The organism is Bradyrhizobium sp. USDA 3650, assembly GCF_054057395.1.
This window is the reverse complement of record NZ_JBSRZG010000001.1, coordinates 4,655,474-4,712,424: the sequence shown is the minus strand read 5'-3', so window position 1 is coordinate 4,712,424 and position 56,951 is coordinate 4,655,474. Positions and strand designations below refer to the sequence as shown.

At 64.6% G+C, this 56,951-nt stretch carries 49 protein-coding genes and 1 pseudogene (2 of these 50 running past the window's edge); 20 read left to right on the top strand and 30 right to left on the bottom strand.

Features of this window, described 5'->3' with window-relative positions; genetic code table 11:
- Positions 1–649 carry the 5' portion of a S1 family peptidase gene (locus ACVIN2_RS21960; RefSeq protein WP_456767131.1) on the bottom strand. It extends 110 nt beyond the left edge of the window, so only the first 649 of its 759 coding nucleotides appear in the window; it begins with the start codon at positions 647–649; its stop codon lies off the left edge, out of view.
- Positions 650–754: 105 nt separating this feature from the next.
- On the opposite strand from ACVIN2_RS21960, the gene ACVIN2_RS21955 reads away from it, so the two are divergent.
- The gene (locus ACVIN2_RS21955) at positions 755–1,390 is read left to right on the top strand and encodes an HAD-IA family hydrolase (RefSeq protein WP_456767130.1); all 636 of its coding nucleotides are present in this window, start codon (positions 755–757) and stop codon (positions 1,388–1,390) included.
- A 120-nt stretch (positions 1,391–1,510) separates the two neighbouring features.
- Here the strand turns inward: ACVIN2_RS21955 and mtnA are convergent, their stop codons facing one another.
- From mtnA to ACVIN2_RS21940, 3 genes are all read right to left on the bottom strand, one after another.
- Complete coding sequence (mtnA, locus tag ACVIN2_RS21950) at positions 1,511–2,620, bottom strand: S-methyl-5-thioribose-1-phosphate isomerase (protein ID WP_456767129.1); 1,110 nt, start codon at positions 2,618–2,620, stop codon at positions 1,511–1,513.
- An 18-nt stretch (positions 2,621–2,638) separates the two neighbouring features.
- Positions 2,639–3,514, bottom strand: coding sequence for an S-methyl-5'-thioadenosine phosphorylase (locus ACVIN2_RS21945; protein ID WP_456767128.1), 876 nt, complete (start codon positions 3,512–3,514; stop codon positions 2,639–2,641).
- Positions 3,515–3,799: 285 nt separating this feature from the next.
- Entirely contained in the window at positions 3,800–4,069 is a 270-nt protein-coding gene (locus ACVIN2_RS21940) for a phosphopantetheine-binding protein (protein WP_456767127.1), read from the bottom strand.
- Positions 4,070–4,426: 357 nt separating this feature from the next.
- Between ACVIN2_RS21940 and ACVIN2_RS21935 the strand changes: the two genes are divergently transcribed.
- The 4 genes from ACVIN2_RS21935 to ACVIN2_RS21920 all read left to right on the top strand — a co-directional run bounded on the left by ACVIN2_RS21935 (position 4,427) and on the right by ACVIN2_RS21920 (position 10,678).
- On the top strand, positions 4,427–5,644 hold the full coding sequence (locus ACVIN2_RS21935; RefSeq protein WP_456767126.1) for an acyl-CoA dehydrogenase family protein: 1,218 nt from the start codon (positions 4,427–4,429) through the stop codon (positions 5,642–5,644).
- 56 nt (positions 5,645–5,700) lie between these two features.
- Positions 5,701–6,681, top strand: a complete 981-nt coding sequence (locus tag ACVIN2_RS21930; RefSeq protein WP_027566009.1) for an amino acid--[acyl-carrier-protein] ligase — start codon at positions 5,701–5,703, stop codon at positions 6,679–6,681.
- A gap of 37 nt (positions 6,682–6,718) precedes the next feature.
- Complete coding sequence (locus tag ACVIN2_RS21925; RefSeq protein WP_456767125.1) at positions 6,719–7,594, top strand: acyl-CoA acyltransferase; 876 nt, start codon at positions 6,719–6,721, stop codon at positions 7,592–7,594.
- Positions 7,595–7,810: 216 nt separating this feature from the next.
- Positions 7,811–10,678 (top strand): PAS-domain containing protein, encoded by a 2,868-nt coding sequence (locus tag ACVIN2_RS21920; RefSeq protein ID WP_456767124.1) that lies wholly within the window; start codon positions 7,811–7,813, stop codon positions 10,676–10,678.
- Between the two features lie 21 nt (positions 10,679–10,699).
- Here the strand turns inward: ACVIN2_RS21920 and ACVIN2_RS21915 are convergent, their stop codons facing one another.
- Positions 10,700–12,394, bottom strand: coding sequence for an EAL domain-containing protein (locus ACVIN2_RS21915; protein WP_456767123.1), 1,695 nt, complete (start codon positions 12,392–12,394; stop codon positions 10,700–10,702).
- 221 nt (positions 12,395–12,615) lie between these two features.
- On the opposite strand from ACVIN2_RS21915, the gene ACVIN2_RS21910 reads away from it, so the two are divergent.
- Positions 12,616–12,876, top strand: coding sequence for a hypothetical protein (locus ACVIN2_RS21910; protein ID WP_456767122.1), 261 nt, complete (start codon positions 12,616–12,618; stop codon positions 12,874–12,876).
- A 6-nt stretch (positions 12,877–12,882) separates the two neighbouring features.
- Here the strand turns inward: ACVIN2_RS21910 and ACVIN2_RS21905 are convergent, their stop codons facing one another.
- The 3 genes from ACVIN2_RS21905 to mtgA form a co-directional block, all read right to left on the bottom strand.
- On the bottom strand, positions 12,883–13,524 hold the full coding sequence (locus ACVIN2_RS21905; protein WP_456767121.1) for a hypothetical protein: 642 nt from the start codon (positions 13,522–13,524) through the stop codon (positions 12,883–12,885).
- Positions 13,525–13,667: 143 nt separating this feature from the next.
- The gene (gene rpmF / locus ACVIN2_RS21900; RefSeq protein ID WP_007598106.1) at positions 13,668–13,850 is read right to left on the bottom strand and encodes a 50S ribosomal protein L32; all 183 of its coding nucleotides are present in this window, start codon (positions 13,848–13,850) and stop codon (positions 13,668–13,670) included.
- Positions 13,851–14,019: 169 nt separating this feature from the next.
- A complete protein-coding gene (gene mtgA / locus ACVIN2_RS21895; protein WP_456767120.1) occupies positions 14,020–14,694 on the bottom strand; it encodes a monofunctional biosynthetic peptidoglycan transglycosylase in 675 nt (224 codons plus the stop codon).
- A gap of 160 nt (positions 14,695–14,854) precedes the next feature.
- On the opposite strand from mtgA, the gene ACVIN2_RS21890 reads away from it, so the two are divergent.
- Together ACVIN2_RS21890 and ACVIN2_RS21885 are read left to right on the top strand one after the other, a co-directional pair.
- Positions 14,855–15,778, top strand: a complete 924-nt coding sequence (locus ACVIN2_RS21890) for a polyprenyl synthetase family protein (RefSeq protein ID WP_456767119.1) — start codon at positions 14,855–14,857, stop codon at positions 15,776–15,778.
- A gap of 7 nt (positions 15,779–15,785) precedes the next feature.
- Complete coding sequence (locus ACVIN2_RS21885) at positions 15,786–16,478, top strand: DUF1345 domain-containing protein (RefSeq protein ID WP_456767118.1); 693 nt, start codon at positions 15,786–15,788, stop codon at positions 16,476–16,478.
- Between the two features lie 36 nt (positions 16,479–16,514).
- Here the strand turns inward: ACVIN2_RS21885 and ACVIN2_RS21880 are convergent, their stop codons facing one another.
- Together ACVIN2_RS21880 and ACVIN2_RS21875 are read right to left on the bottom strand one after the other, a co-directional pair.
- A complete protein-coding gene (locus ACVIN2_RS21880; RefSeq protein ID WP_456767117.1) occupies positions 16,515–18,341 on the bottom strand; it encodes a caspase family protein in 1,827 nt (608 codons plus the stop codon).
- Between the two features lie 180 nt (positions 18,342–18,521).
- Positions 18,522–18,950: a GFA family protein gene (locus ACVIN2_RS21875; protein ID WP_456767116.1), complete on the bottom strand. Its 429-nt coding sequence runs from the start codon at positions 18,948–18,950 to the stop codon at positions 18,522–18,524.
- A 92-nt stretch (positions 18,951–19,042) separates the two neighbouring features.
- Here ACVIN2_RS21875 and ACVIN2_RS21870 point away from each other — a divergent pair, with 92 nt between their 5' ends.
- The 3 genes from ACVIN2_RS21870 (at position 19,043) to ACVIN2_RS21860 (ending at position 22,135) form a co-directional block, all read left to right on the top strand.
- Positions 19,043–19,417, top strand: coding sequence for a nuclear transport factor 2 family protein (locus ACVIN2_RS21870; protein WP_007598116.1), 375 nt, complete (start codon positions 19,043–19,045; stop codon positions 19,415–19,417).
- A gap of 192 nt (positions 19,418–19,609) precedes the next feature.
- Positions 19,610–20,479, top strand: coding sequence for a class A beta-lactamase (gene bla, locus ACVIN2_RS21865; RefSeq protein WP_456767115.1), 870 nt, complete (start codon positions 19,610–19,612; stop codon positions 20,477–20,479).
- Between the two features lie 48 nt (positions 20,480–20,527).
- A complete protein-coding gene (locus ACVIN2_RS21860; protein WP_456767114.1) occupies positions 20,528–22,135 on the top strand; it encodes a Na+/H+ antiporter in 1,608 nt (535 codons plus the stop codon).
- Positions 22,136–22,161: 26 nt separating this feature from the next.
- On the opposite strand, the gene ACVIN2_RS21855 is transcribed toward ACVIN2_RS21860, so the two are convergent.
- The 6 genes from ACVIN2_RS21855 to ACVIN2_RS21830 form a co-directional block, all read right to left on the bottom strand.
- Entirely contained in the window at positions 22,162–22,983 is an 822-nt protein-coding gene (locus tag ACVIN2_RS21855; protein ID WP_456767113.1) for an N-acetylmuramoyl-L-alanine amidase, read from the bottom strand.
- 3 nt (positions 22,984–22,986) lie between these two features.
- Positions 22,987–24,324, bottom strand: coding sequence for a Rieske 2Fe-2S domain-containing protein (locus ACVIN2_RS21850; protein ID WP_456767112.1), 1,338 nt, complete (start codon positions 24,322–24,324; stop codon positions 22,987–22,989).
- 86 nt (positions 24,325–24,410) lie between these two features.
- Entirely contained in the window at positions 24,411–25,307 is an 897-nt protein-coding gene (locus ACVIN2_RS21845) for a TauD/TfdA dioxygenase family protein (protein ID WP_456767111.1), read from the bottom strand.
- Positions 25,308–25,449: 142 nt separating this feature from the next.
- Entirely contained in the window at positions 25,450–26,733 is a 1,284-nt protein-coding gene (gene ispG / locus ACVIN2_RS21840) for a flavodoxin-dependent (E)-4-hydroxy-3-methylbut-2-enyl-diphosphate synthase (RefSeq protein ID WP_027514566.1), read from the bottom strand.
- Between the two features lie 12 nt (positions 26,734–26,745).
- Positions 26,746–27,699 (bottom strand): DMT family transporter, encoded by a 954-nt coding sequence (locus ACVIN2_RS21835; RefSeq protein ID WP_007615962.1) that lies wholly within the window; start codon positions 27,697–27,699, stop codon positions 26,746–26,748.
- A 36-nt stretch (positions 27,700–27,735) separates the two neighbouring features.
- The gene (locus ACVIN2_RS21830) at positions 27,736–28,230 is read right to left on the bottom strand and encodes a Fur family transcriptional regulator (RefSeq protein ID WP_007615963.1); all 495 of its coding nucleotides are present in this window, start codon (positions 28,228–28,230) and stop codon (positions 27,736–27,738) included.
- A gap of 157 nt (positions 28,231–28,387) precedes the next feature.
- Here ACVIN2_RS21830 and ACVIN2_RS21825 point away from each other — a divergent pair, with 157 nt between their 5' ends.
- The 3 genes from ACVIN2_RS21825 to ACVIN2_RS21815 are packed head-to-tail and all read left to right on the top strand — an operon-like array spanning position 28,388 to position 31,611.
- Entirely contained in the window at positions 28,388–28,870 is a 483-nt protein-coding gene (locus ACVIN2_RS21825) for a MarR family winged helix-turn-helix transcriptional regulator (protein ID WP_007598134.1), read from the top strand.
- Entirely contained in the window at positions 28,863–30,038 is a 1,176-nt protein-coding gene (locus ACVIN2_RS21820; RefSeq protein ID WP_456767110.1) for an HlyD family secretion protein, read from the top strand. Before ACVIN2_RS21825 ends, ACVIN2_RS21820 begins: the two co-directional genes overlap by 8 nt.
- A gap of 16 nt (positions 30,039–30,054) precedes the next feature.
- Entirely contained in the window at positions 30,055–31,611 is a 1,557-nt protein-coding gene (locus ACVIN2_RS21815) for an MDR family MFS transporter (RefSeq protein ID WP_456767109.1), read from the top strand.
- 51 nt (positions 31,612–31,662) lie between these two features.
- Here ACVIN2_RS21815 and ACVIN2_RS21810 read toward each other — a convergent pair whose 3' ends face one another.
- From ACVIN2_RS21810 to pcaF, 6 genes are all read right to left on the bottom strand, one after another.
- Complete coding sequence (locus ACVIN2_RS21810; protein ID WP_456767108.1) at positions 31,663–32,751, bottom strand: phosphotransferase; 1,089 nt, start codon at positions 32,749–32,751, stop codon at positions 31,663–31,665.
- A 48-nt stretch (positions 32,752–32,799) separates the two neighbouring features.
- Positions 32,800–34,491, bottom strand: coding sequence for a methyl-accepting chemotaxis protein (locus ACVIN2_RS21805; protein WP_456767107.1), 1,692 nt, complete (start codon positions 34,489–34,491; stop codon positions 32,800–32,802).
- Positions 34,492–34,698: 207 nt separating this feature from the next.
- Positions 34,699–35,289: a protocatechuate 3,4-dioxygenase subunit alpha gene (gene pcaG / locus ACVIN2_RS21800; RefSeq protein WP_027566037.1), complete on the bottom strand. Its 591-nt coding sequence runs from the start codon at positions 35,287–35,289 to the stop codon at positions 34,699–34,701.
- Positions 35,290–35,991: a protocatechuate 3,4-dioxygenase subunit beta gene (gene pcaH, locus ACVIN2_RS21795; RefSeq protein WP_027514573.1), complete on the bottom strand. Its 702-nt coding sequence runs from the start codon at positions 35,989–35,991 to the stop codon at positions 35,290–35,292.
- A 92-nt stretch (positions 35,992–36,083) separates the two neighbouring features.
- The gene (locus tag ACVIN2_RS21790) at positions 36,084–36,977 is read right to left on the bottom strand and encodes a dioxygenase family protein (RefSeq protein WP_456767106.1); all 894 of its coding nucleotides are present in this window, start codon (positions 36,975–36,977) and stop codon (positions 36,084–36,086) included.
- A gap of 113 nt (positions 36,978–37,090) precedes the next feature.
- Positions 37,091–38,299, bottom strand: coding sequence for a 3-oxoadipyl-CoA thiolase (pcaF, locus tag ACVIN2_RS21785; RefSeq protein WP_456767105.1), 1,209 nt, complete (start codon positions 38,297–38,299; stop codon positions 37,091–37,093).
- A 216-nt stretch (positions 38,300–38,515) separates the two neighbouring features.
- Here pcaF and mutS point away from each other — a divergent pair, with 216 nt between their 5' ends.
- Positions 38,516–41,254, top strand: coding sequence for a DNA mismatch repair protein MutS (gene mutS, locus ACVIN2_RS21780; RefSeq protein WP_456767104.1), 2,739 nt, complete (start codon positions 38,516–38,518; stop codon positions 41,252–41,254).
- Positions 41,255–41,361: 107 nt separating this feature from the next.
- Here mutS and ACVIN2_RS21775 read toward each other — a convergent pair.
- From ACVIN2_RS21775 to ACVIN2_RS21750, 6 genes and pseudogenes are all read right to left on the bottom strand, one after another.
- Positions 41,362–43,040 (bottom strand): annotated as a pseudogene (locus tag ACVIN2_RS21775) (PAS domain-containing protein).
- Between the two features lie 360 nt (positions 43,041–43,400).
- A complete protein-coding gene (locus tag ACVIN2_RS21770) occupies positions 43,401–44,204 on the bottom strand; it encodes a hypothetical protein (RefSeq protein WP_456767103.1) in 804 nt (267 codons plus the stop codon).
- A 178-nt stretch (positions 44,205–44,382) separates the two neighbouring features.
- Positions 44,383–44,892: an OsmC family protein gene (locus ACVIN2_RS21765; RefSeq protein ID WP_027566043.1), complete on the bottom strand. Its 510-nt coding sequence runs from the start codon at positions 44,890–44,892 to the stop codon at positions 44,383–44,385.
- Positions 44,893–44,945: 53 nt separating this feature from the next.
- A complete protein-coding gene (locus ACVIN2_RS21760) occupies positions 44,946–45,731 on the bottom strand; it encodes an ABC transporter ATP-binding protein (RefSeq protein WP_456767102.1) in 786 nt (261 codons plus the stop codon).
- A gap of 4 nt (positions 45,732–45,735) precedes the next feature.
- A complete protein-coding gene (locus tag ACVIN2_RS21755) occupies positions 45,736–46,578 on the bottom strand; it encodes an ABC transporter permease (protein ID WP_456767101.1) in 843 nt (280 codons plus the stop codon).
- A gap of 161 nt (positions 46,579–46,739) precedes the next feature.
- Complete coding sequence (locus tag ACVIN2_RS21750) at positions 46,740–47,711, bottom strand: aliphatic sulfonate ABC transporter substrate-binding protein (RefSeq protein WP_456767100.1); 972 nt, start codon at positions 47,709–47,711, stop codon at positions 46,740–46,742.
- Between the two features lie 187 nt (positions 47,712–47,898).
- Here ACVIN2_RS21750 and ACVIN2_RS21745 point away from each other — a divergent pair, with 187 nt between their 5' ends.
- On the top strand, positions 47,899–50,688 hold the full coding sequence (locus ACVIN2_RS21745; protein WP_456767099.1) for a [protein-PII] uridylyltransferase: 2,790 nt from the start codon (positions 47,899–47,901) through the stop codon (positions 50,686–50,688).
- Between the two features lie 10 nt (positions 50,689–50,698).
- Here ACVIN2_RS21745 and ACVIN2_RS21740 read toward each other — a convergent pair whose 3' ends face one another.
- On the bottom strand, positions 50,699–51,229 hold the full coding sequence (locus ACVIN2_RS21740) for a methylated-DNA--[protein]-cysteine S-methyltransferase (RefSeq protein WP_456767098.1): 531 nt from the start codon (positions 51,227–51,229) through the stop codon (positions 50,699–50,701).
- 9 nt (positions 51,230–51,238) lie between these two features.
- Here ACVIN2_RS21740 and ACVIN2_RS21735 point away from each other — a divergent pair, with 9 nt between their 5' ends.
- The 3 genes from ACVIN2_RS21735 (at position 51,239) to ACVIN2_RS21725 (ending at position 54,516) form a co-directional block, all read left to right on the top strand.
- Positions 51,239–51,682, top strand: coding sequence for a DUF1304 domain-containing protein (locus ACVIN2_RS21735; protein ID WP_456767097.1), 444 nt, complete (start codon positions 51,239–51,241; stop codon positions 51,680–51,682).
- 135 nt (positions 51,683–51,817) lie between these two features.
- Positions 51,818–53,044 (top strand): ABC transporter substrate-binding protein, encoded by a 1,227-nt coding sequence (locus ACVIN2_RS21730; protein WP_456767096.1) that lies wholly within the window; start codon positions 51,818–51,820, stop codon positions 53,042–53,044.
- A gap of 245 nt (positions 53,045–53,289) precedes the next feature.
- Positions 53,290–54,516: an ABC transporter substrate-binding protein gene (locus ACVIN2_RS21725; RefSeq protein ID WP_007615994.1), complete on the top strand. Its 1,227-nt coding sequence runs from the start codon at positions 53,290–53,292 to the stop codon at positions 54,514–54,516.
- Positions 54,517–54,587: 71 nt separating this feature from the next.
- Here the strand turns inward: ACVIN2_RS21725 and ACVIN2_RS21720 are convergent, their stop codons facing one another.
- Complete coding sequence (locus ACVIN2_RS21720) at positions 54,588–55,013, bottom strand: DUF1330 domain-containing protein (protein ID WP_456767095.1); 426 nt, start codon at positions 55,011–55,013, stop codon at positions 54,588–54,590.
- 167 nt (positions 55,014–55,180) lie between these two features.
- On the opposite strand from ACVIN2_RS21720, the gene ACVIN2_RS21715 reads away from it, so the two are divergent.
- Positions 55,181–56,951 carry the 5' portion of a transglycosylase domain-containing protein gene (locus ACVIN2_RS21715; RefSeq protein ID WP_456767094.1) on the top strand. Its footprint extends 449 nt past the window's final position, so 1,771 of the gene's 2,220 nt are visible here — the first part of the coding sequence; its start codon is at positions 55,181–55,183; the stop codon falls past the right edge of the window.

The following is a 56,951-nucleotide window of genomic DNA, read 5'->3' as shown; positions in this document are numbered from 1 at the left end:
TGGACCAGCTGATCACGCCGACGAGCACGGATCTGGTCGGCTTGTCCTCGAACACGGGACCGCCGGAATCACCGGTGCAGGCCCCAATTCCGTCGCGAACACCGTTGGTTACGGGGTCGACCAGCCGGATCTGGAGCGTGCCGGGCTGCCCCGTCGCAACAAGGCCGGCAACGCGCGTCGCGCCGCCACTCTTGCCGTCGCCACGCACGGTGACGCCGATACCAGCGATGACGAAGCGGCTGCCGACCTGGATCGGAATATTGGGCGCACCGACCGGCACCGTCGATTTTCCCTTCAATGGAATTTCCAGTTGCAGCAGTGCCAGGTCGGCGGTAGCGCGATGCCCTTGCATCGCCTGCATGTTGAAACTCGGATGGATCGCGACGGTGCGGACATTCAGCAGTTGCGGCTGCCCGTCAGTGCCGCGATCGACGATCTTGTAGTCCGCGCCGGGCGGCACGCAGTGGGCGACGGTAAGCACCAGCCTTGGCGCAACCAGGGTGCCGGTACAGAAATTGCCGCGCGAGCCGACGATCGTGACGACGGCGCGCGCGACGCCATCGGTCTGCGGCGTGCCGCCGCCAACGATGGCATAAGCGGGCGTGGCCAGCAGCAGCGCGGCTGTAATGATGGTTGCAAGCTTTTTCATGGGAACACGCTTCGGCATCGGTGACGGCGGTGAGGTGGCTTCGGACTGGCCCTTGCCGATAGCGCATGCTAGCGCTCTTGGAAAGGAATTGACGAGGGCGGGACCTTGACGATCGAGGCTGTGATTTTTGATTTTGGCGGCGTGCTGACGAGTTCGCCATTTGAGGCGTTCACGCGGTTCGAGACAGAACGTGGCCTGCCCATCGACATCATCCGGCGCACCAATGCCGCCAATCATCTGGAAAATGCCTGGGCCAAGTTCGAGCGCGCCGAGGTCGACATCGACACGTTCGATAAGCTGTTCGCGACGGAGTCGCTGGCGCTCGGCGCGGAGGTGCGCGGCCGCGATGTGCTGCCGCTGCTTCAGGGCGATCTGCGCCCCGAGATGGTCGAAGCGCTGAAGCGCATCAAGGCGCAATTCAAGACCGGCTGCATTACCAACAATCTGCCGGCCAATGCGATCGGCAGCATGACCGGGCGCTCACTTTATGTCGCCGAGGTGATGGTGCTGTTCGACCATGTGATCGAGTCCGCCAAGATCGGCCTGCGCAAGCCCGACCCGCGCATCTACCAGCTGATGGCCGAGACGCTGAACGTCGATCCGAAGAATTGCATCTATCTCGACGATCTCGGCGTCAATCTGAAGCCCGCGCGCGAGATGGGCATGACCACGATCAAGGTGACCAGCGGCGCCCAGGCGATCGCCGAGCTCGAGGCCGCGACGGAATTGAAGCTGAGCTAGAACATCATTCTCCGTCATTGCGAGCGCAGCGAAGCAATCCAGACTGCCGCCGCGGAAAGATTCTGGATTGCTTCGCCGCGCTCGCAATGACGACTGTGGCGAGCTATCGCCGAACCAGACCTACTCGGCCGCGGCGGCGATCCGTTCCGGAAACGCCGCGGCAAGTGACGCGCGATCGGCTTTCAACACGCCGCGCTCGGTGATGAGGCCGGTGACGAGCCTCGCCGGGGTGACGTCGAAGGCATAGTTTGCAACGGGCGAGCCCTCCGGCACGATGCGTACCGTCTCAAGCCTTCCGTCCGCAGTGCGGCCGGTCATGTCGGTGACCTCCGTGCCGCTGCGCTGCTCGATCGGGATGTCGCGGACGCCGTCATCAACGGCGAAATCGATCGTCGGCGACGGCAGCGCGACATAGAACGGCACGTTATTGTCGTGAGCGGCGAGCGCCTTCAAATATGTGCCGATTTTGTTGCAGACGTCGCCATTGGCGGCAACGCGATCCGTGCCGACGATGGCGAGATCGACCATGCCGTGCTGCATCAGATGCCCGCCGGTGTTGTCCGGAATCACCGTATGCGCCACGCCGTGATGGCCGAGCTCCCAGGCCGTAAGCGAGGCGCCCTGGTTGCGCGGACGCGTCTCGTCGACCCAGACATGGACCTTGATGCCGCGTTCGTGCGCGAGATAGATCGGCGCCGTCGCCGTGCCCCAGTCGACGGTCGCAAGCCAGCCTGCATTGCAATGGGTCAGCACATTGACCGTCTCGCCCGGCTTCTTCCTTGCGACGATCGCCTCGATGAGTTTCAGGCCGTTGCCGGCGATGCCGCGGTTGATCTCGACGTCCTGCTCGACGATCTCGTCGGCGCGCGCATAGGCGGCTTCGGCGCGCTCCAGCGGATCGATCGGCGCGAGGCTCGCGCGCATCTCGTCCAGCGCCCATTTCAGATTGATCGCGGTCGGCCGCGCCACCACGAGCGTGTCGTAGGCACGCTTCAGGCCGGCGTCGGAGGCATCCTCGCGCATCGCCAGCGCCATGCCGTAAGCTGCGGTCGCGCCGATCAGCGGCGCACCGCGCACCAGCATGTCGCGGATGGCGAGGGCCGCGTCCTCGCATGAGGTCAGCTTCGCAATGATGAACTCATGCGGCAGCCGGCGCTGGTCAATCGCGCCGACCGACCAGCCGTCGCGCTCACGCCAGATGCTGCGGAAATGCTTGCCGTCGACCTTCATGGCATTCTGCCTTTCGTATCACGTTCGCAGGATGCGCCCGGCCACCGCATCGAGCTTGTTCAAGAGCTCGGGATCGCGCGCCTCGGGCGCGGTGATCAGCGCGGTATCGAGCGCGCGGTCCGAGCCGATCGGGCACGGCTCATGCTCGCGCGGGAAGTCTTTCGCCAGTCGGGCCACCAGCGCCTTTGCCTTTTCGGCGTTCGAGCTCAGAACGCGAATGATGTCCTGCACGGTGACGGCGTCGTGATCGGGATGCCAGCAATCGAAATCCGTCACCATCGCGACGGTGGCGTAGCAAAGCTCGGCCTCACGCGCGAGCTTCGCTTCAGGCATGTTGGTCATGCCAATCACGGAATAGCCAAGCGTCTTGTAGGTCATGCTTTCCGCATAGGTCGAGAATTGCGGTCCCTCCATGCAGACATAGGTGCCGCCGCGCGCAAACGCGATGCCCTCGGCTTCAGCCGCCGCGGCAAGATGGATGCGCAGCCGCGGCGAGACCGGGTGCGCCATCGACACGTGCGCGACGCAACCCCGGCCGAAGAACGAGCTCTCGCGCTTGTGGGTACGATCGACGAACTGGTCGACGAGAACGAAGGTTCCCGGCGGCAGTTCCTCCCTGAACGAGCCGCAGGCCGACAGCGAGATCAGGTCGGTGACGCCGGCGCGCTTGAGGACGTCGATATTGGCGCGATAGTTGATGTCGGAGGGCGACAGCCGGTGGCCCTTGTCGTGGCGCGGCAGGAACACGATCGGCAGGCCGGCAATTGAGCCGCGCCGCAGCGGTGCCGACGGCTCACCCCAGGGGCTCTTGATCACCTCTTCGCGAGCGCCCTCCAGCCCCGGCAGATCGTAGATGCCGGAGCCGCCGATGATGCCCAATACCGCCTGCGTCATGCCTGCTCCACCCGTTCGCGCCATCGCGATTCCGTGGAGAAGCTATGCCAGTTTTATGTTGGTTTTGGAACGGGTGATGGGTGCCGATGCCGAGACCAGCGGAAAGCGCTCGCCACACATTCGGTGTCGTCCCGGCCTAGTGCGCAATTGCGCACGGGGGCCGGGACCCATAACCCCAGGCGGTAGTTTGGTGAAGACTGGTCGTTCGGTACTGCGACTATTCGCAATCGATAGATTCCGCGGTATGGGTCCCGGCCTTCGCCGGGACGACGCCGGAAATCTCGATTACGCAGCCGCCGACTGCAGCTGGGTCGCGACCATACGCTCCAGCGTCTCGACCGACTGGAAGTTCTCCGGTGTGATCTCGGATTGGGGAATCGTGAAGTCGAACTCGGCTTCGACGCCGAGCATCAGATTGACCATGTCCATCGAGGTCAGGCCGACGTCGACGAGCTTGGCCTGTGGCGTGACCTCGGCGGAGAGCGCGTTCTGGGCGAGGATGCCCTTCACCAGCTTGATGATTCGATTGCGCAACTCGGTATCGAAAGCCTGCATCGGTAAATTCCCATCTGTCGACAAAGGTCGGACCGGTTGCCGGCTACGATGGGCACGGCGGGCCGATCCCGCAATGGATGCCACCATTACTTCGCGTTTCTTAGTAAACGATGACTCAGATTGTCTGGATTTCCGGCTTCTTACAGATCCCTAACGCGATCGCGGGAATCCGGGCGATGCAAACAACCCGAACTTAACTGTTCGTTCGGAATTGGGCTTTGTTTACCCTCTATTTCATCGACGAATTTGAATTAAATCCGTAGCCTCATCTCATAAGCAAAGATGGTCGAAGGATCGCTCAAGCGGCATCGCGAATGATGCCGGCGATCCTGAACGGCAAACCGGAGGCGGACGAGTATGAACGTGCGTGAAGCAGTCCTCACTGTCGACGAGACGCAGACGAGCTTTCTCGAGCATGGTCCCTCTCTCATCGAACGCGCCGCCCGCACCGCCACCGTGGCGGCAGCTGACGCCGACGGGGTCGATCGCGATGCCCGCTTCCCTCACAAGGCTTTCGAGGTTGCGCGTGAGCAGAAGCTGCTCGGCGTCATGATCCCGGCCGAGTTCGGCGGCTTCGGTGCCTCGATCCACGACGTCACCGACGTCTGCTACACGCTCGGACGCGCCTGCGCCTCCACGGCGATGATCTACGCGATGCACACGACAAAGGTCGCCTGCGTCGTCAGGCACGGCCACGGCATCCCCTGGATGGAAACCATGATGCGCCGGGTCGCGCGCGACCAGTGGCTGCTCGCCTCCTCCACCACCGAGGGCCAGAATGGCGGCAACATCCGCGCTAGCGCCGCCGCCGTCGACGTCGCCGGCGACACCGTCTCGCTGCTGCGCGACGCCACCGTGATCTCCTACGGCGCCGAGGCCGACGGCCTCGTGACCATCGCCCGCCGCGCCACCGACGCTTCTGCGTCCGACCAGGTGCTGCTGGCGCTCGCCAGGGACGATTATTCGCTGAAGCGGACGCTGGGCTGGGAAACGCTCGGCATGCGCGGCACCTGCTCGACCGGTTTCGAGTTGAAGGTCGACTGCCCGACCGACCGCGTCTTCCCGGAATCCTACGACAAGATCCACGCCCAGACCATGACGCCGTTCGCGCATCTGTGCTGGTCGTCGGCCTGGGCTGGGATCGCTGCAGCCGCCGTCACCCGTGCGCAGGCCTTCGTCCGCAAGGCGGCCCGCAGCTCAGGAGGCCAGATGCCCCCGGCAGCCGCGCATTTCACCGCCGCCAAGATGTCGCTGGCCAAGCTGCGGGCGCTGATATCAGCCAATATCGACGCCTTTGCCCGCGCCGAGCACGACGAACGCGCGCTCGGCTCGCTCGACTTCCAGTCTTCGATCACGCTTCTGAAGGTGCAGGCCTCGGAGCTCGCGGTCGAGACCGTGATGCATGCGATGCGCACCGCAGGCCTTTCCGGCTACCGCAATGACGGTGAGTTCACCATGGGCCGCCACCTGCGCGACGTACTGTCGTCGCCGATCATGATCAACAACGACCGCATTCTGGCCAATGCCGCCACTTCGACCCTGATGAGCGGCGTGCCATTGAGCCTTCACGACTGACGCGCCTTCACGACTAAACCAACAAGAACAATTTTCAGATAGCAGGACATCGACCCATGAACATTGCCGTCCTCCCCAATTCACCCGAGACCGCCCCGCAAATCGCGGATCCGCTGGATCATCTCGCCGACAAGCTGTTCCACCCCATGGGCTCGGACGGCGTCTATGCCCGCACCGCGCTCTATGAGGGCATCGTCGAAAAGCTCGCTGCGCTGATCACGAGCCATCGCGAGGCCGGCACTGAGGTGATGCGCTTCCCGCCGGTGATGAGCCGGTCCCAGCTGGAAAAGTCTGGCTACCTGAAGAGCTTTCCGAACCTGCTCGGTTGCGTCTGCGGCCTGCACGGCACCGAGCGCGAGATCAACGCCGCGGTCAGCCGCTTCGATGCCGGCGGCGACTGGACCAGTTCGCTCTCGCCGGCAGACCTCGTGCTGTCGCCGGCGGCCTGCTATCCCGTCTATCCGATCGCGGCGAGCCGCGGCCAGTTGCCGAAGGGTGGCCTGCGCTTCGACGTCGCCGCCGACTGCTTCCGCCGTGAACCGTCAAAACATCTCGACCGGCTGCAATCGTTTCGGATGCGGGAATATGTCTGCATCGGCAGCCCCGACGACGTCGCCGATTTCCGCGAGCGCTGGATGGTGCGGGCGCAGGCGATTGCGACCGATCTCGGTCTCACCTTCCGCGTCGATTATGCCAGCGATCCGTTCTTCGGCCGCGTCGGTCAGATGAAGGCGGTGAGCCAGAAGCAGCAGCAGCTCAAGTTCGAACTGCTGATCCCGCTGCGCTCGGAAGAGCAGCCGACGGCCTGCATGAGCTTCAATTATCACCGCGAGCATTTCGGCACGACCTGGGACATCAAGGACGCCAATGGCGAGCCGGCCCACACCGGCTGCGTCGCCTTCGGCATGGACCGCCTGGCCGTCGCCATGTTCCATACGCACGGCACCGACCCTTCCGCCTGGCCCGCCAAGGTGCGGGAGATCATGGGCCTGCAGCCGCAGATCGCGGCCGATGCCCACGGCGAAGGCTGGCGCTAACGGAACGAGGCCGGTCATTTCCACGGGAAAGACGAGCGTGATCCATACCAAGGTCCGATGTCGCGAGATCACCGAGTCCGACGTCGATGCCGTCGCGGACTTGCTGACGCGCGGCTTCGTCGGCCGCTCGCGCGGCTATTGGATCCAGGGCCTGCGCCGGCAGGCCTTCAGGCCCGTACCGGAAGGCTACCCGCGCTTTGGCTACATGCTCGACAATGACGGCACGCCGGTCGGCGTGCTGCTGCTGATCTACACGGCGCGGAGGGACGGCGATGAGACCGCCATCCAGTGCAATTTGTCGAGCTGGTACGTCGATCCGGCCTATCGCAACTACGCCCCGCTCCTGACCAAGATCGCGCAGCGCCACAAGGACGTCACCTATCTCAACATCAGCCCGGCGCCGTGGACCTGGCCGATCATCGAGACGCAGGGCTTTCGCGCCTATTGCAGGGGTATATTCTTCTCGGTGCCTGCGCTGGCGCGCGTCCCACGCTGGAGCAAGATCGAGGTCATCTCGCAGCACACCAAGACGATCGACGGGCTTTCCGATGCCGAGACCGATCTCTTGACGCGGCATGCGCGCTACAATTGCCTCAGCCTCGTCTGCCGCACGCCGAAGGGAACGTTCCCCTTCATCCTGCAACCGGTGCGCATCCGCCGTGGCATCATTGCGCCGCCCGCGATGAAGCTGATCTACTGCCGCAACGCGGCCGAATACACCGAATGCGCAGGCCGCATCGGCCGGCTGCTGCTGCGGCTCGGCAAGATCGCGGTCGCCGTCGATTCCAACGGCCCGGTTCCCGGCCTCGTCGGCATCTACACCGAGCGTCGCGGCCGCAAATATTTCAAGGGCCCGCACCGGCCGCAGCTCGCCGATCTCACGGACACGGAACTCGTGCTGTACGGGCCGTAGGCCCCGTTTGGGCCGGATTCGATCCGGGTCTAACGCGCAATTGCGCAGGTCGACCGGCGCGACGGTACATTGCCCCCTTCACATTGGCAGCATCCCTGCATCCCCGGTCACCCTCCGTAAACTACGGCGCTTAAGGGAATTTTCCCGCCTCTTCGCTAGCCTCGGCGACTGAATTACATCGCGTTAAGTCTATCCCCCGCCGAGACCCCGTCGCCCATGACATCGATCCGCGACAACGAGCTTGATGCACGCCGCGATCAGGGCCCGAAGGCCCTGGTCGGGCTGAGCCAGCTTGCGCTCGACCACATGGAGCAAGGCGTCTGCGTCTACGATGCCGGCAACCGGATCGTGCTGGTCAATCAGCGCTATCTCAGCCTGTTCAACATGTCGGCCGAAATCGTGCGGGTCGGCACGAGCTACCGCGACGTGCTCGCCCACAGCGTGGCTCTCGGCAACATCCCCGCGGGAGAAGTCGACGCACTCTATGCCGCGCGCATGGCACGGATCGCAGCCGGCCAGCCGTTCCGGACTCAACAGACGCTCGCAAGCGGCCTGGTCATGGCGCTGGAGCTAAAGCCGCTTCCCGGCGGCGGCTGGATGACGATCTGCGACGACGTCAGCCGCCTCGCCCGGGTCGAGGCGGAGCTGCGCGTGCAGACCGAGCGCAGCCAGCACGCGCTCGCCAACATGTCGCACGGACTGATCATGTACGATGCCGACAGCCGCGTCGTCGTCTGCAACGATCGCTTCCTGAAGCTCTATAATCTCGACCCGGACATCGTGAAGCCGGGCGTCACGCACGGCGCGACCATCGATCATTGGCTTTCGCGCGGCAACCTGCCGGGCATGCCGGGCGACGAATTCCACGACACCAGGCTGGAGGACGTGCGCACCAGGACGACGAAAACCCTGCTGGTGATGCGCTATGACGGACGGATGGTGCAGGTGGTTTCCCGCTTTCTGCCCGACGGCGGCTGGGTGACCGTGCACGAAGACGTCACCGAGCGGCTGCAATACGAGGAGATGCTGAGGCAGCAGAACTTCATGCTCGATGCGGCGCTGGAGAACATGGCGCACGGGCTCGCCTTCTACGACAGCGACATGCGCCTGCGCGTCTGCAACACCACCTACCAAAAGATCTATCGGCTGTCGCCGGAGGAATCCAAGCCGGGCACGCATCTCGGCGAACTGATCGAACGCTCGATGGCAAACGGCGCGTTCTCGTCCGAGTATAGTCCGCAACAACTCCTGGAAGCCGCCAGCGCAAGGATTGCCGACCGCAACTCCTCGCCGATACGCCGGCGGATGTCGAACGACACCACGATCTCGGTGCGCTATTGCGCCCTGGCCGAGGGTGGTTTTGTGGCCACCTACGAGGACATCACCGAGCGCGAGCACGCAGTCGAGGAGCTGAGCGAGCAGTATCGGCGCTTCGACGCGGCCCTGAACAACATGAGCCAGGGCTTGTGCATGCTCGATTCGAGCTTGCGCGTCATCGTCTGCAATCGGCGCTATATCGAGATGTACGGACTATCTCCCGAATTGGTGAAGCCGGGTGTGTCGATGCGCGAGATCATGGAGCACAGCTGCGAGCTCGGCATCCATCCAAACACCACCGCCGCGCGGCTCTATGCCGACTATGTCGAGAGGCTGCGCGAGGGCGAGCACACACTGCACCGCTATTTGGGCGACGGCCGCATCATCAAGCTCAATCACAAGCGAATGGAGCATGGCGGCTGGGTCGTCACCTATGAGGATGTCACCGAACGTCACAAGGCCCAGGCCCGCGTGGCGCACATGGCGCGGCACGATTCACTCACCGACCTGCCCAATCGCACTCTGTTCCGCGAGAAGATGGGCGAGGGACTGAACCAGGTCGCGATCGCCGGCGGCGCGATGGCCGTGCTGTGCTTCGACCTCGACAATTTCAAGACCGTCAACGACCGCCTCGGCCACGCGGCCGGCGACCGGCTGTTGCGCTGGGTCGCGGCGCGGCTGCAGGAGAATGTCGGCGAGCACGACACCGTCGCGCGGCTCGGTGGCGACGAGTTCGCGATTCTCCAGCGCGGACCGCAGCCGCAATCGGCGGAAAGGCTCGCGCGCCGCCTGGTCGAGATCATCGGTCACCCGCCGCCGCTGGAGCACCAGTCGATGCATGTCGGCGTCTCCGTCGGCATCGCAATCGCGCCCGATCACGGGCTCGATGCCGACGAGCTGATGAAATGCGCCGACCTCGCGCTGTACCAGGCCAAGGCCAAGGGGCGCGGCGCCTATCAGCTGTTCGAGCCCGAAATGGAGAAAGAGGCTCGCAGCCGGCACGCGCTCGAGCACGATCTGCGCGGCGCGCTGGAGGCCCGTGAATTCCACCTGGCATTCCAGCCGCAGGTGCGGCTCGACACCACCGAACTTACCGGCTTCGAGGCGCTGCTGCGCTGGAAGCATCCTTCGCGCGGCCTCGTCTCACCGGCGGAATTCATTCCGATCGCGGAAGAGAACGGCCTGATCGTTCCGATCGGAGAATGGGTGCTGCGCACGGCCTGCGCGACCGCAGCGACCTGGCCCGATCTCACCGTCGCGGTGAACCTGTCGCCGGTGCAATTCCGCTCGCGCGGGCTGGTGACGATGGTGACGAGCGCGCTTGCGGAGGCCGGCCTGCCGCCGCATCGGCTCGAGCTCGAGCTCACCGAGACGGCGCTGCTCGACGACAGCGAAGCGACGATCGAGATCCTGCACCAGCTCCGCGCGTTGGGGGTGCGCGTCAGCCTCGACGATTTCGGCGTCGGCTATTCTTCGCTGAGCTATTTGCGCAAGTTTCCGTTCGACCGCATCAAGATCGACCGCTCCTTTGTCGGCACGCTCAGTGAAAGCCCTGAGAGTATGGCGATCGTCCGCACCATCGCCAGCCTCGGCTCGGTGCTCAACGTCGAGACCACGGCAGAAGGCGTGGAGACGATTGAACAACTCGACTTCGTCCGCGAATGCGGCTGCACCGCCGTGCAGGGATATTATTTTGGCAGGCCGTGCCCTGCCGCGGAGGTCGGACACATGATCGAGACGCTGAGCGCAGTCCGCCGCGTGGCGTAGGGATCCGGCTCAGATTGGCTCCTACCCGGCCGCGGGCAGCGCGCTGTCCGGCGGCGCGCCCCAGGGGCGGTCGGCTGAGGCGAGCCCGATCAGGCGGCCCTGGATGTAGTCGCAGCCCCAGTCGCGCAGCATGTTCGCAGCTTCTTCGTCCTGCACCCATTCGGCCACCGTCTTGATGTCGAGGCGGCGGGCGAGGTCGATCAGCGTCTGCACGAAGGCGCGGTCGTCGGCGGAGCGAGTGATGTTCTGCACGAAGGCGCCGTCGATCTTCACGATGTCCACGCCGAGCTTGCGCAGATTACGGAACGAGGTGTAGCCGGCACCGAAATCGTCGATGGCGATGCGACTGCCGAAATTCTTCAGCCGGGTGACGAAGCCGCGCACATCGTCGATGTCCTGGATCGCGACGGTTTCGGTGATCTCGACGATCAGCCGCTCGGCGACGCCGGGATGCGCGCGCATGAGCGATTCGATTCCGGCCCACCAATCCGGGTCCATGGTGGTGTCCGGCGAGATATTGAGGCTGAGGCAGATGTCAGGCGCGGCGGCGAGCTCGGCGACCACGAGCTCGAGCACGCGGTGATCGACCAGGCGGATCAGGCCGAGCCGTTCCGCGACCGGCACGATGTCGGGCGCGAGCAGCACCTGGCCGTCGCCCTGGTCCATCCGCACCAGGCATTCGTGAAAAGCGCACTCGCGCGAGAGGGCGGCAACCACCGGCTCATAGGCCAGCTTGATGCGGCGCTCGTTCAGTGCGGTGACGATCTCGTCGGTGACGCGGATGTTGACGCGGCGCTGGGCGTCTCGCGCGGCATCCGGGCGCCAGGCGGCGAACGAGCCGACGCGGCGTTGTTTCGCGGTGTCCAGGGTCTCGTGGGCGCGATTGACGGCTTCATCGGTGTTGCGGGCATAGCGCGGCACGCTGACCGCGCCGATCGAGGCGGTGACCGACACCGGGCCGGATTTGGTCGGCACCACCTCGTCGCGGATGCCGGCGAGGAAGCGCTCGGCGGCGACATTCATGTCGTCGACGGTGCAGTTCTTCAGGATCAGGCCGAACTTGTTGCCGGAGAAGCGGCCGAGCACGTCGCCGCCGCGCAAGCGCGCGCGAATGCGCGTGGCGACGTCGAGGATCACGGCGTCGGCAACGTCGAAGCCGAAGGCCTCGTTGACACGCGCGAGATGATCGATGCCGACCAGCATGAAGGCCGCGGTCGAGCGGAAACGGGTCGTCTCCTCAATGGCCTCGGCCAGCGCGGCGATCAGATGCGAGCGATTGAGCTCGCCGGTCAGCGGATCAAGCCGGGCGAGCTTCGTCAATTCCTCGTCGCGGGCGTGGCGTTCATTGTTGATGCGGACGGAGCCGATCGCGCGCACCGGGCGGCCGTCGGGGCCGGCGAGCCAGCGGCCGGTCTCCTCGATCCAGACCACGGGATCGGCGGCGCTCATGCGCACGCCGTACTCGACCCGATAGGGCGTGCCGTCGGCGCCATGCACGGCTGAGGTCTGCGCAAGCGCGGCGGTCCGCAGCGATTGCGCGGGCTCGATCAACCTGGCGAATTCGGCGCCGGTGGCCAGCCGTTCGGTGGGAATCCCGGGGAAGATGGCGCCGACCTGCTCACCCCAGACGATGGCATCGCTGGCGATATCCCAGGCGAACACGGCCTGGCCGAGGGCGGCCAGGATGTCGGAGGCTTGCGGCAATGCGGGGGTCAAAATCGCCTCGTTTCGGGACAGCGGGGAGTCCTGAGTCGGCACAGGATAAAGCCAGATTCGCCATTGACCCTAGGCAAAGTTGATAAACAATTTGGAAACCACGTTTCCTCACTCGCAGGAACCAAACCGGCCCACCCGGCATAGGGCTTGCGAGTACATGACACGCACCGGCGCCAGCGTCTCGAAACGCGACAATCTAGGCCGGGTCAACGGTGATTGCGATGTTGAGTACTGATCAAGTGGACGTGGCGAACAACGGCACAGGCTCGGCTGTGGTGCCGCTGATGCCGGTTTTGCAGTGGGTCCACAAGGCCCCGCTGCCGCGCCCCGATCCGAGCTTCGTCGCCCAGCTCATCGCCAATGCCGAGCATCTGCCCCAGGCGAGCCGGCTCCGCCGCGTGTCTTCCGAGGATGCGCAGGTCGCCTATGGCAGCAAGCGCCCGCTTCCGAGCGTCGCCGCGCGCACGCGGCAGGTGGCTTGAAGTAGATCAGCGCGGCGCGTCGGGAGACGGCTGGGTGCCGTTGCCCGGCTGCAAATGCGGCGAGGGGATTTCCGGCGAGGGCGTACTCACAGGCTTCGGCGCCGGGTGATCCATCAGCACGGATTCGGCGACCGATTGCGCCGTGGGCGCGGGCGGCTCTGCCGGAGCTGGTTGCGGAGGGGACACTGGCTCGAACTTGGGCTCGAACTCATCCGCCGGCGTCTCGGCCCGGCGCTTGGCCTTGCGCGGCGCCGGCACCGTCGTTTCGGCGACATAAGCGACGCGGCGGCGGGTGCGCTGGGCGATTCCGCCGAGGAAATCGGCCATCGCCAGCAGCACCAGAAGGAAATAGGTGGAGTTGCCGAATTTGGGCCACATCACGAATTCGGCCGCAGCCGCGCCGAACACGATCAGCGACAGCAAATGATCCATCAGGAATTTCGAGCCGGGCCGCGCGCCCTTGACCACCTCGAGCAGCAGCAGCACGACACCTAGCGCGAGCATCACGTCGGCGAGCGTGACCGGCCAGGCCTCGCCCGTGATCATCGGCACCCTGAACAGCACGTCCGTAAAGGACACGCTCGGCATCAGGAAGGCGATAATGTTGTAGACCGCGAGCGGGATCAGGAGCAGCGGGAAACCGACCATCGGCGAAATGCCTTCTCGATCAAGATATCCAGACAGGACAATGCGGCGGCGAAGCATTCGCTCCGCCGCCGTCACTGTCATATCTCATGGGTTGGCCGAAATCAGGCAGGCCCGATCGTCCTGCCCAAAGAAAGGTCCCGAACTCAGGACTCTTTCTTCTTCAGGACCTGACGGCCCTTGTACATGCCGGTCTTGAGGTCGAGATGGTGCGGACGACGGAGTTCGCCGGAATCCTTGTCTTCCACATAGGTCGGCTTCTTGATGGCGTCAGCCGAGCGGCGCATGCCGCGGCGCGACGGCGAGGTTTTTCTTCTCGGAACGGCCATTTCAGTATCCTCTAGGGATTGGTGTCATCAGGGCATCGTCCGCGGAGGGACGGCTCAGCACCCGCAAACCGAGGCGAGCTGAATGCCGGTCAAGGCCGGGCTTATAGAGGAAGGCCTGCCTTAAATCTAGGGCTCTGGGCCGGAAAATGCGCCCGAAAAGGACCGGAAATCAGCGATTCTCTCGCCAGCAGGTCGAAAGCGAGCTGGCCTGCGCCCTCGCCACATAGGTCCCGGCCAGCCGCCGGACACCCGGTCCCGGCGTCCTGGCGCTGCGTTTGACCGGATTCGGCAGGATCGAGGCCAGAAGCGCCGCCTCCCGGGGGGAGAGGTTCGCCGCCGATTTGCCGAAGGCATAGGCGCTGCCCGCCTCGACCCCAAACTGGCCCTGTGGTCCCAGCTCGGCGATGTTGAGGTAAATCTCCAGGATCCGTGCCTTGGGCAAGACGAGATCGATCCACAGCGCCAGCGGGAATTCCAGCGCCTTGCGGACGAAGTCCCGCCCCTGCCAGAGGAACAGGTTTTTCGCCACCTGCTGGGTGATGGTGGAAGCGCCCCGGAACGGGGTGCCGTCCTCCCGGGCATCGTCGACCGCCTCACGCAGCGCCCCCCAGTCGATGCCGTGATGCTTGCAGAAATGGGCGTCCTCGGCCGCCACCACCGCGCGTGGCAGCGAGGGCGACATCGCCGCCAGATCGATCCATTCCCGCTGCATCGGCGCCCCCCGAAACGAGCGCCAGATCATCAGCGTCGAAACGGGACGACCGGTGCGGTAGAACGGCGCGACGACATAGGGCGCGAGAGCCGCGACCGCGAGCACCAGGAGAAGGGTTTTGACGACGCGCAAATCAACCTTTCCGGCGCAGAACGAAACGCGGCCACGGGCCCGGCATTAAGTCTGTGATAATTCGGGCCTTTTCCAGCACTTTTTAGGCCTTCCAAACGATTGACTGAGGCGGGCGCATAAAGGATTGTCCCGCCGAATTTTAGTTCTGGAGCCCTTCTTGATGACCGGCACGTCCCCGTCCGATTTCGCCAAACGTCTGGACAAGACCGCTGATGACACCGAGGCGCTGCTCGGGCGCCTGCTGTCGGACGACATCCTGCCCGATGAGATCGCCCGGCCCAAGCGACTGATGGACGCAATGCGCTATTCGAGCCTGAATGGCGGCAAGCGCCTGCGGCCGTTCCTGGTGGTCGAGAGTGCGGCGGTGTTCGGTGTTCCCCGCGAAGCCGCGCTGCTCGTGGGCGCCGCCCTCGAATGCATCCACTGCTACTCGCTGATCCATGACGATCTGCCGGCGATGGACAATTCGGACCTGCGCCGCGGCCGCCCGACCCTGCACAAGAAGACCGACGACGCGACCGCGATCCTCGCCGGTGACGGCCTGTTGACACTCGCCTTCGACATCATCACCCGCGACGAGATCCATCGCGACGCCAATGTCAGGCTTTTGCTGACCCGCGCGCTGGCGCGCTGCGCCGGCATCGGCGGCATGGTCGGCGGCCAGATTCTCGATCTCGCCGGCGAAGGCCGCTTTGGCGGCAACGAGCCGATCGACGTCGCCCGCATTCAGCAGATGAAGACCGGCGCGCTGCTGCGCTACGGCTGCATCGCCGGCGCGATCCTCGGCCAGGCCTCGCAAAAGGAATATCAGGCGCTCGATGATTACGGCCGCGCGCTCGGCGAAGCCTTCCAGATCGCCGACGATCTGCTGGACGTCGAAGGCGATGCCGCCGCGCTCGGCAAGCCTGCCGGCGCCGATGCTGCGCTGGGCAAGACCACCTTCGTCACCCAGCTCGGCATCGAAGGCGCCAAGCAGCGCGTGCGCGACCTGCTCGCACGCGCCGACGGCGCGGTCTCGATTTTCGGCGATCGCGCCGCCGTGCTGCAAGCGGCTGCGCGGTTCGTGGCCGAACGGAAGAGCTGATAGCGCGATGGCGGGCGGCAGCAAGGAAGACCCCGCCCTCGCCCGCTTTCGCAAGATGTCGCGGCCGATGCGGCTGATTTATGCGCGTCCGCGGACGTTCATGTCGCTTGCCGTTGGTATTCTCGTCTGCCTGCTCATCCCGGGTTCGCACCGGCTGGTCACCCGGCTTCTGTTCGGCTGGGATGCGTTGATCGCCGTTTATCTGGTGCTGGTCTACGCGATGATGCTGTGCAACGACCACCAGCACATCCGCCGCGCCGCAGCGATGCAGGACGACGGTCGCTTCGTGATCCTGCTGGTGACGGCGATCGGCGCCTTCGCCAGCATCGCCGCGATCGTCTCCGAGCTTGGAACGCCACATCGCGGCGTCCTGGAGCTGAGCATCGCAATCACCACCATCGTATTGTCATGGGCCGCCGTGCACACGATCTTCGCGTTGCATTATGCGCATGATTATTACCGGCACGCCACGCCGGGCGGCCTTCAGTTTCCCAGCGGCGACAAGGAAGACCACGCGGATTATTGGGACTTCGTCTATTTCTCGTTCGTGATCGGCATGACCGCGCAGGTCTCCGACGTCGGCATATCCGATAAGACCATCCGCCGCACCGCCACCGCGCACGGCATCATCTCATTCATCTATAACACGGCCTTGCTGGCGCTGACGGTCAACATCGCGGCGAGCGCGATCTCGACGTAGTCGTTGTCCTGGCGAAAGCCAGGACAACATTGGGAGTTAATTACAGACCTCGGCATTGGCATCGTTGCCGGGGCCGCCGCCGCCGCGATATTCGAGATGGCACCCTCGGTTGACCGGACGGCAGCCGCCGCTATTGCAGAAGAGCTGTCCGCCACTCGAGCGACGGCTGGCGCCAGCGGCAGCAGCAATGCCGGCAGCGCCACCAAAGCCGCCCGCTGCTCCGGCAGCTTCACCGCCGGCTTGACGACGCTGCCGTGCGGGACGTTCCTCACCGTCGTCACGCTTTGCAGTTGAAGGCTTGGCGGGCTTGGCCGCACGCTGCTTCTCGCACTCGTTGTCGTCGTTGAGCGCATAGCCCTCACGGCAGACGATCCTGGTGCACTTATCCCCGTCGGCCTTGAAGCCGTGCTCGCAAACCAGCGGACAGACGCGCGACTGCTTTGACTTGACCGTGTCGAGTGCATCGGTGCTCGCCACCTTCACGTCGAGCTTGGTGCCGGCATAACGGTTGAACTGCGACAACGAGCGCTGCGCAGACGTCGTCCAGTTGCCGTCGGCGGCGCCGGAGAAGCAGCCGACGCGACCGAGCTCGGTCTGCACCGAGCGGCTGAGATCGGCCGGCGCGGTGGCCGGCGTCAGCGACGCGACGTTGGTGCCGGCCGGGCTCGCCGTGCTGGCTGGCGCTGCACCCGGCGCCGCGGCGGCGAGATTGACGCGCTGCTGCTCGGCGGCGGCCGCCTGCTGCTGCGCCTGCTCCTTGGCCTTTTGCGCGGCAAGCTGTACCTGCTCGGCGGCCTTCGCATCGGCGGCTGCCTTGGCCTGCGTATCCTTCTGCGCGCCAAGTGCGGCAAGACGATCGCGCTCGGCCTCGGCCTGTTTCGCCTTCTCGGTGGCCGCCGCATGAGCCTGCTCGGCGCCGATTTTTTCGACCTGAAGCTTGGCGAGGCTCGCATAGAAGCCGTCAGGATGCTGGGCGAGGAACGCATCCCACGCCGGCCTGTTGCCAACCTGGAGCGCGAGCTCGTAATCGCGGCGGATGTCGGCCTGCGGGTTCGGCACGGGCGCAGCGGCAGCCGCAGCGGTCACCTTGACCGGCACCAGCGGCACGTCCTCGCCGCCGAGCGAGCCATAGACGAACGGCTCCTGCTTGTTACCTGTCGACTTGAGCACGTCGTCGCGCACGAAGCCGAAGGCGCGGCGGACGTCGAGGCCCGGCGTCGTCAGATGCTTGGACAGCGCCACGGTAAAGGGGCTGTTCGCACCGTCGCCGTCCTGCGCCGTGAAGCCGGCCTTGGCCGAATAGGCGATCAGCGTGTTGGGGCTGGTCGGCTCGACCTGGGCGAGGCCGCGGCCGATGCCGCGCGAGGCGACCGTGCGCTTCATGGTCTTGCCGAACGGATTGTCACGGCAGGCATCCAGGATCACCAGGCGAAGCTGCTTGGCCGGTTCGACCGCAACCAGGACGCGGTCGAGGGAGAGCGCCTCGTCAAAGACGTCGGTGTCACGCTCCAGCTTGGCGTCGACAGGGATCAGATAGTTCGAGCCTTCGACCTCGATGCCGTGGCCGGCATAATAGACCACAGCGATATCGGCATCGCGGGTCCCGTCGGCGAATTCGCGCAGCACGCGCCGCGTGTCCTGCGCCGTCAGATCGCGCCGGGAATCGACGATGTCGAACCCGGCCTCCTTCAGCGTCCTGGTCATCACCGAACCGTCATTGACGGGGTTCGTCAGCGACGGCGCATGCTGATAGGCGGAGTTGGCGATCACCAGCGCGACGCGCTTTCCGGCGAAAGCCGGCCCGGTGCCGAATAGCAGCGCGACGGCAAGGAGAAGGGGGCAAAGTCTGAGCAATTTGCGCATGGCACGACTTCCGGGTTCAGGGCATTTCAAGCCCCTTTGGGATGGCTTTAGCAGGATCCGCCGCGAGCGCTTGTGATGGAGGTCACGAAGGTGGCGCCAGCGGCAGGCCGAAAGGCCCCTTTTGTTTGTCGCGCCAGTCCGGGCGCGGTTCGCCGAGAAACAGGCGCGCAGCAGGTTCCCTCAGGCATCTCCCACGTGGCCCCGATATTGCGGCAGATTATCCGTAATCTCGTGCCAGGGCGCCTTCGAGCCCACGAAAATGTGGGCGCTCGGTCGGATCGAGGGGGCATCGACCAGGGTTCCCATGGCGACATGGACCCATTTTCCCTCGCGCACCCGGGAATAAAGCAGCGAGCCGCAACGGGCGCAGTGGGCGTCATGGGTGGTGTCGTCACCGTAGATGGTGCGCTGGTTCTCGCCCCTGACGATGCGGAGCTTGCTCTGCTCGATGCCGGCGAACGGCTTGAAGGCGGCGCCGGTGGTGCGGCGGCAATCCGAGCAATGACAGTTCAACGCATAAGAGAACGCGTCAATCACCTCGTAGCGCACGGCGCGGCAATAGCATTCGCCGACCAGGATACGAGCGTTCGAATTCTCTGATCCGGTCATCACAGTGTCCTCGCGCAAATGGTACGCACCCATAGCGCAATTTGATCTGTACGACTAAGTTCACCCCGAGCCATCAGTCAAAGGGATGACCCATGAGCCAGAACCGTTCGAGCGTCGAAGCCGTCGTGCAATCCTATTTCGACGGACTTTACGAGGGCGATGCCGAAAAACTCGGCGCGATCTTCCATCCCTCGGCCGATTTGCGCTGGGTCGAGAAGGGTGAGCTGCAGGTGCTGACCGTGCCGGACTGGCTCGACCGGGTGCGCAAGCGCCCCTCCGGCAAGGCCGAAGGCAAGCCGCGCGAGGATTTCATTGTCACCATCGACCGTTCCGACGACAAGACCGCCTTCATCAAGGTCCGGTGCCAACTGCCGCCGCGTTTTTTCACCGACTATCTGGTGGCGATGAAGCTCGCCGATGGCTGGCAGATCGTGTCGAAGTCTTATCGGTATGATCTGCGGGAGTGAGGGGGGCCTAATCTTCCGCTGCCCGAAATCGGGCGCACTCGTCCCACATCCTGCGTCATTGCGAGCGAAGCGAAGCAATCCAGAGTCTTTCCGCGGAGGCTGGCTGGATTGCTTCGCTGCGCTCGCAATGGAGATGCGGATGGAGTGCATGCCGCATCTCCACCTCGCCCCCGTCCCGCCCAAGAGTCCCCCATGCTTCTCGACCGCCGTTCGCTGCTCGCCTCGCTGTGCTGGATTGCCGCCTCCCCTGCGCTCGCCGCGGACGCGCAGCCTGAGCTCGAAACCTATGAGCGCGAGAGCGGCGGCCGGATCGGGGTCTATGCCGAGAACCTCGCGACCGGCGCAAGGTTCGCCTGGCGCGCCGACGAACGGTTCGTCATGTGCTCGACATTCAAGGCTTCGCTGGCGGCTTGCGTCCTGGCGCGGGTCGACCGCGGCGAGGATCGGCTTTTGGCCATGATCCCGTACGGCAAGGCCGACCTGCTGGAGTACGCACCGGTCGCCAAGCAGAACGTTGCCGCCGGAGCAATGTCGGTCACCGAGATGTGCAAGGCGATCGTCGAGCTCAGCGACAACGCCTGCGCCAATTTGTTGCTGGCGCGGATCGGCGGTCCCGCCGCACTCACCGCGTTCTGGCGGTCGCTCGGCGACACCACCTCGCGGCTCGACCACAACGAGCCCGAGCTCAACCGCTCACCGCCCGGCGATCCCCGGGACACCACGACGCCGGCGGCGATGGCAGGCAATCTGCGCCGGCTGATGACGGGCGAGGCGCTGTCGGCCACCTCGCGCGCACAGCTCACGGAATGGATGGTGGGCTGCAAGACCGGCGCGAACCGGCTGCGTGGCGGGCTCCCCGCTAGCTGGAAGATCGGCGACAAGACCGGCAACAACGGCAAGGACGCCTCGGGTGATATCGCAGTGGCCTGGCCCAAACCCGATGCGAAGCGCGATGCACCGATCCTGATCGCGGCCTATACCCAGGGCGGCACGCCGAGTGCGGCGCAGATCGAAGCCGTATTCGCAGGCATCGGCCGCATGGTGGCCGAGCGGCTCGCGTGAGCCGCATGCATTGACCTTGCGGCCGCTTCCGGGTGAAGAGGGATCATCATGGAAGCGAAATTTCAAACCTTTCTCATCCTGCTCGCCGTACTGGCGGGCACCGCGCTTGTCGCCCGCCGCTTCAACATCGCGCCCGCCATTCTGCTGATGCTCTCCGGTGTCGGCCTTGCCTTCGTGCCGGGCATGCCGCCGGTCGAGCTGCCGCCGGAACTGGTGCTCCTGATGGTGCTGCCGCCGTTGATCTACTCGGCAAGCGTCGCGATGAGCTGGCGCGAGTTCAAAAAGAATCTTCGCCCCATTGTGCTGCTGGCGGTCGGCGCGGTGATCTTCACCACAGCGCTGGTCGCAACCGCCACCCACTATTTGATCGGCCTGCCCTGGACCATCGGCTTCCTGCTCGGCGCCATCGTCGCCCCGCCCGACGTGGTGGCGCCGCTCGCGATTGCGCGCCGGCTGCATTTGCCGCGCAGGCTGATGGTCATCCTCGAAGGCGAAGGGCTCGCGAATGACGCCACCGCGCTGATTCTCTACCGCTTCGCGCTCGCCGCAATCATGGTCGGGCATTTCTCGCTACCTCTGGCGGGCGGCGAGTTCTTGCTCATCGTCGCCGGCGAGATCGCCTTCGGCATCGGTGTCGGTTGGCTCTCCCTGCGGTTCCGCAAATGGTCGGGGGACCCGCAGGTCGAGCTGACACTGTCGCTGATCACGCCCTACGTGTCCTACTGGCTACCCGAGCATCTCGGCGGCTCCGGCGTGATCGCCACCGTCGCCTGTGGCCTCTATGTCAGCTGGAACGGCCCGCTGCTGATCTCGGCATCGACGCGGCTGCAGGGCATCTTCTTCTGGGACCTCGTGATCTATCTGATCGAGGGCTTGTTGTTCCTTCTCACGGGGTTCCAGATGCGCGCGCTCTACGAGAAATCGAAGGCGTTCCCGCTCGACGACATCATGATCGCGACCGCCGTGGTGCTGGCGGTCGTCGTGATCGCACGCTTCGCCTGGCTCTATCCCGCGACCTATCTGCCACGGATGCTCAGCAAGTCGTTGCGCGCGCGCGATCCGTCACCACCATGGCAATGGCCGTTCGTGCTTGCGTTCACCGGCGTGCGCGGCGCGGTGTCGCTCGCGGCGGCGCTGGCGCTGCCGTTCACGCTGCCGGGCGGCGAGGCCTTTCCGTTTCGCGACCTGATCCTGTTCGTTGCCTTCGGCGTCATCTTCATCACGCTGATCGGCGTTGGCCTCACGCTGCCCCCGGTGGTGCGTTGGCTCGGTGTCGCGGAAGCCGGTCGCAGCGAGCATGCCGCCGAGCACGAGTCAGAGATCGCGGCACGGCGCCAGGCCCTCGATGCCGCCCTGAAGTCGCTCGACGCGCTGACCGAGGAGAAAGACGTGTCGGACGAGGTGATGCGGCTCCTGCGCGCCCGGCACGAGATCCGGGTCAACCAGCTGCCCGATTCGCTCGATCCCACCCACCACGACGTCTCCGCCGCCGGCACCGCCTTGACCCGCGATCTGATCGCCGCCGAGCGCAAATTCATTCACGAGCTGCTGCGCGACGGCCAGATCACCGACGAGACGCGGCGGCGGATCGAGCGGGATCTGGACCTGGAGGAGGCGAGTTTAGCGAATCGCGAGTATCGCGGGGGGCCGCTATAGATTCCCGTCATTGCTAGCGGCGCAAGCTACCGCCTCTCGCAAAATTCCTTCATCGCCACCGCCACGGCGCCCGCAATGATCTCCTGCCGCTCCGGGGAGTTCATCGCCATCTCCTCGTCGCGGTTGATGATGGAGCCCGCTTCGAGCAGCACTGCGGCGCTGCGGGTTTGCGAGAGCACGACGAGCCCGTCATAGCGGTAGACGCCGACATCCTTGTCGAGCAATTGGCGCCGGTAGCGGCCCATCACCGGCAGGGTGTATTGGCCGGCATAATGCAGGTCCTGATCCTTTAGCTGCCGGCCGATCATCCGGGCCAGCATCAGGCTCGCAGCGTAGTGCGGATTCCGCTGCGACACGAAAAGAGAGTGGCCCGAAAAGCGATCGCTGAAATAGCTGTTCGCACCGTCGAACTCCCAGGTCTCGATCAGCTTGTCCGGCACCGAATCGTGATGGATCGACAGGAAGAGATCGGCCCGGGCGTCATTCGCGGTGCTGACGCGTTTGAGCAGGCTCGGCCGCGCCTTGCCGGCCGTGACGAGCAGCCGCGTCGCGGCAAAGCCTTCGGCCTTGAGCCTCGCCGTGATCAGACTCGCAAGCCGGAAGTTGAAGCCGAACTCAGTGTCGTTGCGTGCGCTCAACGCGCCGTAGGAGTCCGGGGTGTGCCCGACATCCACGACGATCCGGAATTTCGACATCTCACATTTGACCGGCGCGTGCGGCGGCTTGGGTTTCGCGATTTTCCGCGCGATAGCAGCATGGCCCTCACCTGCAGGCGCCAGCGACCATAGCAAGATCGACGCGATGAGCGTCGAGACGAGACTTGCAAGGATGCTGCGCGGCTGCCCCAAGCGCTACTCCGCTGCCGCTGTTCGCGGTCGGCCGACAAAGCCCGTGGCGTCACCGAAACGCTCCAGCATCACCGCGGACAGGTCCTTGGCCTTGCTGGTGACGCAGGCGCCCGAGCGCACGGCGTAGCGATCCTGATGCGCGGCCTGCGGCGGCGGCTCGCCCTGCTGAAGCGCTCGCGCCAGCTCCATCACGACTTTCCGGAAATGCATGATACCGAGATCGGTCGGACCGAGATGCTCGCGGGTGCGGTCGGCGATCGGGCCCTGGCTGTCCTGCACGGCCGCGTCCTGTTCGGAGACGCCCTTGATGCCGGTGTAGCTCCTGGTCTTCTGCAGCTTGCGGTCGATCAGATAGTCGTTGCCCTTGTGGCGCAGCGGCACGTAATTGTCGCCGACCTCCGCGATCACGCCATTGCCGCGGTCAAAGGCGTCACGCTCGGCTTGCGTCAGCGGCCGCTCCGGATTCCAGGCATAGGTGTAGATCCAGCAATTGGTGTCGGTGACGGGCACGAAGGTCTGGCCAAAGATGTTCTCGCCCGGCATCGCGCTCGGGGCATAGGCGTGGAACGGCATCAGAAACTGCGCGATGCGCCAGTAGATGTTGTCGCCGCCGGTGAGCCGCCCGCCGGCGATGGTGAGGCCAGCCGGGTGCGCCTGGATCTTGATCACAGGCCGTGGGTCTTCGGCGATCCAGCGCATGTGATCGCTCGACATCCGCGCGATCGGATTCACAAAGTGCTTCTTGATGTCCAGGATCTCGTTCTCCTCCTTGTCGAAGGAGAGATGGGCGAAGGTGAAATGCGCGGTGTCGATCGAGCCTTCGAGCGCCTGCACCCAGTTGCAGTCCTGCCATTTCTTGCTGACATAGCGGTGCGAAGCTGGCAGCAGCGCCATTTCGAGATCGGGCAGATCAGGCATGGTGTCAGCCGGGCCCATATAGGCCCAGATCATCTCGCCCCATTCGCGCGCCGGATAGGATTTGATGCGGATGAGATCCTTGGCGTTGAGATCGGGATAGGAGGTCGGCATGTCGACGCACCTTCCGTCGGTGTCGAACTTCCAGCCGTGATAGACGCAGCGGATGCCGCATTCCTCATTGCGCCCAAGCCAGAGATTGGCGCCGCGATGCGGGCAATACTGGTCGATGATTCCGACGACGCCGCGGGAGTCGCGGAAGGCAAGCAGCTCCTCGCCGAGCACGACGATCTTCTTCGGCTCACCGTCGGGTTCAGGCAGTTCTTCGGACAGCAGCACGGGAATCCAGAACCGGCGCAACAATTCACCCATCCCCGTTCCGGGACCGGACTCGGTCAGGAATTTGTTGTCCTCGGCGCGGAGCATGGAAAATCCTCCCGACGGTCTTTGTTTTCGGCAAGATTGGCGCGGCCGCGGGAAGACGTCAACGCGGAACGCGGTGGGCAGGCCGGTTAAACCGGCCGCTCCCCCTTCACCGTCACGCGCGTGCCGGAGCGCGTGTGGGGCCAGTAGTCCCACATCGCGCGGTGCTGGGTGCAGCGGTTGTCCCAGAAGGCGATGGCATTCTCGGTCCAGCGAAAGCGGCACTGGAACAGCGGGTTCTCGGCGTGCTGGTAGAGATAGGCCAGCATCGCATCGCTCTCGTCGCGCGGGATGCCGTTGATGTGGCGGGTGAAGCCGCGGTTGACGTAGAGCGCCTTCCTGCCCGTGACCGGATGCGTGCGCACCACGGGATGCTCGGCACTCGGATAGGACGGGCGGTCGGCGACGCCGTAATTGGCGTAGAGCCCGCGATAGATCGGCTCGCCGTCATGCAGCGCGGTGAGCCCGTCGAGATAGGCCTTCATCCGGTCCGACAGCGCCTCGTAGGCCGCGTACATGTTGGCGAACAGAGTGTCGCCGCCGCGCGGCGGGCACTGCTTGATGTAGAGGATCGAGCCCATCGGCGGCTCGAGATCGCAGGACACGTCGGAATGCCAGCCCTCGCCGTTGGCGCGCGGCGAGTTCGCATCCGCATAGATCTTCATCAGCGCCGGGTCTTCATCCTCATGCGGCGCGGCAGGATGGAAATGCAGCTCGCCGAACTTGCGGCCGAAGGCGAGATGCTGTTGCGGAGTGATGTGCTGGTCGCGGAAGAAGATGACGAGGTTTTCGGCAAGCGCGCGGTGGACCTCGTCCATCTGCCGGTTGGAGCGCGCATCATCGGAAACGAGCTTGCCGATGTCGACGCCGGAGATTTCCGCGCCGATGATGGGGGTGAGCTTTTCGACCGCGATGGTCTCGTAAGGCGCGCCGTCGTCCGCCGCATGGCGATAGCGCGGGCCCTGCTTGCCGGCGAGTGAGCTCATGGCGTGTCTCCCGATCGCTCTTGATTGGGGACATCGTAGCCCGGATGGAGCGAAGCGCAATCCGGGTTGAGTTCGTCAGCTTGCGAGAACCCGGATTTCGCTGCGCTCCATCCGGGCTACACGCCGCAAAAGCGGGGCAATACTACTCCGCCGCGGTCACGGGCACCTTGGCGCCCTGGCCGTAGCGCTGCTCGATGTAGTCGATCACGAGCGCCTTGAAGTCGGCGGAGATGGTCGGGCCGCGCAGGGTGCGGAACTTCTTGCCGTCGACGAACACCGGGGCAGCCGGCGCCTCGCCCGTGCCCGGCAGCGAGATGCCGATATTGGCGTGCTTGGATTCGCCGGGGCCGTTGACGATGCAGCCCATCACCGCGACGTTGAGCTCTTCCACGCCGGGATACTTCGTCTTCCAGGTCGGCATCTCGTCGCGGATGAACCCCTGGATCGAGCTGGCCAGCTCCTGGAAGGTGGTCGAGGTGGTGCGGCCGCAGCCGGGGCACGCCGCAACCAGGGGCACGAAGGTGCGGAAGCCCATGGTCTGCAAGAGCTCCTGGCCGACCTGCACCTCGCGGGTACGGTCGCCGCCGGGCTCCGGCGTCAGTGAGATGCGGATGGTGTCGCCGATGCCCTGCTGCAACAGGATGCCGAGCGCGGCCGAGGACGCCACGATGCCCTTGGTGCCCATGCCGGCCTCGGTCAGGCCGAGATGGATCGCGTAATCGGAACGGCTGGCGAGATCCTGATAGACCGCGATCAGATCCTGCACGGCCGAGACTTTGGCCGAGAGGATGATGCGATCCTTCGGCATGCCGAGCTCTTCGGCGCGCGCGGCCGAGAGCAGCGCGGACTGCACCATGGCCTCGCGCGTCACCGCGCGCACGTCGCGCGGATCGGCGGACGCGGCGTTCTCGTCCATCAGCTTGGTCAGCAGCTCCTGGTCGAGCGAACCCCAATTGGCGCCGATGCGCACCGGCTTGTTGTTCTTGTTGGCGATCTCGATGATGTCGGCAAACTGAGTGTCGCGCTTGTCCTTGAAGCCGACATTGCCGGGATTGATACGATATTTGGCGAGCGCCTCGGCGCAGGCCGGATAGGCCGCGAGCAGCTTGTGGCCGATATAATGAAAGTCGCCGATCAACGGCGTGGTGATGCCGCGCTTGAGCAGGCCGTCGCGGATGTGCGGGACGGCGGCCGCGGCCTCCTCACGGTCCACGGTGATGCGGACCATTTCGGAGCCGGCGCGGGCGAGCGCTGCGACCTGGGCAATGGTGCCGTCGATATCGGCGGTGTCGGTGTTGGTCATCGACTGCACGACGATCGGCGCACCGCCGCCGACGGCGACGTCGCCGACCTTGACCTGGGTGGTCTTGTGCCGGGGCGCGGGGCCCGCAACGTCGGAATCGATGGTCTTTTCGAGCTTGTTCATGGCGTCCAAATATCAGGTTTTGGTGACGTTCAGCAATGCATCGCGCGGTGCCGCAGCGGATTGGCTGGGACGGTTAACCAGAAAAAGCCCAGCAATGACAAGGACGGCGGCAGCCCCGAATGTCAGGTTCAGCGTGTCGTGCATGATGAAATAGCTACCCACCACGCCAAACAAAGGGGTGATGAAGGTAAAAGCCGACAATTTGCTGGCCGAATAGGTCTTCACCAGCGCGAACCAAAGCGTGAACGTGGTTCCCACGACCCAGATCGCCTGGAAGGCCATCAGGCCCAGCGACAGCGGCGACGGGGTATGCGGGATGGTCTCCCCGAACAGCCAAGCGGCCAGCCCCAGGATCGGGATCGAGGTCGCGACCTGGTAGCCCAGCGCCTTCTCGGGCGCGGCGAAGCGCAGCCGCGTGCCCTTGGCAACCAGCGTGGTCGCCGCCCACAGCGCGGCGCCGCCGACGATCATGAGGTCGCCGAGCAGAACATGCGAATCGACATTGGGCTGCGGCACGCCGATCGCGAGTGCGACGCCGGCAAAGCTGATGGCGAGCCCCAGCCATTGCGTCCCGCCAAGTCGCTCGCCGAGCACCTGATAGGAGCCGAGCGCGACGAAGAACGGCGCGGTGTAGAGGAACACGACCGCCCGCGATGCCGGTGTGAAGCGCAGGCCCTGAAAGATCAGCACGAACTCGATGCCGAACATCAGTCCGGCGATGACGCCCGGCTTCCAGGTGCCGTCGCGCTCGAAGAATTTAACGCCGCGCAAGCTGCCGATGATGAACAGCACCGGCAGCGCGCCCATCGAGCGGAACGTGGCCTGAAGCATCGGCGGGATGTCCGGCAGCACCAGCTTCACCGCGATCTGGTTGAAGCCCCAGGTCAGGCACAGCATGAGCATCAGGGCGATGGCGCCGGCACTGAGGGGACGACCGGCGGACGGTATGGCTTGAGGTGAGGACATTTCTTCCTGAAAAACCGGCTTTGCGCCGTTGTTGCTCTATGCAGCTTTCTGACAATGCGCACAAACGCCCGTGATTTCCACCACTGACAATTTGGGAGCGAAGCCTGAGCTGCGCGCGGCGGCGTTGAGATCCCTGGCGAAGGAAGCCGACGGAATCTCACCGACCAGGCCGCAGCGCTCGCAGATCAGGAACGTTACCGCCGAGGTCGCGTCGTGGTCGTGAGCGGCGCAGGCGAGATAGGCGTTGCGGCTTTCGATGCGGTGCACGAGGCCGTTGGCCATCAGGAAATCGAGAGCACGATAGACCGTGATCGGCGCCGGCCGCGGCATCGACTTCGCCAGCTCGTCGATCACCTCATAGGCGCCGAGCGGCCGGTGGCTCGAGAGCAGCGCCCCCAGCACATGGCGGCGTATCGGCGTGAATTTCTGCGCGCGCTCTCCGCAAACAGCCTCGGCATGCGCCAGCGCATCCGCGGTGCAGCGGCCGTGATCGTGGTCGGGCGCGGGAAATGCCGGTTTTGCGAGGGTCATGCGACCGGCGTTCTAGCATTTCGAAAGGGGAACCCAAAGCGGGACCGGCGATGCGGCCATCAGCCATGCTCGGCCTGCGGGACAGTGTCCCGCAAACCCGCCATGAAATAATCATAAGCTTGCTTATTATATTCCAAGCTTATTGGAGACCAAGCTCATGAGCCCAGGGCCCGTGGACCAGAATTTCCTGTTTACGCTCGCCGAGCTCTATCGCCTGCTCCGGGTCTATGCCGACAAGGAAGCCTCGCGCTTCGGCATCACCCGCGCGCAATGGGCGGTGCTGGCCAAGGTCGAGCGCAGCGAGGGCATGAAGCAGTCGGAGCTCGCCGAGCTTCTCGAGGTGCAGCCGATCACGCTGACACGCCTGATCGACAAACTCTGCGACAGCGACTGGATCGAGCGACGCAACGATCCTTCGGACCGCCGCGTCAAGCGGCTGTACCTGAAGAAGGCCGGGCGGCAATTGCTCGGGCGGATGAGCGGGCTGAAGTCCGAGCTCACGGCCAACGCGCTCGACGGCATCACTCCGGCGGACGCCCACCGCCTCCTCACCCAACTCGAAACAATCAAGGAAAACGTGCGGTCCGCGATCCAGACCAGCGGAGCGGAACAAGCGCGTAAGGAGCAGCGCTATGGCTGATCAGGTTCTCAAGTTCCAGCCCGAGCAGAAAATCGACGGCGGCAAACCCACCAAGAAAGCCGGCACCAATCCGCGCCGCCGCCTGGTGGCGGGCCTGCGCCGCTATCGCCGCGTGCTGCTCCTGGTCGTGCTGCCGATCGTCGTCGCGACTGCCGGCTTCACTTTCTATCTCAATGGCGGCCGTTACGTCGGCACCGACGACGCCTATGTCGGCGCCCAGAAGGTGCTGGTGACGCCCGATATCTCCGGCAAAATCCAGAAGGTCGTCGTCAAGGAGGGCCAGATCGTCAAGCACGGCGACGAGCTGTTCGAGATCGACCCCGCTCCGTTCCGTCACGCGCTGGAAGAAGCCAAAGCGCAACTCGCCCAAGCCCGCATCACCTATGACAATCTCGTTGCCAACATCAGGATCTACGGCGACATGCTCAATCTCGCCCAGCAGGGCATGGACCTGAAGCAGCGCGACGTCGAGCGCAAACAGTCGCTGGTGAAGAACAATTACGGCTCGCAGCTCGATCTCGACAACGCGTCGAATGCATTGGTGACCGCCGGCGCGCAGGCGCAATACATCAAGCAGCAACTCTCGAATGCCAGGACGCAATTGCTCGGCAACCCCGAGTTGCCGCTGGAGCAGTTCCCGGCCTATGCGCAAGCGAAAGCCAAGCTGGACGATGCCCAGCGCAACCTCGACCACACCGTGCTGCGGGCGCCGATGGATGGCGTGGCAACCCAGGTCGAGCAGATCCAGCTCGGCCGCTACGTCGCTGCCGGCACGCCGGTGTTCTCCATCATCGACGTGGCCCATCCCTGGGTCGACGCCAATCCGAAGGAGAGCGACCTCACCTACGTCACCGAAGGACAGCCGGTCACGCTCGAGGTCGACGCGTTCCCGAACCATACCTTCAAGGGCAAGATCGGCTCGCTCTCGCCCGGCACCGGCGCGCAATTCGCGATCCTGCCGCCGCAGAACGCCAGCGGCAATTTCGTCAAGGTGGTGCAGCGCGTGCCGATCCGCATCTATTTCGACGAGACCGACAAATACGTGCGCAAGCTGAAGGCCGGCATGAGCGTCTACGCCACCATCGACACCGGCCACCGGCGCTCGCTCGCCGGCCTGCTCGGCCTGTCGGCGACCGCGAGCCAAGACAAAGATTCGGACAAAGACTGAGACAGGGACTGATCCGATGTCCGGCCCCAATGCCCATTTGATGGTTCCCGGCTTGCGCCGGAACATGGTGACGATCTGCGCCATGACGGCAACCATCATGCAGGCGCTGGACACCACCATCGCCAACGTCGCCCTGCCCTACATGCAGGGCACGCTGTCGGCTTCGCAGGACCAGATCAACTGGGTGCTGACCTCCTACATCGTCGCCGCCGCGATCATGACGGCGCCGGTGGGCTGGATCGCCAACCGCTTCGGCCGCAAGCGCATCTTCATCATCTGCTCGGCCGGCTTCACCATGGCATCGGTGCTGTGCGGGCTCGCGCAGGACATCAACCAGATGGTGCTGTTCCGCCTGCTGCAGGGCGTGTTCGGCGCCGCCCTGGTGCCGTTGTCGCAATCGGTGATGCTCGACTATTACACGCTCCAGGAACGCGCCAAGGCGATGTCGATCTGGGGCATGGGCGTGATGATGGGGCCGATCATGGGTCCCTCGCTCGGCGCCTGGCTGACCGAGACTTATTCCTGGCACTGGGTGTTCTTCGTCAATTTGCCGTTCGGCGCCATCACCGTGATCGGGCTCATCATCTTCATGGACGAGACCCGGAAGGATCTCAGTCTCAGATTCGACTGGTTCGGCTTCGCGGCACTGGCGGTCGCAATCGGCTCGCTTCAGCTCGCGCTCGACCGCGGCGAGCAATTGGGCTGGCTCGAATCGGCCGAGATCCTTGCGGAGTTCATCGTCTCGGCGGTCGCCTTCTACTTCTTCATCGCGCACTCCTTCACGACCTCGACGCCGTTCATCCGCTTCGCGCTGTTCAGGGATCGCAACTTCGTCACCGGCTGCATGTTCATGGTCGTGATGGGCCTCGTGCTGTTCTCGACCATGGCGCTGGCCTCGCCCTACATGCAGAACGTGATCGGCTATCCCATCATCACCGCGGGCCTGCTGCTGGCGAGCCGCGGCTTCGGCACCTTCTTCGCCATGATGCTGGTCGGCCGCATGATGCGTTACATCGAGGCCCGCACGCTGATCATCACCGGCCTGACGCTGACCGCGGGCTCGCTGTTCCAGATGACCGGCTGGACCGATTTGACCCAGGTGCCGGAGATCGTGACCGTCAGCGTCATCCAGGGCTTCGGCTTCGGCCTGGTCTTCGTGCCGCTTTCGACGGTGGCGTTCCTGACCTTGTCGAACGAGCTGCGCACCGACGGCACCGCGATGCTGACCCTGATGCGCAACGTCGCGAGCTCGGTGGGCATTTCCGTCGTCATCGCCCAGCTGACGCAGGGTACACGGCGGACTTACGCGATCCTGTCCGAGCACATCAACCCATTCAACCATGCGCTCCAGATGCCCAGCGTCAGCGGCATGATCAATCTCTCCACCGACGCCGGCCGTGCCATGGCTGATCGCATGGTCAGCGTGCAGGCGCAGATCATCGCCTTCGCGCACGACTACGAGCTGGTGATGTTCTTCATCCTCTGCACCATCCCGCTGGCCCTGCTGATCGGCTCGACCAAGGCCACCCTGCGCAAGCAGGCGGCCGGGCCGGAACATGCGGTGATGGAGTGATACGTCGTCCCGGCGAAGGCCAGGACGACAGCGGTTTTGTGGCGTGAGCAGTTACAACAATTCCTCGCAGCCCAGATCCTCGACCGCCATCATCACGCGCTCCAGATTATTCCACCAGATCACCGGCGGGAGGTTGATGCTCCATTGCCAGACCGGCCTCGTGATGTGCCAGAGCACCGACAGACGATAGTCCCGGTCGAGCGCGCCGCGCGTGTAGCCGCTGACGCCGCTGGCGATCAGCGTCTCGTGATAAAGGTTGAGCAGCGGCCGCTCGAGCATCTGCCTGCGGTCCGGATACCACTGCATCGCCATCATGTAGGCGAGGTCACTCGTAGGCACGTTGATGCGCCACTGATCGAAATCGAAGATGCGCGCGGTATCCGCGACGCCGGGCCGCGGCAGCAGGAAATTCCAGACATGGGCATCACCATGAGCAATGCTGATGTGACGTCGCGAATGATAGCGCTGAGATAGCCGGGCCGACTGCTCGATCAGGCGGCGGTAGAAGGTGCGGCGCTCTTCGCTAAGGCGATCGCCGAGCAGATCGGCAAAACGGTCATAATGGCCGGCGAAGGTCTCCATGTGCTGCATGCGGTCCTCGGGGCTCGCCCAGGTGCCGACGGTATCACCAAGACCAGGATGGTCCCACCATGCCGCATGCCAGCGTGCCAGCGTCGTGACGATCGCCACCGCCTGCTCACGTGACGGCGGCAGCGGCCATTGGGTCGCGATCTCGTGGCTGTCGGTGAGATCCTCGAGCAGCAGGTGCCAATTGAGGCTTTCCTCGTCGAAACTCCCGTCGAAGCAGCGCGGCGCGAGCCCCTGCGGCATGCTTGGCCCAAGCTGCGTGTAGAAAGCCACTTCCTGTCGACCAGCATCTGCAAGCGTCTTGGTGAAGTCGGAATTGGCAGTCTTCAGGATCAGCGATTGCGGCGCACCGGCGGATTCCCCGACATAGCGCAGGCCGAGGCGAACGATGTGTGAGACGACGGTGTCGCGCTGATGCAGCACCTTCACTTCGCGCACTGCACCAGCGTCCAGTACGCCACTCCTGCGCAGCGCAGCTGTCAGTTGGGCGGGCTCAACGACCGCCGGCAATTGTGGAGTTGTCATAACCACGATGCCCCTGCCCCGCGTCATACTGCACGATCACGGCCGCAGGCGCCAGCGAACGACGTCGCGCCCGGCTCAGGCCGCCGCTGTCGAGTCGCGCACCGTCCGGACCACGACCGACCGGAGCTGTTCGAGATTGGCCGCCATGCCGGCGATCGCCTGTCTGACCTCCGCGGCGCGCTCGTTCACGGAGGCGGCGTCGCGGCTGACATCACCGATCTTGGCCGAGACCTCCTTGGCCGCGGACGCCGATTCGGAGATCGACCGCGTGATCTCTCGCGTCGCCGCGTCCTGCTCTTCCATCGCGGCGGCAACCGAGGTGGCAACGCCGTCGATCTCGACGATGTGGCCTCCCATGGTTTCGACGGCGTCGACTGCGGCCTGCGTCGAGGCCTGGATCTCGGCAATCAGCCGCGCGATCTCCTCGGTGGATTTGGCGGTCTGGTCGGAGAGGGATTTCACTTCGGCGGCGACCACCGCGAAGCCACGGCCGGCCTCCCCGGCGCGCGCCGCCTCGATGGTGGCGTTGAGTGCCAGCAGATTGGTCTGGCCGGCGATGCCGCCGATGAGGTCGGAGACCTCGGCGATCTTCTTGACCGATCCGGCCAGCGTCTGGATGGTCGAGCGCGCCTGTTCCCGACCAGCGACCGCCGATTTCGTCACCGTGCTGGTCCGCGCGACCTGGGTTGCGATCTCGCGGATCGAAGCACTGAGTTCTTCAGCTGCGGCCGAGACGGTCTGCGAGCTGCCGAGAGCCTGGTTGGAGGCGGCTGCGACCGCCTGCGATTGTGTCGAGAGCGACCTTGCGATCTCGGACAGACTGGAGGCGGCACGCTCCACGCCTTGCGTCGCGGCGCTCGCGGTGTCGACCGAGCGGCCGGTCTCGCGCTCGACGGTTTCGGCCATCTGGTGCAGGGCGCCGCGCTTGGCGAGCGCCGCCTCCTGCGCCTTCTGCAACTGCTCCTCGCGCAGGCGGGAATTCTCGACCGCCGCCTGCTTGAACACCAGGAGCGCGCCCGCCATCGAGCCGACCTCGTCCTGCCGGTGCGCGAAAGGAATGTCGGCGGCGAGATCGCCGGTCGCGAGCTTTTGCATCGTGCTGGTCATGCGCACGATCGGGCGCATCACGCCGAGGGCGACGCCGAGCAGGCCCGCCGCAATGAAGGCGAGGACGGCGGCGGAGACGCCGAGGAGGATATAAAGCATGGAGCTGTCGCGGTCCGCGGCCAGCTTCTCCATGTCGGCATTCTGCTTGTTGGCGCTCTCGACGATGCTGTCGATGACGGCGCGGTGCGCGGTGTAGGCGTCCTTGAGCTGCGCGTAGGCGCGCTCGGAAGCGGCCGTGTCCTTGGCCTTGAGCGCGGGGAGGAGCTGGTCGGACAGCAGCTTCCAGAACTTCTGCACCTCGGCGTCGGATTTCGACACCAGGGCCGTCTTCAGGTCGGCCGAGAGGCTGGAGGTGACCCAGAATGCCTTGCGCTCGTCGTAATCCTTGCGGAGCTGGACCAGGCGTTCGCCATGAGCCGCCAGCTGGTCGGGCTCGCGCATGGCGAGCGTGGCCTCGAGGTAGGCCTCGATGACATATTCCGGCGGCGGCAGGATGTCGGCGATGAGATCGTTGCCCAGCTTGATATCGGAATAGAGCGGGCCGCCGACCTTGAGCTCTTTCAAGGCGTAAAGGCTGGTGGAGACCACGGCGGTGAAACCGATCGCCAGAACGACGCCGAAAGCAATGATTGCGGAAGAAAGCGAAAGGCGAATTTTCATGGAACAATCCAATGGGGCCGCGCCGAATCCCACGGACCTTAAAGGATTACGGTAAACACGGGATTGCTTCGCGCGGAAATTGCATCGCGCGAACTCCGGAAAAATACGGGAAACGGCGTCAGGTGAACGGTTTCGGGCAGCGAAATCAGGCCCGTCCTCCGCTGTCGTCCCGGGTCGGCGCTCCGCCTGTCCGGGACGACGCTGGACTCACACGTCGAAAAACACCGTTTCGTTGTCGCCCTGAAGCCGCAGGTCGAGCCGGTACACCGGCTTGCCGGCCTCGCGCACGGCGGTCAGCGTGGCGCGGCGGTCGGCCGGCACCACCGCCAGCACGGGATCGGCGGCATTGCCGGCCTCGTCGCTGAAATAGATGCGGGTATAGAGATGCCGCAGCATGCCGCGGCCAAACACCGCAAGCAGGATATGCGGTGCCTGCGGCTTGCCGTCGGGATCGGGCACCGCGCCCGGCTTGATGGTTTCAAAGGAATAATTGCCGTCCTTGTCGGTGCCGCAGCGGGCAAAGCCACGGAAGCTCGCATTCGGCAGCGCGCGCTTGTCCTGCGGATCGGCAAAGCGCCCCTGCGCGTCGGCCTGCCAGATCTCCAGCATGACATCGGGCACGACGACGCCGTCGCCGTCGAACACGCGCCCCTCGATCCGGACGCGATCGCCGGTGACGTCGGGCGTCAGGGTCGAGTTGGTGAACGCATCGTTCCAGGCGTACTCGCCGGTCGGCGTCAGGCCATATTTGAAGAACGGGCCGACGGTCTGCGACGGCGTGATCCCATTGTCCTGCACTTAATGGTTCTCCATAGGGGTGGCGTTCTTGCCCCGCAGCACGATGTCAAAGCGGTAACACAGCGCCCATTCGGGCTGGGTGTTCTCGAGATCGAACGACGACACCATCCGCGCCCGCGCCTTTTCGTCCGGCACCGAATTGAAGATCGGATCGAACGGGAATAGCGGATCGGCCGGGAAGTACATCTGCGTCACGAGACGCGTGACGAAGGAATGGCCGAACACCGAGAGATGGATGTGTGCGGGACGCCAGGCGTTGTGATGATTGCCCCAGGGATAGGCGCCAGGCTTGATCGTGACGAAACGATAGTAACCGGAGGCGTCGCTCACGGTGCGACCGGCGCCCGTAAAGTTCGGATCGAGCGGCGCCGGATGCTGGTCGCGGACGTGAACGTAACGGCCGCAGGAATTGGCCTGCCAGATTTCGACCAGCGAATTTGGCACGCCGCGGCCGTCCTCGTCGCGCACATGGCCATGCACAATGATGCGTTCGCCGAGCGGCTCGCCAGTGTGTTGGGTGGTGAGGTCGTTGTCGCCCTCGCGCACGGTCTCGTGGCCGTAGACCGGGCCGGTCAGCTCCGACAGCGTATGGCGCATCGGGATCAAGGGCTTGTTCGGCGCGCGCTTGATCGAGCTCTTGTACTCGGGCGACAGCGGCAACGGATGCGCCGTGTTGCTGTCGACGGGATAGATGAATGTCATGGGCGAACTCCTCCCCCGGCCCTTTTCCGACCGGTCTACGCTTCCGCCAATCATTATAGGATATAACTAATTGGGGGAAGCGGCTTTGCGCCCTATTTGATGGGCGGACGCGGCAGGACGGCCTCCCCGGCTTCGAGCCGGTAGACATGGTCGAGCGAATACCAGGGCGTCGCGACGTCGCGCTCGGTCGGGTGTGGCGTGTCATGGCGCAGGAACTTGCCGACCAGTGCCTTGGTCACGCCGAACTGCACATCGCTATCGATATGCGGATCGGCGGGGTCGTAGACCTGCGAGATCAGCACCTTGAATCCGGGCTTGAAGACCAACGCGTGCAGGTGCGCGGGACGATAGGGATGTCGGCTCTGCGCCTCTAGGAGGCGGCCGACCACGCCGTCGGTCGGAATGGGATAGCCGACCATCATCACGGAGCGGAAAGAGAAGCCTCCGTCCTGGTCGGTCGTAAACTTGCCGCGCAGGTTCATGTCGGCCTGCTCGGGGTCTTGGTTTTCATAGAGACCAACCGGCGACGCGTGCCAGACATCGACCTCGGCACCGGCGACGGGACGGCCGTCCCTGTCCACGACGCGGCCGTTGACGAACAGCGGCGCGCCCGGTGTCTCGGAGCGGACGATCGATCCGCCATTTTCCACCCGCGGCGAGTTCAGCCGCCAGAACGGTCCGAGCAGCGACTGGTCGGTTTCCGTGTTGCCCTCATCGCCGTTGTTCAGCAGGCACACCAGCGGCGAGACGCCGAGCGAGCCTGCCATCAGCACGACCTCGTTATGCGTGTCGGTCGAGAGCTTGCCGAGCTCGGCGATCACAGCCGTGGCGTCGCGGAATTCCTTCTCGGTCAGGCGAACGTCGCGGACAAAGCGGTGCAAATGCTTGACCAGGGAGACCATGATCTGGCGCAGCCGGGGATTGGACGTCTGCTCCATCACCGCCAATGCCGCAGCCGTGACGTCCTGCTCGCTCGCGATGATCATGGCACGGTTCTCCCTGTCGTTCCGGGGCAGCCCGAGGGCTGAACCCGGAATCTCGAGATCCCGGGTTCGGTGCAAATGCACCGCCCCGGGATGACGGCACGCTTCGCGTCCCGTCAGTTCAGCTTCTCGATCGCGACGGCAACGCCCTGACCGACGCCGACGCACATGGTGGCGAGCGCCAGCTTGCCGCCGCGCTTTTCCATGCCGTGCACGGCGGTGAGCGCAAGGCGCGCGCCGCTCATGCCGAGGGGATGACCGAGTGCGATCGCGCCGCCATGCGGATTGACGAAATCGGCATCGTCGGCAACGCCGAGCTGGCGCATGCAGGCGATACCCTGCGAGGCGAAGGCTTCGTTGAGTTCGATCAGGTCGAAATCGCTGATCTTCTTGCCGAGACGCTCCATCAGCTTGCGGGTGGCCGGCACAGGTCCAATGCCCATGATGCGCGGCGGCACGCCGGCCGAAGCGAGGCCGAGGATGCGCGCACGCGGCGTCAGGCCGTGCTTCTTCACGGCAGCCTCGGACGCCAGGATCATCGCGGCGGCGCCGTCATTGACGCCGGAGGCGTTGCCGGCGGTCACCGTGCCGGGATTGCGCACGATCGGCCTGAGCTTCGTCAAGGCTTCGAGCGTGGTCTCGGGGCGCGGATGCTCGTCCTTGTCGACGGTCACAGGGCCGGCCTTGCCGCCGGGAATGGTGATCGGGATGATCTCCTCGGCGAAATAGCCGGCCGCGATCGCGACGCCCGCGCGCTGCTGCGAGCGGATCGCGAAGGCGTCCTGATCGGCGCGCGAGACCTGGAATTCCTCGGCGACGTTTTCGCCGGTCTCGGGCATCGCGTCGACACCATACTGCGCCTTCAGCAGCGGATTGATGAAGCGCCAGCCGATCGTGGTGTCGAAGATCTCAGCCGAGCGCGAGAACGCTTCCTGCGCCTTGCCCATCACGAAGGGCGCGCGCGTCATGGATTCGACGCCGCCGGCAATCGCAAGCTCGATCTCGCCGGAACGGATGGCGCGGCCGGCGGCACCGACCGCATCGAGGCCGGAGGCACAGAGCCGGTTCAGGGTCTGGCCCGGAACCGAATCCGGCAGACCCGCAAGCAGGAGCGCCATGCGTGCCACGTTGCGGTTGTCCTCGCCGGCCTGGTTGGCACAGCCGAAGAAGACCTCGTCAACCTGTGCCCAATCGAGATTGGGGTGCTTGGCCATCAGAGCCTTGATCGGGGCCGCAGCCAAGTCGTCGGCACGCACCTTGGCGAGCGAGCCGCCAAAACGGCCGATCGGGGTCCGCACGGCATCGCAGATAAAGACGTCACGCATCGTTGTTCTCCCTGAATGCCGCGATCCGGCCTGAATTCTTCAATGTCGACGGAGTTTTAGGAGGGCGCCCGCGGCAGGTCAATTGACCGATACGCCCGTGTTCCGAGGGGTGCGCACGCGAGTTGCGCATGCCGCGGTGCGGACAACGTGGAAAACCTCCCCTCCGCGGCCAAAGCGATAGGAGCGCGAGGTGAAATTTTGTAGGTTGCGCCGCCCATGACGATGCAACAGCCGATCCCAGTGCCGCCCCCTGACGATACGCCCGCCCAGCAGGCGGAAGCCGCCGCGCGCGTCACGCCGATGATGGAACAGTACCTTGAAATCAAGGCGGCGCATCAGGGCCTCCTGCTGTTCTACCGGATGGGCGACTTTTACGAGCTGTTCTTCGAGGACGCAGAGATCGCCTCCAGGACACTCGGCATCGTCCTGACCAAGCGCGGCAAACATCAGGGCGCCGATATCCCGATGTGCGGCGTTCCGGTCGAGCGCTCCGAGGATTATCTGCACCGGCTGATCGCCGGCGGCCACCGCGTCGCGGTGTGCGAGCAGACCGAGGATCCCGCCGCCGCCAGGGCGCGCGGCAACAAGAGTGTCGTGCGCCGCGGCGTGGTGCGCCTGGTCACGCCGGGCACGCTGACCGAGGACACGCTGCTCGACGCGCGCGCCAACAATTACCTGCTGGCGCTCGCGCGCGCGCGCTCATCGGCGGGCGGCGACCGCTTTGGCCTCGCCTGGATCGACATCTCGACCGCCGAATTCATGGTGACGGAATGTTCGGGCGGCGAACTCGCTGCGACGCTCGCGCGCATCAATCCGAACGAGGTGATCGTCACCGACGCGCTCTATAACGATAGCGAGCTTGGACAGACCCTGCGCGAGCTGCCGGCGGTGACGCCGCTGACCCGCGACGTCTTCGACGGCGCCACCGCCGAGAAGCGGCTGTGCGACTATTTTGCCGTCGCGACCATGGACGGACTGTCGCAGCTCGCGCGGCTGGAAGCCACTGCTGCCGCCGCTGCCGTCACCTATGTTGACCGCACCCAGGTCGGCAAGCATCCGCCGCTGTCGCCGCCCGCGCGCGAAGCCTCGGGCGCGACCATGGCGATCGATCCCGCCACCCGCGCCAATCTCGAACTGACGCGGACGCTGGCCGGAGAACGCCGCGGCTCGCTGCTCGATGCGATCGACTGCACGGTGACCTCGGCCGGTTCGCGCCTGCTGGCGCAGCGGCTTGCGGCGCCGCTGACCGATGCGGCGGCGATTGCGCGGCGGCTCGATGCCGTCGGCAGCTTCGTTGCCGACTCGGCCGCGCGCGAGGACATCCGCAGCATCCTGCGCGGCGCCCCGGACATGTCGCGGGCGCTGGCCCGTATATCCGTCGGCCGCGGCGGGCCGCGCGACCTCGCCGGCCTGCGCGACGGCATCATCGCCGCCGACCAGGTGCTGACGCGGCTTGACGAACTCGACCAGCCGCCGCAGGAGATCGCCGCGGTGACGGCGGCGCTCCAAAGGCCATCGCGCGAGCTCGCGGCGGAATTCGCCCGGGCGCTCGACGATCAACTGCCGCTGATCAAGCGGGACGGCGGGTTCGTTCGCCAGGGCTATGAGCCTGCGCTGGACGAAACGCGAAACCTGCGCGACGCCTCGCGCCTGGTGGTGGCCTCGATGCAGGCGCGCTACGCCGACAACACGGGTGTGAAGGGTCTCAAGATCCGGCACAACAACGTGCTCGGCTATTTCGTCGAAGTTACCGCGCAGCACGGCGACAAGCTGATGTCGGCGCCGCTGAACGCAACCTTCATCCACCGCCAGACGCTCGCCGGCCAGGTCCGCTTCACCACCTCGGAACTGGGGGAGATCGAAGCCAAGATCGCCAATGCCGGCGACCGCGCACTCGGGCTCGAGCTCGAGATTTTCGAGCGGCTCTGCGCCGAGGCGTTGGCGATCAGCGAGGAGCTGCGCGCAGCCGCCCATGCCTTTGCACTGCTCGACGTCGCGACGTCGCTGGCCAAGCTGGCGATCGACGAGAACTATGTGCGGCCCGAGGTGGACGGCTCTCTTGGCTTTGCCATCGAGGCCGGCCGTCATCCGGTGGTCGAGCAGGCCTTGAAGCGCAATGGCGAGCCGTTCATCGCCAATGCCTGCGACCTCTCGCCGGGCCCTGCGCAAAAATCCGGCCAGCTCTGGCTGCTGACCGGCCCGAACATGGCCGGTAAATCGACCTTTCTGCGCCAGAACGCGCTGATTGCGTTGCTTGCCCAGATCGGCAGCTTCGTGCCGGCGACACGCGCGCGGATCGGCATCATCGACCGCCTGTTCTCGCGTGTCGGCGCCGCCGACGATCTCGCCCGCGGCCGTTCCACCTTCATGGTCGAGATGGTCGAGACGGCTGCGATCCTCAACCAGGCCGGCGAGCGCGCGCTCGTGATCCTCGATGAAATCGGCCGCGGCACCGCGACCTTCGACGGCCTCTCGATCGCCTGGGCCGCGATCGAGCATCTGCACGAGAGCAATCGTTGCCGCACGCTGTTCGCGACGCATTATCACGAGCTGACGGCGCTCTCCGCAAAGCTGCCGCGGATGTTCAACGCGACCGTGCGGGTGAAGGAATGGCAGGGCAACGTCGTGTTCCTGCACGAGGTGTTGCCGGGTTCGGCCGACCGCTCTTACGGCATCCAGGTCGCCAAGCTCGCGGGCCTGCCGCCGGCCGTGATCACGCGCGCGAAATCGGTGCTGGCCAAGCTGGAAGCCCAGGACCGCGGTCAGACCGCGCGCGCGCTCGCCGACGATCTGCCGCTGTTCGCCGTGCCCTCGCGCGCCGCCGCGGAAGCCGTGCCGCCGAGCGAAGCCGAACTGCTGATGGATGCCGTGAAGGCGCTGCACCCGGACGAGATGTCCCCGCGCGAGGCGCTCGATGCGCTCTATGCGTTGAAGGCCAAGCTGCCGAAACAGTGACGGTGCCGTGGGGTGGGTTAGCCGAAGGCGTAACCCACCACTTCTGTCACCGCAGAAACCAAAGAGGTGGGTTACGCTCCGCTAACCCACCCTATTCCGAGCGCTGGCTATGCCCTCGCCGAGATCGCCGCGGCTTCCGCTGCGGCGCGCTGCATGCTGGTCGACATCTCGTTGGTCACGGTGCTCTGCTCTTCGATTGCCGCGGCCGTCGACGTCACATATTCGCTGACGTTGCTGATGGCCGTCTTGATCGAAGCCAGGGCGGTGACGACGTCTCCGGAGATGCCGTTGAGAGGCTGCCGATCTCCGCGCCGATCTTGTCAGTGGCCTGCTTGGCTTGGTTGGCGAGGCTCTTGACCTCCGAAGCCACCACCGCAAAGCCCCGACCGGCTTCGCCGGCGCGGGCGGATTCGATGGTGGCGTTAAGTGCCAGGAGGTTGATCTGCCCGGTGATGTTGTTGATGAGCTCGACGATCCCGCTCATCGCCAGCGCCGCTTCAGTGAGGCGCTGGGCCTGGGCATCAGCGGACGCGACCTGCTCCACCGCGCTCATCGCGGTCTCGCGCGATTTGGTCATGGCCTCGGAAATCTCCCGCACCGAGGCGTTCAGCTCCTCCGAACCCGCGGCGACCGATTCCATCATGCTGCGGACGCGCTCGTTGCCCATGCGGACCAGCACCTGCTTCGTGACGTCGGTCGCATATTTCACGACCTTGAACGGCTTGCCGTTGAGATCCATGATCGGGTTGTAGGAGGCCTGGATGTAGACCTCCTTGCCACCCTTTCCGATGCGCTTGTATTCGGCCGCCTGGTACTGGCCGCGGTTGAGCGCCGCCCAGAACTCGCGATAGTCATTGCCATCGCGCTCCGAGGGCTCGACGAACATGCTGTGGTGCTTGCCCTTGATCTCCGCCAGCGAATAGCCGAGGGCGCCGAGGAAATTGGGGTTGGCGGTGATGATCGTGCCGTCCATGTTGAACTCGATCACGGCTTGCGCCTTGTCGATCGCCGCGATCTGGCCCGCAAGGTCGGCACTCTTGAGCTTCTGTTCAGTGACATCGGTCGCGAACTTCACCACCTTGGTGGGCCTGCCCTTCTCGTCGAAAACGGGATTGTATGAGGCTTGGATCCAGACTTCCTTGGCGCCCTTGCCGATCCGCTTGTATTCGGCGGCCTGATATTCGCCGCGGTTGAGCGCAGCCCAGAACTCGCGATAGGCCGGGCTTTCGCGTTCGACAGACGGAACGAACATGCTGTGATGTTTGCCCTGGATCTCGTTCATCGTGTATCCGAGCGTACGCAGGAAATTCTCGTTGGCGGTGAGGACCGTGCCATCCATCGCGAACTCGATGACCGCCTGTGAGCGGTTCGCGGCCGCAACCTGTCCCCCGAAGTCGAGGTTCTGAAGGCGGATCGAAGCATCGGACCATTCCACGACAGTTCCGGCCCGGCTGCCGTCTTCGTTCTTCAGCGGTGTCGCGACGAGGTCGAACTTGTGGCCACCAACCTGGATCATCGCACGATGCACCGCGGTGAGGCTCGCTAGCATCTTGCGCTGATGCTGGGGATTCTTATGAAACACATCGATGTTGGTTCCAACGAGCGTCGCCACGTTGAAGTGGGGCAGCTCTTTCTTGAGATCGGGCTCAGCCGCGCGCAGCAGGTCTGTCACCGCATCATTCATGTAGACGATGTTCAGGTCGTTGTCGGCCACCATCAGGTTGGCGCTCACAGCCTTGGCAGCCATCATAACCAATGCACCGCTATTCGACTTGCGCTTGAACATGGTGTCTCCAAATTGATCTGGTTGTGCTCGGTGCCATGGACCGATGGCCGAAAAAAAATGGCGTTGAATGCTAAACTGGACGCCAACGAGTCCAAGTATAGGACGCAAGCTGAAACAAACCGCTAACTAAGCTATCGATAAATGGCACGCGCGAGTGATTGAAGAACGCTCGAAAAAAACCTGCACCGGAGCGCCGACGCATCGGCAGATGAATGATCATTCAATGACTTAGCGGGGCAACGATGCCTGGCAAGGATGAAAGGTGCACTGCAGGCTGCAGTTGCCGCCACACGTCAGCCCACCACCGTAGTACTCCGGGTGACCTGCGGCTCGCCTTGAAAAGTCTGCGCGACGATGTTGTCAGGCAGCCTGGCCTCGAAGCTTCCGCCGGCCCATCCACCACAGCGTCAGATTCCAGGTCACGCAAGTGCCAAGCGCAACAGAGAGTCCGACGGCGGAGCCGAACCACACGACCGCCACGTGCAACACGGCGATCGCCATTCCGAATCCGAGCAGGCCCCAGGCCGAATTGGCCAGCACCGCGGCGGTCGGCGGACCGCCGATGCGCGGATGCAGGATCACCATGATGCTGGAGAACACCACGGGATACAGCGCAATGATGCCGCTGATCCGGGGACCGACCCAGCCCGAGGTCGAGACGACGATGGCGACGAGCGTCGCGACCAGCGCAGCCCGCATCGGCACGTCGTACCAGCGCCGCGTCACCAATGGCATCTTCACGTGGCGACAGCCCGCGAGCAGCGGAATGCAGATGCCGAACGCGATCAGATTGGCGGCGAGCCCGGCTGTGAGCGGCCAGTCGAACTGCTTGATGATCGATGCGAACACGATCCAGACCGCGACCGCGCTTCCGCAACTCACCAGAAGACTGCGCCGCTGTGCCAGCACCACATAGGTGACGCACATGAAGATCGTCGCTGCATTGACCGGCAAGCTCGACAATGCGCCCTGCGCGATGAAGGCGGCATCGTGGTCGAGCGCGAGGAAGACGTAGGATGGTCCGGCCGAAACCGGCAAGGTCGCGACCAGCGCGCCGATCACCGGCCCTGAGCGCTCGGTGATGATCGACGCCGTCACGACGAACGCCGCCGCGACCATCATGCGCAGAACGAGGATGAGGATGAAGTGGAGCTCGGGGGACATTTTTTTCTTTTGTCGTCCTGGACAAGCGAACGGAGTGAGCGCCGATCCAGGACCCATGACCACGGGCTTCGCTGTGTTAGACGGTCGTAGTCGCCAGTATCGCAACACAATCGGCGTCGGGGTAATGGGTCCTGGCTTTCGCCAGGACGACACCGATTGTTGGACTGCGGTCCGCGCCTTACATCCGCTGCATCGACACCGAGACCTTCGGGCCGTTCTTGATGGTCTGATAGACCACGCAATAGCGCTCGGTGAGCTTGAGCAGCAGGTCGAGCTTGTCTTGCGGCGCATCAGTGTCGACGTCGAAGCGCAGACGTATCTCGGCGAAGCCGACCGGCGTCTCCTTGTCGACGCCGAGCGTGCCGCGGAAATCGAGATCGCCCTCGGCGTAGACGTTGCCGGTCTTCAAGGGCACCTCGATCGCGGTCGCGACCGATTTCAGCGTGACGCCGGCGCAAGCGACCAGCGCCTCCAGCAGCATGTCGCCGGAGCAAAGCTCCAGGCCGGAGCCGCCGGTCGCCGGGTGCAATCCGGCCATTGCGATGGCGCGGCCGGTCTCGACCTTGCAGGCGATGCCCTCGCTGTCGGTCGAGCCCTTGGCCTTCAACGTGATCATCGCGGTCTTGGGGTCGGTCTTGTAGCGCTCCTTGATCGGGGCCTGCATCTGGCGCAGTGCTGCGGCGTCCATTTTGTCTCTCCCGGTAAAATTGCTTCTCGATGTACCGGCTTGGAGAGAAATTGTCACCACCACATGGCCTGACCGGGACCCTGGGTTGCGTCACGGTCGGGCACGTTGCGGTCGAGCGAGCGGTCGAGTGACGTCAGCACACTTCGCTTGAAATTCTCGAACAGCGGTGAATTGCGGTCGCGTGGCCGGCCGAGATTGATCTCGATCTGGTCGAACAGCCGGCCCGGCCGCGGCCGCATCACCAGCACGCGGTCAGCCAGCACCACGGCCTCGTCGACGTCATGCGTGACGAGGATGAGCGTCGGCCGCGTGTCGGCCCAGAGATCGAGCAGATGATCCTGGAGATCCCTGCGGGTGAAGGCATCGAGCGCCGAGAACGGCTCGTCGAGCAAGAGCACCTCGGGCTGCGGCACCAGCGCGCGGGCGATCGCGACGCGCTGTGCCTGCCCGCCCGAGAGCTCGCGCGGCCAGGCCTGGGCTTTCTCGGCGAGCCCGACACGATCGAGCGCACGCGCCACCTTTTCACGTCGCTCAGTCGCGGGCCCATCGGCAAGCCCAAAGCCGATATTGTCGGCGACGCTGAGCCAGGGCAGCAGCCGCGGCTCCTGGAAGATGATCCCGATCTTGGCATGCGGCGCGGCGATCGCCTCGTTGTCGAGCGTCACCGTGCCCGAGCTTGCGCGGTCGAGGCCCGCGATGGCGCGCAGCAGCGTGGACTTGCCACAGCCCGAGCCGCCGATGATGGCGACGATCTCGCCTTGCCTGATCTCGGCGGAGAAGCGCGCCAGCGCCTGCACGCCGTTGGGATAGGTCTTGCTGACCCGGTCGAGCGCCAGCATCGCCTTATGCTCCCACCGTACGCCCGAAGGCGTCCTGCCAGCGCAGGAAGGGCGCAGCCGCGATCTCGATCAACCAATCCGTGAGCTTGCCGAGGATCGCGAAGATCACGATGGCGGCGAGGATCTGCGCGGGCTTGCCGAGTTGCTGGCCGTCGAGCAGGAGATAGCCGAGGCCTTCGGACGCGCCGATCAGCTCGGCCGCCACCACGAACATCCAGCCCAGACCAAGACCGACGCGCAAGGACACGACATAGGCCGGCAGCACCGCGGGCAGCAGGATCCGCCGGATCATGGCAGGTCCGGAGAGACGGAAGGTGCGACCGACCTCGACGATCTTGCGATCGACGATGAGGATCGCGCCCATCACGCCGAGATAGACCGGGAAGAACACGCCGACCGCGATCAGCGCGATCTTCGAGGTCTCGAAGATGCCGAGCCAGAGAATGAACAGCGGCACCCAGGCCAGCGATGGGATTGCGCGCAGCGCCTGCACGGTCGGATCGAGCAGCCGCCGCGCCAGCGACCAATAGCCGGATATGGCGCCGAGCAACGTGCCCGCGACCACGCCGAACCCAAAGCCAAGACCGACGCGCCACAGTGTCGCGGCGATGTGACGGACCAACTCGCCGGAGCGGGCAAGATCAACGATGGTGGCGAACACGCGCGAGGGCGGCGGCACCAGCCGGCCGTTGGACCAGCCGCGCCAGACCAGGAGTTCCCAGCCAAGCGCGAGGGTGAGCGGCAACAGCAATCCCAGCGCCGGTCCCGCATAGCGCGACAGCCGCGAGGGCGCGGCGCTCTCGGCCGGTTCCGAGGTTTGTTGCGCGGCTGGCGCGTCGGAGATCATGGTCGGTAGGAAGCGCGTCTCGTCAGGGAATGCAACACTACTCTTGCCGCGCCCTCCTCTACCTGAGTAGCCCGGATGGAGCGAAGCGCAATCCGGGAATCGTGCCCCAGGATGGACCGCCCCGGATTTCGCTGCGCTCCATCCGGGCTACAAGGCCAACCTTAATTCGTCGGCAGCGGCACCTGATCGTCGATCAGAGCATCGAGCGTTGCCTTCACATCGACCTTGGCATCGACCACGCCGGCCTGTTGCAAAGCGAGGCCCGCGGCGAGGATCGACTCGCGCTGGGGCGCGCCGATGCGGCTGTGGGTCAGCTCGGTACGCTCCTTGAGCTGCTTGTCGACGACAGGCTCCGGCAGCTTGGTCACGGCGATGAAGGTCTTCTTGAGCTCATCGTAATTCGCCAGCGAATACTTTCGCGCTTCTTCGTAAACGGCAAGGACGCGGCGGGCGACATCCGGATAGTCTTTCAAAAACTGCTCGCGCACATTGAGGATGCCCCAAGTGTTGGCGTCGGCCTTGCGGTAGAACAGTTTCGCGCCGTCCTCGACCTCGGCCTGCGCCATCATCGGATCGAGCCCGGCCCACGCATCGACGTCGCCGCGGATCAGCGCGGTCTTGCCGTCGGCGTGCTGGAGCAGCACCGGCGTGATGTCCTTTTCGGTGAGACCGGCGCCAAGCAGCGCGCGCACCAGGAAGATGTGCGGATCGGTGCCGCGCGTCACCGCGACGCGCTTGCCCTTGAGGTCAGCGACATCAGCGATCTTGGAATCCTTCGATGTCACCAACGCCGTCCATTCGGGACGCGAATAGACGTAGATCGACTTGATCGGGTTGCCGTTGATACGCGCGACCAGCGCCGCCGAGCCCGCGGTCGAGCCGAAATCGATCGAGCCCGCATTGAGGAATTCGAGCGCCTTGTTGGAGCCGGCCGACTGCACCCAAATGACGGTGATGCCGTCCTTGGCGAACTCCTTTTCCAGGAGCCCCTTCTGCTTCAGGACCATCGACACCGGATTATAGGTCGCCCAGTCGATCCGGATTTCCTTGAGCGGATCCGCCGCCCGCGCCGCGGGGGACACGGCAAGAGCGACCGCTCCCGCCAGCAGTATGCGTCGTGTAATCCTGATCATGCCCGGCCTCCTCAAAACTTCATTGTTTTTCAAAGAGTTATATCTAGAAATCAACGAGAAAATCCATCCCTCGAAAGCGCGCCGGCTGAGAACAGCTTTGCCCAAAGCCGCACCTTTCCAGCATGGAACGACTATTGCGAGAGAATGGCGGGTGACAGCGCCGGCCGCCTCTTATATCCGGTGAGACATGGACAGCGTTGCGACTGAGCAGAAGGCCGAGGTGGACGATCGCTTCGACACCGCGCGGATCACCGCCGCGGTCGATGCGCTTGCCGAGAAGCACCAGGGACGCGAGGACGCGTTCCGCACGGCGATGGCGCAACTGCTCAAGGCCGAGCTGATTGCGTCGCGCGCCGCGGCACAAACGATCCTGCTGAAGGACCGTCACGGCCGGCGCTGCGCCGAGCGGCTGTGCCACGTGCAGGACGAGATCATCCGCATCCTGTATTCGGCCGCGACCCGCCATCTCTACCGCTCGCCGATCCCGAGCGGTGCCGAGCGCATGGCGGTGGTGGCGACCGGCGGCTATGGCCGCGGCCTGATGGCTCCCGAGTCCGACATCGATCTGCTCTTCATCCTGCCCTACAAGCAGACCGCCTGGGGCGAGCAGGTGGCCGAGGCGATTCTCTATTGCCTCTGGGACATGGGGCTGAAGGTCGGTCACGCCACGCGCTCGGTCGACGAGTCGATCCGGCAGGCGCGCGGCGACATGACCATCCGCACCGCGATCCTGGAGACGCGCTTCCTTACCGGCGACCGGCCGCTTTATGACGAGCTGGTCGCCCGTTTCGACAAGGAAGTCGTACAAGGCACCGCGTCCGAGTTCGTCACCGCAAAGCTCGCCGAGCGTGAGGAGCGGCATCGCCGCGGCGGCCAATCGCGATATCTGGTCGAACCCAACGTCAAGGACGGCAAGGGTGCCCTGCGCGACCTGCACACGCTGTTCTGGATCGCGAAATACGTCTACCGCGTGAGCGACACCGACGAGCTGGTTGACCGCGGCGTGTTCGACGCGCAGGAATACCGCACCTTCCGCCGCTGCGCCGACTTCCTCTGGTCGGTGCGCTGCAATCTTCACTTTTACTCCGGTCGCCCTGAAGAGCGCCTTTCCTTCGACCTCCAGCGCGAGATCGCGGTCCGGCTCGGCTACACCTCGCATCCCGGCATGCAGGACGTCGAACGCTTCATGAAGCACTACTTCCTGGTCGCCAAGGAAGTCGGCAACCTCACCGCCATTCTCTGCGCCAAGCTCGAGGACCAGCAGGCCAAGCCCGCACCGGTGCTGAGCCGGATGATGGCGCGGCTGCGCCCCACCGCGGTGAAGCGGCGGGTGCCCGACAGCGACGACTTCATCGTCGACAACAACCGCATCAACGTCGCCGCGCCCGACGTGTTCAAGCACGATCCGGTCAATCTGATCCGCATCTTCCGCCTGGCGCAGAAGAACAATCTCGCCTTCCACCCGGACGCGATGCGCGACGTGACGCGCTCGCTCGGCCTGATCAACGCGCAGATGCGCGAGAATCCCGAGGCCAACCGGCTGTTCATGGAAATCCTGACGTCCGACAACGCGGAAATCGTGCTGCGGCGGATGAACGAGACCGGCGTGCTCGGCCATTTCATCCGCGCCTTCGGCAAGATCGTCTCGATGATGCAGTTCAACATGTATCATCACTACACCGTCGACGAGCATTTGATCCGCTGCGTCGGCTTCCTCCAGGACATCGAGCGCGGCGGCATCGAGGAATTCGTGGTGGCGAGCGACCTGATGCGCAAGATCCGGCCGGAGCATCGCTCCGTGATCTACATCGCGACGCTGCTGCACGACGTCGCCAAGGGCCGGCCCGAAGACCACTCGATCGCCGGCGCCAAGGTGGCGCGACGGCTTTGCCCACGGCTCGGCTTCAGTCCAGCCGACACCGAGCTCGTGGCCTGGCTGATCGAGGAGCATCTGACGATGTCCACGGTCGCGCAATCGCGCGATCTCTCCGACCGCAAGACCATCGAGAATTTCGCCGCCGTGGTGCAGTCGGTCGAGCAGATGAAGCTCTTGACGATCCTGACCACGGCGGACATCCGCGGCGTCGGTCCAGGCGTATGGAATGGCTGGAAGGCGCAGCTCTTGCGCTCCCTCTACTACGAGACCGAACCGGTGCTGACGGGCGGCTTCTCGGAGGTTGACCGCGGCAAGCGCCTCACGGCCGCATACGCCGAATTCCGTAACGCCTTCGCGGAATGGCCGGCGGAAGAGCTCGACGCCTATATCGGCCGGCACTATCCGGCCTACTGGCTCAAGGTCGAGCTGCCGCGCAAGATCCGGCACGCGCGCTTCGTCCGTGCCAGCGAGCAGGCGGGCCACAAGCTGGCGATCAATGTCGGCTTCGACGAGGTGCGCGGCGTCACCGAGCTGACCATCTTCGCCGCCGACCATCCCTGGCTGCTGTCGATCATCGCAGGTGCCTGTGCCTCGGCCGGCGCCAACATCGTCGACGCCCAGATCTACACCACGACCGACGGTCGCGCGCTCGACACCATCTCGATCTCCAGGGAATACGACCGCGACGAGGACGAGGGACGGCGCGCGACGCGCATCGGCGAGATGATCGAGGACGTGCTGGAAGGCAAACTGCGTCTGCCCGAAGTGGTGGCGCGGCGCACCGTGCGCGGCAAGGCGCGGCCGTTCGTGATCGAGCCGGAAGTGACCATCAACAACCAATGGTCCGATCGCTACACCGTGATCGAAATGTCCGGCCTCGACCGGCCCGGCCTGCTCTACGAGCTGACCACCGCGATCTCGAAGCTCAACCTCAACATCGCCTCGGCCCATGTCGCGACCTTCGGCGAGCGCGCCCGCGACGTGTTCTACGTCACCGATCTCCTGGGCGCGCAGATCAGCGCGCCGACACGCCAGGCCGCGATCAAGAGCGCGCTGACCCACGTGATGGCCGGCGACAAGGCGGTTCAGCCGGCGGCGTGAGCGGAGAGACCTAAACCGCCACGCCTTCATGCCGCAGCAGCCAGCGCTTGCGCTCGAGGCCGCCGCCATACTTCACCAGAGAACCATCGGCACCGATCAGGCGGTGGCACGGCAGCACCACGCTGATCGGGTTGGAGCCGTTGGCATGGCCGACGGCGCGAATGGCCTTGGGCATGTCGATCCTGGCGGCGAGCGCGCCGTAACTCATCGTGGTGCCGGCAGGGATTTGCGCCAACGCATTCCAGACCTTCTGCTGGAACGGCGTGCCGGCGATGCGCCAGGCGATGCCGGAGAGCTGGCCGAGATCGCCCTCGAAATAATCCGACAGCGCAGTCCGCACGGCTGCGGGCGCGGGCTGGTCACTCAGCTCCACCGCACCGTAATGCAGGCGCAAGAGCTCGCGCATGCGGTGCTCGTAATCCTCCCAGTCGAGCGCGCGCAAGGCGCCCGCGTCGTCGGTGGCCAGCAGCGCAATCCCGATCGGCGTCGCCAGCCGATCGAGGCCGAAGCTTACAGGTGATTTGGTCGGTCGCGCGGGCATTGCAGCACCATGGCATCGAAACACGCCATCGCAATTGCCACGCCGGCCGTGCTAGCGTCCACCCGAAAGCTGACGCTGGGGGAGCTCAACTTGGTCTGGATCGCGAATATCCTGGTGGCACTGGTCGCCGCACTGCACGCTTACTTCCTGATCCTGGAGATGTTTCTCTGGGACAAGCCGCAGGGCTTGAAGGTTTTCCGCAACACGCCGGAGAAGGCGGCGATCACAAAGGTGATGGCCGCCAACCAGGGGCTCTATAACGGCTTCCTGGCCGCCGGCCTGGTCTGGGGGCTGGTGCACGGCAATCCGGCCTTCGCGTTCCAGATCAAGGCGTTCTTCCTGCTCTGCGTGATCGTGGCCGGCGCTTATGGCGCGGCGACCGTCAGCACGCGCATCCTGATGGTGCAGGCACTGCCGGCGGCGCTCGCTCTGTTAGCGCTGTTCCTGACCTGAGACGCCATAGCGCGGCGCCGCGATCCTTGCGCGTCGCCTGCCGTTCCTCCACAATCTCCGACAGCGATGGCGACCGTTGGCAATCAACGGGACAAGACCGTCGGTCGGAAATTCCGTCAGGAGGAACAACCCCACATGAGCAATCGCAGAGCCTTCATCACTGCCACGGCGGCGTTCGCCTTCGCGTTCTCCGCCAACCAAGCTCTCGCCCAGAAGAAATACGACACCGGCGCGAGCGACACCGAGATCAAGATCGGCCAGACCGTGCCGTTCTCCGGCGCCTATTCCGTCTACGCCAACATCGGCAAGACCCAGGCCGCCTATTTCAAGATGATCAACGATCAGGGCGGCATCAACGGCCGCAAGATCAATCTGATCCAGTATGACGATGCCTATTCGCCGCCAAAGACGGTCGAGCAGGTGCGCAAGCTCGTCGAAGGCGACGAGGTGCTGTTCACCTTCCAGATCATCGGCACCGCCGCGAACGCCGCCGTGCAGAAATATCTCAACGGCAAGAAGATCCCGCAGCTGCTGGCCTCGACCGGCGCCGCGCGCTTCAACGATCCGCAGAACTATCCCTGGACCATCGCCTATAATCCCAACTACGTGTCCGAGGGACGCATCTACGCCAAGTACATTCTCAAGGAGCATCCCAACGCCAAGATCGGCGTGCTCTATCAGAACGACGACATGGGCCGCGACTATCTCGCCGGCCTCAAGAGCGGTCTCGGCGACAAGGCCGCCAGCATGATCGTCGGCGAAGTCTCCTACGAGGTCACCGATCCAACGGTGGACTCGCAGGTGGTCAAGCTGAAATCGTTGGGCGCCGATCTTTTCTATGATGCCTCGACACCCAAGTTCGCGGCGCAGGCGATCAAGAAGGTGGCCGAGCTCGGCTGGACGCCGGTGCACATTCTCGACATCAACGCGAGCCCGATCTCGGCGACGCTGAAGCCGGCCGGCCTCGAGATCTCCAAGGGCATCATCTCCACCCAATACGGCAAGGAGCCCGGCGATCCGCAGTGGAAGGACGATCCGGGCGTGAAAGCGTTCTTCGCCTTCATGGACAAGTATTTCCCCGAAGGCGACAAGCTCAACACCGTCAACACCTATGCTTATTCCGTCGCCGAATTGCTGACGCAGGTGCTGAAGCAATGTGGCGACGACCTGTCGCGTGAGAACGTGATGAAGCAGGTCGCCAGCATCAAGGACTTCACCCCGAGCTTTGCGCTGCCCGGCATCAAGATCAACACCGGGCCGAACGACTACCGCGTCAACAAGCAGATGCAGATGATGAAGTTCAACGGCGAACGCTGGGAGCTGTTCGGCCCGATCATGGAGGATGCGGGTCCAGCGGGTTAGTTACTGATAGGGTGGGTGAGCGCAGCGTAACCCACCTCTTTGACTTCCGCGGAAAAAGAAGCGGTGGGTTACGCCCAGCGGACTGCGCTTTGCGCAGCCGCAAGGCTAACCCACCCTACGAACTGCGGGTGCACGCCCACCTTGCGTTGCAACAATGCCTCATTCACACTCGCCCTCAGCGGTGACGCCCCGTGCGCATGAGCGCACCCGATTGATCACCGGCAATAAACAATGAGGAAATGCGAATGAGGAATGGAATTCTGCATCTGGCCACTGCAACGGCGCTGACCCTGGCGCTGTCGGTCTCGGCGGCCAATGCCCAGAAGAAATATGATCCGGGCGCCAGCGATACCGAGATCAAGGTCGGCCAGACGATGCCGTTTTCCGGACCGGCGTCGGCCTATTCGTCGATCGGCAAGACCCAGGCCGCCTATTTCAAGATGATCAACGACCAGGGCGGCGTCAACGGCCGCAAGATCAATCTGATCCAGTATGACGACGCCTACTCGCCGCCGAAAGCCGTGGAGCAGATTCGCAAGCTCGTCGAGAGCGACGAGGTTCTGCTGACCTTCCAGATCATCGGCACGCCGGTGAACGCAGCCGTGCAGAAATATCTCAATTCGAAGAAGGTGCCGCAACTGTTCGCGGCGACCGGAGCCTCGAGGTTCACGGATCCGAAGAACTTTCCGTGGACGATGGGCTTCAACCCGAACTACTTCGTCGAAGGCCGCATCTACGGACAGTACATCCTGAAGGAGCATCCGAACGCCAAGATCGGCGTGCTCTATCAGAACGACGACCTCGGCAAGGACTATCTGAACGGCATCAAGGCCGGCCTCGGCGACAAGGCTGCCAAGATGATCGTGACTGAAGCTTCTTACGAAGTCTCCGATCCGACGGTCGACTCGCAGATCCTCAAGATCAAGGACGCCGGCGCCGATTTGTTTTTCAGCGCCACCACGCCGAAGCAGGCGGCCCAGGCGATCAAGAAAATCGCCGAGATGGGCTGGCATCCGGTGCAGATCGTCGACATCAACGCCACCTCGGTCGGCGCGGTGCTGAAGCCGGCCGGCCTCGACGCGGCCAAGGGCCTGATCAGCGTCAACTACGGCAAGGAACCGCTCGATCCGACCTGGAAGGACGATGCCGGCCTCAAGAGGTATTTCGACTTCATGGCCAAGTATTATCCGGATGGCGACAAGGATTCGAACTTCAACACCTACGGCTACAGCACGGCGCAGCTGCTGGTCCATGTGCTGAAGCAGTGCGGCGACGACCTCACGCGCGAGAACGTGATGAAGCAGGCCGCGTCGCTGAAGGACGTGACCAGCGACACCGCGTTGCCCGGCATCAAGGCCAACACCTCACCGACCGACTACCGGGTCAACAAGCAGCTTCAGATGATGAAGTTCAACGGCGAACGCTGGGAGCTGTTCGGCCCGATCATTGAGGATGCGAGTCCTGCGGGTTAGGAGCAAGCAAGAAAGCGTGATGGCCGGGCCAGCCCGGCCATCACGTTGAGGCGGGAGTCCGCCTACGCCACTCAGGTCGGTATCTCGCCAAAGTTCTTCCCCACCGGCAGCACGGCGTGCCGAATGAGCCGTGAATCCTCCACCGCGGCCTGCCTGTGCTTCACCGCATCGCGATAGACGGGATCGCGGATCATCTCGACGAAGGCGGCGACGCTTGGGTATTCGGCGATGAAGCAATGGTCCCAGCGCTCGGTCTCCGGGCCGATCAGCATCAGCTCGAATTTGCCCTGCCAGACGATGCGGCCGCCGAGGCGTTCGAACACCGGGCCGCTCTCGCGGCCATAGGCCGCATAGGCTTCCGCGCCGCTCGCCTTGCGCCCATCCGGATAGGCCGCCTCCTTGCGTAAACGCACCAAATTGAGCATGTGGATCGGGCCGGGGCGGTCGTTGTCCCGGAACTGCGCGAAAATCTCCTTGGCTGGATCGATGTGGCCCATCTGCGTTCCCTCTTGTTTTATGCCGGCGATCCTAGCTCTGCCGTCCACCCAGCGGAACTGCGGCCAGCGAATGCCGCACCTCCTAATCGCGCGTTAAGCTCTGGGTAACCGGGCCTTAAACAGCGACCGCTAGCGTGCGGCGGGGCGGGCTGACCGGGCGTTTGCGTATGGGGTTGGGAAAGAAAAAGGGTGGGCGGAAGGAGCCGTTGTTCGGCTTGCCTGCAGCACTCGCCGATCTGCGCCTGACCGCAGCCGACCGCATTCGCGGCGGCGATGAAAAGCCGAAGAAATCAACGAAATCATCTGCCAAGCGCAAGAGCGAGGATGTCGGCGACGAGCCGCCGCGCGAGCGGAAGGCGCCAGCCGGCCGCGGCAGTGCCAAGCGGCGATCGAAGTCACGCATCGGCGCGAGCCTTGGCCGCCTGGTCTATTGGGGCGCGGTGCTGGGCCTGTGGGGTGCGATCGCCGTGATCGGCGTCGTGATCTATGTCGGCGCTCATCTGCCGCCGATCCAGTCGCTCGAGATCCCCAAGCGGCCGCCGACGATCCAGATCGTCGGCATCGACGGCAGCATGCTGGCGCAGCGCGGCGAGATGGCCGGCGCCAACGTCTCGCTGAAGGATCTGCCGCAATATCTGCCCAAGGCGTTCATCGCCATCGAGGATCGCCGCTTCTATTCGCATTTCGGCATTGATCCCGTCGGCATCCTGCGCGCGCTCGTCACCAATTTGCTCCATCGCGGCGTGTCGCAGGGCGGCTCGACGCTGACGCAGCAATTGGCGAAAAACCTGTTCCTGACTCAGGAGCGCACCATGGCGCGCAAGCTGCAGGAAGCGGAGCTCGCGATCTGGCTGGAGCGCAAGCATTCCAAGAACGAGATCTTGGAGCTCTATCTCAACCGCGTCTATTTCGGCTCGGGCGCCTATGGCGTCGAGGCCGCCGCGCAGCGCTATTTCGGCAAGTCGGCCAAGAACGTCACCGTCGCGGAGGCCGCGATGCTGGCCGGCCTCGTCAAATCGCCCTCGCGGCTCGCGCCGAACCGTAACCCCGAGGGCGCCGAAGCGCGCGCGAAAATCGTGCTCACGGCGATGGCGGATGCCAAATTCATCACCGAAGCGCAGGCGCAGGCCTCGATCGGCCAACCCTCCTACAATGTGAAGCCGGTCGGCGCCGGCACGGTCAATTACGTCGCCGACTGGATCGGCGAGGTGCTGGACGATCTGGTCGGCCAGATCGACGAGAGCATCAAGGTCGAGACCACGATCGATCCGAAGCTCCAGAGCGTGGCGGAAGCCGCCATCATCGACGAGCTCGCGGCCAAGAGCGTGAAGTTCAATGTCAGCCAGGGCGCGCTGGTGGCGATGACGCCTGACGGCGCAGTGCGCGCCATGGTCGGCGGCCGGAACTATTCCGAGAGCCAGTACAACCGCGCGGTCACCGCCAGACGCCAGCCTGGCTCCTCGTTCAAGCCGTTCGTGTACCTGACCGCGCTCGAGCAGGGACTGACGCCGGACACGCTCCGCCAGGACGCGCCGATCGAGGTCAAGGGCTGGAGGCCTGAGAACTACACGCACGAATATTTCGGCGCGGTGACGCTGACCCAGGCGCTCGCGATGTCGCTCAACACGGTCGCCATCCGCCTCGGCCTCGAGGTCGGCCCGAAGAACGTGGTGCGCACCGCGCACCGGCTCGGCATCTCCTCGAAACTCGAGCCCAACGCCTCGATCGCGCTCGGCACCTCTGAAGTCTCGATGGTCGAGCTGGTCGGCGCCTACGCACCCTTCGCCAACGGCGGCTTCACGGCGACGCCGCATGTCGTGACGCGGATCAGGACGCTCGGTGGCAAGCTGCTCTACATGCGCCAGGCGGACGAGCACAACCAGGTGGTCGACCCCCGCTATGTCGGCATGATGAACGCGATGATGCGGGAAACGCTGA

Coding starts and splice junctions, on each gene's coding strand:
- ACVIN2_RS21790 (WP_456767106.1), bottom strand. CDS start 36,977: ATGATCATCGCGAGCGAGCAGGACGTCACGGCTGCGGCATTGGCGGTG.
- ACVIN2_RS21815 (WP_456767109.1), top strand. CDS start 30,055: ATGTCCGGCCCCAATGCCCATTTGATGGTTCCCGGCTTGCGCCGGAAC.
- bla (WP_456767115.1), top strand. CDS start 19,610: ATGCTTCTCGACCGCCGTTCGCTGCTCGCCTCGCTGTGCTGGATTGCC.
- ACVIN2_RS21725 (WP_007615994.1), top strand. CDS start 53,290: ATGAGGAATGGAATTCTGCATCTGGCCACTGCAACGGCGCTGACCCTG.
- ACVIN2_RS21875 (WP_456767116.1), bottom strand. CDS start 18,950: ATGACCGGATCAGAGAATTCGAACGCTCGTATCCTGGTCGGCGAATGC.
- ACVIN2_RS21765 (WP_027566043.1), bottom strand. CDS start 44,892: ATGGACGCCGCAGCACTGCGCCAGATGCAGGCCCCGATCAAGGAGCGC.
- ACVIN2_RS21720 (WP_456767095.1), bottom strand. CDS start 55,013: ATGGGCCACATCGATCCAGCCAAGGAGATTTTCGCGCAGTTCCGGGAC.
- ACVIN2_RS21745 (WP_456767099.1), top strand. CDS start 47,899: ATGGACAGCGTTGCGACTGAGCAGAAGGCCGAGGTGGACGATCGCTTC.
- ACVIN2_RS21750 (WP_456767100.1), bottom strand. CDS start 47,711: ATGATCAGGATTACACGACGCATACTGCTGGCGGGAGCGGTCGCTCTT.
- ACVIN2_RS21940 (WP_456767127.1), bottom strand. CDS start 4,069: ATGCAGGCTTTCGATACCGAGTTGCGCAATCGAATCATCAAGCTGGTG.
- ACVIN2_RS21735 (WP_456767097.1), top strand. CDS start 51,239: ATGGCATCGAAACACGCCATCGCAATTGCCACGCCGGCCGTGCTAGCG.
- ACVIN2_RS21845 (WP_456767111.1), bottom strand. CDS start 25,307: ATGAGCTCACTCGCCGGCAAGCAGGGCCCGCGCTATCGCCATGCGGCG.
- ACVIN2_RS21920 (WP_456767124.1), top strand. CDS start 7,811: ATGACATCGATCCGCGACAACGAGCTTGATGCACGCCGCGATCAGGGC.
- ACVIN2_RS21890 (WP_456767119.1), top strand. CDS start 14,855: ATGACCGGCACGTCCCCGTCCGATTTCGCCAAACGTCTGGACAAGACC.
- ACVIN2_RS21770 (WP_456767103.1), bottom strand. CDS start 44,204: ATGTCCCCCGAGCTCCACTTCATCCTCATCCTCGTTCTGCGCATGATG.
- ACVIN2_RS21835 (WP_007615962.1), bottom strand. CDS start 27,699: ATGTCCTCACCTCAAGCCATACCGTCCGCCGGTCGTCCCCTCAGTGCC.
- ACVIN2_RS21755 (WP_456767101.1), bottom strand. CDS start 46,578: ATGATCTCCGACGCGCCAGCCGCGCAACAAACCTCGGAACCGGCCGAG.
- ACVIN2_RS21870 (WP_007598116.1), top strand. CDS start 19,043: ATGAGCCAGAACCGTTCGAGCGTCGAAGCCGTCGTGCAATCCTATTTC.
- pcaF (WP_456767105.1), bottom strand. CDS start 38,299: ATGCGTGACGTCTTTATCTGCGATGCCGTGCGGACCCCGATCGGCCGT.
- mtnA (WP_456767129.1), bottom strand. CDS start 2,620: ATGAAGGTCGACGGCAAGCATTTCCGCAGCATCTGGCGTGAGCGCGAC.
- ACVIN2_RS21825 (WP_007598134.1), top strand. CDS start 28,388: ATGAGCCCAGGGCCCGTGGACCAGAATTTCCTGTTTACGCTCGCCGAG.
- ACVIN2_RS21935 (WP_456767126.1), top strand. CDS start 4,427: ATGAACGTGCGTGAAGCAGTCCTCACTGTCGACGAGACGCAGACGAGC.
- ACVIN2_RS21730 (WP_456767096.1), top strand. CDS start 51,818: ATGAGCAATCGCAGAGCCTTCATCACTGCCACGGCGGCGTTCGCCTTC.
- ACVIN2_RS21760 (WP_456767102.1), bottom strand. CDS start 45,731: ATGCTGGCGCTCGACCGGGTCAGCAAGACCTATCCCAACGGCGTGCAG.
- ACVIN2_RS21850 (WP_456767112.1), bottom strand. CDS start 24,324: ATGCTCCGCGCCGAGGACAACAAATTCCTGACCGAGTCCGGTCCCGGA.
- ACVIN2_RS21910 (WP_456767122.1), top strand. CDS start 12,616: ATGTTGAGTACTGATCAAGTGGACGTGGCGAACAACGGCACAGGCTCG.
- ACVIN2_RS21885 (WP_456767118.1), top strand. CDS start 15,786: ATGGCGGGCGGCAGCAAGGAAGACCCCGCCCTCGCCCGCTTTCGCAAG.
- ACVIN2_RS21880 (WP_456767117.1), bottom strand. CDS start 18,341: ATGCGCAAATTGCTCAGACTTTGCCCCCTTCTCCTTGCCGTCGCGCTG.
- ACVIN2_RS21810 (WP_456767108.1), bottom strand. CDS start 32,751: ATGACGCGGGGCAGGGGCATCGTGGTTATGACAACTCCACAATTGCCG.
- ispG (WP_027514566.1), bottom strand. CDS start 26,733: ATGAACAAGCTCGAAAAGACCATCGATTCCGACGTTGCGGGCCCCGCG.
- mutS (WP_456767104.1), top strand. CDS start 38,516: ATGACGATGCAACAGCCGATCCCAGTGCCGCCCCCTGACGATACGCCC.
- rpmF (WP_007598106.1), bottom strand. CDS start 13,850: ATGGCCGTTCCGAGAAGAAAAACCTCGCCGTCGCGCCGCGGCATGCGC.
- ACVIN2_RS21740 (WP_456767098.1), bottom strand. CDS start 51,229: ATGCCCGCGCGACCGACCAAATCACCTGTAAGCTTCGGCCTCGATCGG.
- ACVIN2_RS21820 (WP_456767110.1), top strand. CDS start 28,863: ATGGCTGATCAGGTTCTCAAGTTCCAGCCCGAGCAGAAAATCGACGGC.
- ACVIN2_RS21945 (WP_456767128.1), bottom strand. CDS start 3,514: ATGACGCAGGCGGTATTGGGCATCATCGGCGGCTCCGGCATCTACGAT.
- ACVIN2_RS21930 (WP_027566009.1), top strand. CDS start 5,701: ATGAACATTGCCGTCCTCCCCAATTCACCCGAGACCGCCCCGCAAATC.
- ACVIN2_RS21860 (WP_456767114.1), top strand. CDS start 20,528: ATGGAAGCGAAATTTCAAACCTTTCTCATCCTGCTCGCCGTACTGGCG.
- ACVIN2_RS21905 (WP_456767121.1), bottom strand. CDS start 13,524: ATGGTCGGTTTCCCGCTGCTCCTGATCCCGCTCGCGGTCTACAACATT.
- ACVIN2_RS21805 (WP_456767107.1), bottom strand. CDS start 34,491: ATGAAAATTCGCCTTTCGCTTTCTTCCGCAATCATTGCTTTCGGCGTC.
- pcaH (WP_027514573.1), bottom strand. CDS start 35,991: ATGACATTCATCTATCCCGTCGACAGCAACACGGCGCATCCGTTGCCG.
- ACVIN2_RS21830 (WP_007615963.1), bottom strand. CDS start 28,230: ATGACCCTCGCAAAACCGGCATTTCCCGCGCCCGACCACGATCACGGC.